This window comes from Polyangium fumosum (assembly GCF_005144585.1).
In the GTDB taxonomy this organism is placed as follows: domain Bacteria; phylum Myxococcota_A; class Polyangia; order Polyangiales; family Polyangiaceae; genus Polyangium; species Polyangium fumosum.
The window spans coordinates 56,588-114,258 of record NZ_SSMQ01000030.1; the positions used below are offsets into that span (position 1 = coordinate 56,588).

The window sequence follows — 57,671 nt, forward strand, 5'->3', positions numbered from 1 at the left end:
ACGCGCGAGAGCGCGAGGTAGTCGAACGTGAAGTCACCCGTGAGCTTCTGGTGCGTCCACACGAGGTAGATGATCGCGGCCAGCATCAGCACCGAGCCGGCCATCGTGTAGAGGAAGAACTTGATCGCCGCCTTCACGCGATCCGCGCCGCCCCAGATGCCGATCATGAGGAACATCGGCACGAGCATCAGCTCCCAGAACACGTAGAACAGGAAGAGATCGAGCGCGAGGAACGCGCCGATCATCCCGCCCTGCAGGAGCAGGAGAGCGAAGCAGAACTCCTTGATGCGCGTCTTGATCGAGCCGAACGACGCGTACGCCGCGATCGGCGTGACGAACGTCGTGAGGAGCACGAGCCACAGGCTGATGCCGTCGATCGCGACGTGGTAGCGGATGCCAAGCGTGGGCATCCAGTCCTTGATGTACTGGAAGTGCCAGCCCGCGGTCATCGGGACGGTGAGCAGCCAGAGCGACGCGACGAACCCGATGCCGAGCACCACGTACGTGAAGCCGCGGAGCAACGAGAGCATCTGCCGCGGGATGAACAACACCGCCGCCGCGCCCACGAGGGGCAGCGCGATGAGCAGGTTGAGCAGGTGGGGCCACTCGCCCGGGACCTTCGCCGCCTGCGCCGCGCCTTCGGTCGGCCAGAGCCAGATCACGAAGAGCGTGGTGAGGGCCGTGATGAAGCCCAGGCCGGCGCGTTGCTTCGTCGACGCGTCGCCCCGCGGGACGAGTGCGCCGAGGATGCCCGCGCCGATCGCAGGCCAGTACTGAAACACGAAATCGAGCGGGCTCATTGTGCGCCTCGCGGGTTGATGAGCCCGGGGATGTCCTTCGCAGGAATGCTACCGCCGCCCGCCGGCACCACCGTCCCAGGCACGAGCGGGACAGGCGCCGCAGAGGACGGGAAGCCGCGGCCAGGCCGCGTGACCGCGAACGACTGGGTCGCCTCCTGCGCGAACGCGTTGCGCACGTGCAGCTTGACGTCCTTCGTCTCCCCGGGATTGACGTTGATGCGGACCTCGCGGACCACGCCGAAGTCCTTCTGCTCCGTCCCCGTCCCCTCCCAGCGGTAGGTGTAGCCGGGGCCGGGCGCCGCCGAGATGACCACCTCGCCGGCCGAGCGGAGCTTCGAATCGTCGACCGTCGCTTCCGCGTGCGGCCGGACCAGGAAGAAGCCCACGCCCGCGAGGCCGAGGGCCATCGCAGCGCCGTAGACCTGCACGCGGCCGGTCTGGAACGTGCGGAGGACCGTCCCGAAGAACGCGACGATCGCCGCCGTGAGCTTCGCGAGGACGCCGTCGATGAGCCACTTGTCCGCGGCCGTGAAGATGTCCGCGAGCGCGTCCACCATCCCGACGACCACCGCGTCGTAGAGCTCGTCGATCCGCCACTTGTCGTAGATGAGCCTGTAGAGGCCCGGCGCCGCCTTCTTGAACGACTCCTCCGGCGCGCCGCCCTTGTTCAGGTACACGACCATCGCCGCGCCCGTGCCGCCGAGGAACGCCGCCACGCCGGGGCCCATCATCGGCCACATGAGCTTCTCGACGCCCTCGGCGCGCAGCACGACGGCGTCGTGCGCCCGCGTGAAGACCGGCGAGAGCATGTGCCCGAGCGGCTCGATGTGGATCGGCTCGGCCATCAGGAAGCCCGCGAAGACCGCGAAGACCGCGAGCACCATGAGCGGGAGCGTCATCGCGAGCGGCGACTCGTGGGGCTTCGGCCCCTCGAGCGGCGCGCCGTCGTCGTGGTGATCGTGGTGATCGTCGTGGCCATGATCGTCATGACCGTGGCCGTGCTTCGGCTCCTTCCAGCCCGCGACGATCTTCCACCCGCGGAACTCACCGTGGAACGTGAGGAAGTAGGCGCGGAACATGTAGAACGCCGTCATCGTCGCGGCGACCACGCCGACCCAGTAGATCCCCTGGCCAAGCCACGAGGGCCACGTCCAGAGCGGCTCCAAACGGCCGACCTCCGGCGCGACGATCTTCGTCGAGAACGCGCGCCACAGGATCTCGTCCTTCGACCAGAAGCCGGCGAGCGGAGGCGCGCCGGCGATCGCGAAGCACGAGAGCAGGAACGTCCACCGCGTGATGGGCATGAACTTCTTCAGGCCGCCCATGTTGCGGATGTCCTGCGACTTGTCCGTGTCGTGGATCCGCGCGTGCATCGCGTGGATCACCGAGCCTGCGCCGAGGAAGAGGCAGGCCTTGAAGAACGCGTGCGTGAAGACGTGGAAGAAGCCCGCGGCGAACGCGCCCACGCCGACGCCGATGAACATGAACCCGAGCTGGCTCACCGTGGAGTAGGCGAGCACCTTCTTCAGGTCGTGCTGGAACAGGCCGATCGACGCGGCGAAGATCGCCGTGGCGCACCCGAGCACCGCCACCGTCGCCATCGCGGCCGGCGACATCAGGAACACCGCCGACGTGCGCGCGACGAGGTAGACGCCCGCCGTGACCATGGTGGCCGCGTGGATGAGCGCGGAGACCGGCGTGGGACCCGCCATCGCGTCCGGCAGCCAGACGTAGAGCGGGATCTGCGCGCTCTTGCCGGCGGCGCCGAGGAACATCGCCAGGCCCACGAGCGTCGAGGCGTAGACCTGCACGCCCTTCTCGGGCAGGAACAGGTGCACGATCGCCTTGTACGCCGCGTTCGCGCCGGGGTTCGCCGCGTCCCACTGCGACTCGATCGGGAGGTTGCCGAAGGGCCAGATCGTGACCGGATCGAGCAGGTTCCGCGCGTTCGCGTTGATCTCCGCGAAGCGCAGCGATCCCGTGTAGTAGAGCAGGATCGCCATCGCCACGAGCAGACCGAAGTCGCCGATGCGGTTGACGATGAACGCCTTCTTGCCCGCGGTCGCGTTCTTCTCGTCGCCGAACCAGAAGCCGATGAGGAGGTAGCTACAGAGACCGACGCCCTCCCAGCCGACGAAGAGCACGGCCATGTTGTCCGCCATGACGAGCGTCAACATGGCGAAACAGAAGAGGTTCAAGTACGCGAAGAACCGGTGGTAGCCCGGGTCCTTCACCATGTACTCGCTCGAGTACAGGTGGATCAGGAACCCGACGCCGGTGACCACCAGCATCATCGTCGCGCTCATCGCGTCGACGCTGAAGGCGACGTCGATGGGAACCGTTTGTCCCATCCGCCCGTTCAACGAGAACCAGCGCCAAGCGGTCCACGCGAGCGTGCCGCCGCCCTCCCCCTTCGGCAGGAGGAGGAAGGTGGCGAGCGCCGCGATGAACGAACCGCCGAGGGCCGAGAGGGCCATCAGGCGGACGCCAGCCTTGCCGAGCCGCTTGCCAAAGACGCCGTTCACGAAGGCGCCGAGGAGCGGCAAGGCGAGGACGACCGCGAGGAGCGTGAAGTTCGTTGCGGGAAACTGAGCTTTGAGGGCTTCCACGCTAGTTCCTCAGGAGATCGGCGTCGTCCGAGCGCACCGTGCTGCGGAGCCGGAAGAACGCGAGGACGATGGCCAAGCCGACCGCGGCCTCCGCCGCGGCGATGGCGATGATGAAGAAGGTGAAGATCTGCCCGGTGTGGCCCCCCACGTGCTGGCGGTTGAAGGCGACCAGCGTGAGGTTCACGGCGTTCAACATCAGCTCGATGCTCATCAAGAGCACGAGCAGGTTGCGTCGGATCAAGAAGCCCACCGCGCCCGTCATGAAGAGCGCGGCGCCCACGATCACGAAGTACTCGAGCGGGACGGTCACGACCTCGCCTCCTTGGTCTGGGCTGCGTTGGGTGCGGGCGCCTGGCTCGGCTTCGCGTCCGCCGCGGGCAGCAGCGTGGGATCCACCTGCTTGCCGCGCGCGACCGCGACCGCGCCGATGACGGCCACGAGGAGCAGCGCGCCCGAGAGCTCGAACGGCACGAGCGCCGTCGAGAAGAGCTCGTGCCCGATCGACTCGATCGTGCCGAACTGCGGCGGCACGGCCGGGAGCGCCGTCGGCGTGCCCGACTGCGTGCGCATCACGAGCACCATCGCGCCGAGCCCGCTCACGAGCAGCGCGGCCGCGCCCACGTAACGCGCCACCGCGCCCCGGGCGTCGCGCTTCGACTGCGCCGACGGGCCGAGGAGCATGATCACGAACAGGAAGAGGATCACGACCGCGCCGGCGTACACGAGGAGCTGGATCGCCGCGAGAAACTCGGCGGCCAGCATCAGGTAGAGACCCGCGATCCCGATGATCGTCGAGAGGAGGCCCATCGCCCCGCGGATCGGGTTCTTCGCGCCCACGGTCACGACCGCGCCGAGCAGCGCGATGACCGAGCAGAGGCCGAAGAACGCGAGTTCGAGTTTGTTCACAGCGCGAGCCTCCCCGTCCCGGATTTGCCCTTCGTGCGCACGTGCTCCTCGAACTCCTTGCGGTACTTGCGCAAGAAGCCGAGCGCGGGCATCGCCGTGCCCTCGCCGAACGCGCAGATCGTGTTGCCCATGATGTTGTCCGCGATCTCGTGGAGCCGATCGAGCTCCTCCATCGTGGCCTCGCCGTGCACCATCCGATCGAGGATGCGGAAGAGCCACGCGCTGCCCTCGCGGCACGGCGTGCACTGGCCGCAGGACTCGTGGCGGTAGAACCGCATCAGGTTGTGCATCGCGAGCACGATGTCCGTGTTCTTGTTCAGCACGATCGCGCAGCACGTGCCGAGCATCGTCCCGAGCGCGCGGTACGTCTCCACGCCCATCGGCACGTCGAGCACGTTCTTGCCGTGCCAGCGGTGCAGCGGCGACTTCGCGTCCGGCGCATTCACCACCTCGTCGGGCCGCAGGATCGGGCACGACGAACCGCCGGGGATCACGCCGAGCAGCTCGCCGCCCTTCACGCCGCCGCCGAGGTCGTAGATGAGCTCGCGCAGCGTGAGCCCCACGCACGCCTCGAAGACGCCGGGCGTGTTCACGTGGCCCGAGACGCCGTAGAGCCGGCAGCCGCCGTCCTTCTGATCGTGCAGATCCGAGAGCTTGGAGAAGGCGTCGCCGCCCATCGCCAGCGCCACCGGCACCGCCGCGATCGTCTCGAGGTTGTTCACCGTCGTCGGCATGCCGAACGCGCCGGACTGGGCCGGGAACGGCGGCTTGAGCCGCGGCTCGCCGCGCTTGCCTTCGAGCGAGTTGAGGAGGCTCGTCTCCTCGCCGCAGATGTACGCGCCGGCGCCCGTGTGCACGTAGACCTCGACGGGGTAGTCGATCCCGAAGGGCTTCGCGCCGAGGTAGCCCTTGGCGCGCGCCTCCTTGATCGCGCCCCAGAGGCGCGCCTTCGACAGGTGCAGCTCGTCGCGGACGTAGATGTACGCCGCGTGCGCGCCGATGCCGAAGCAGCCGATGATGCAGCCCTCCACCACCGCGTGGGGATCGAGCTCCATGATCGTCCGGTCCTTGAACGTCCCGGGCTCGCCCTCGTCGGCGTTGATGACGAGGTAGTGCGGCTTCTCCGGCTTCGGAGGCCACGGCATGAAGCTCCACTTCACGCCCATCGGGAAGCCGGCGCCGCCGCGGCCGCGGATGTTCGCGGCCTTCATCTCCTCGACGAGGGCCTCCCGCGGCATCGAGAGCGCGCGCTTGGCCTGCTCATAGCCCCCGTCACGCTCGTACACGGGGAGCGTCCACCCCTCGGGGACGCCATACCGCTTCGTCAGATACGTCGTTTGTCGCAGCATGGGTCACTTGATGAGGCGATCGAGGATCCGATCGACCTCGGCCGTGGTGAGGTTCTCGTAGTAGTCCTTGTCGACCTGGATCATCGGCGCAGTGCCACACGAGGCGAGGCACTCCGCCGTCCGCAAGGTCACCTTCCCGTCCTTCGTCGTCTGCCCGACGTGGATACCGAGGCGCTTCTCGCAGTGGTGGAGGATCTCGTCCGCCCCGCGGAGCGCGCAGCTCAAGGTCTGGCAGACCCAGACCTGGTGCTTGCCCACGGGCTCCTTGTTGAAGAGCGTGTAGAACGTCACCACGCCCTTCACGTGCGCGGCCGACAGGTCGAGCCGAGCCGCCACCCACTCGACGACGTCGTCGGAGATCCATCCATTCTGCTCTTGGCAGAGATGGAGGACGGGGATGCAGGCCGCCTGGCGGTTCGGGTAACGCGAGAGGATTTCTTCGACGTGCTTCTCGCGGTCGGGAGACAATGCGAACTTCGTCATGTTCGTTCGCCAGCAGGGCTAGGGGTGGATCGAGGCGGCGGCAAGCGAGCACGTATCATCGTGCTCGACTTCGAGCCCCTCCGTCGGGCCACGAGCCAGACAGGAAGGAGAGCGAGCCGCCCGAAGGGTTTTGCCCGCGTTTCGCTCGGGCCCCTTCTGCAGGCGCGCGCACGCTAGTGAGCGACCCCCGGTTGTGTCAAGGCGCGCCGTTCGCCATGCCGAATCTTTCTGCTTTTCCCACGCGCATCGGCGCGCCCGAGCACACCCGAGCGGGGCTTCCGTTTCATGCGAGCGACGCGCCTCTCCCTCACCACGTGTGTGCGTTTGCTCGCTCGCAACCACGCGCGTCACACGATCGATCTCTGACGATCCCTTGCGTTGTGCTTGAGAAGTGGAGCGGACCTCCACTAGGCTGCCGGCCGCCGCGCGCCCTTCGCATTGGATCGAATGACGCACGGCGCCTCGGGAGGTGGTTCGTGTTCTGTCCGAATTGTGGGACACAAAACTCGGAGACGGCGACGACGTGCACGAAGTGCGGCTTTAACCTGAAAGGAGCCGCCGCGCCGAAGTTCAAGGGGACGATGCTGATGAGCCAGCAGCCCCCGACGCCGCCCGCGGGGGCCATGCCGGCGCCGCCGCCGATGGCGCCGCTGCCGGCCGCCGCGCCGCCGCCCCCGCCGGGACTGCCGCCCGGCGGCCCGACGCTGGGCGATCAGGGCCTCGCAGGCACGGTGATCGGTGTGCCGCCCGCGGGCCTCGGCCCGACGGCAGCCCCGCCGCTGGCCGCGCCCCCGCCTCCGCCGGGATATCCCGCGGCCGGCGGATTCGAGCCGCAGGGCGGACTCGGGAGCACGATCGCGATCGATCAGATCCCGAACTTCTCGCCTCCCTCGCCGAACCCGCCCGGCGTGCCGCCGGGGCCGCCCTCGCCCGGCGCGTTCCCGCCCCCGGCAGGCCCGCCCCCCGGCGGTGGCTTCGGCGCGCCTCCGCCCGGCGGACCCATGGGCGGCTTGCCTCCGGGCGGCTACGGCGCTCCTCCGCCCCCTGCAGGCGGCTACGGCGCTCCTCCGCCCCCCGCAGGCGGTTACGGTGCTCCCCCGCCCCCCGCGGGCGGGTACGGCGCTCCTCCGCCCCCCGCGGGCGCCGGGTACAGCGCGCCTCCGCCCCCCGCGGGCGGGTACGGCGCTCCTCCGCCCGGCGGCGCCTACGGCCCGCCGCCCGGGGATCCGAGCGCGATGGGCGCTCCCGGCGGCTACGGCGCGCCTCCCGGCGGCGCGTACGGCGCGCCTCCCGCGGGCGCGATGGTAGCTCCTGGCCAGTACCCCGGCGGCGCGATGGGCGCCCCGATGGGCATGGGCGGCGGCCCCATGATGGGCGCGCCGGGCGGCGGCATGGGCGGCATGCGCGGGACGACGCGCAACCCGACGACCGCGCTCCTCGGCACGCTCTTCTGCTGCGGCATGTACCACCTCTTCGGCGGCTACGGCATGCTGAACGAGCTCAAGGCCTACACGAAGGACGAGTCGCTTCAGACGTGGCACCTCTTCGTCCCGATCCTGAACCTGCTCATGATCCTGAAGCTGCCGGAGCTCGTGGCGCGGGCGAAGCAGCAGGCCGGCTCGCGCAACCCGCAGTCGGAGAGCCTCGTGATGTACATCCTGCTCTTCCCCTACGCGCTGGCGAAGGACCTGAACCAGGTCTGGGATCCGAACGCGGGTTGATCGTGCAGGACGAACCGGGGCGACGCGCGGACGAACCCCTCGCCGCCCCGGTCCCTCTTCACGCCCCCTACCCCTCCCCCGTCCCCCGACCCTCCCCACCACGACCCCAAGGATCCGCGCTCGGCCGCGCTACGCGCCTCGCCGCCGTCGGCGCCGTGTTTGCCGTCGCGGTCGCCGTGCGCTTCCCGCTCTGCCCGTTCGCGCTGATCACGCGCCATCCTTGCCCCGGCTGCGGCCTCACGCGCGCGGCCCTCGCCCTCGCCACGGGAGACCTCCACGAGGCGGTCCACTTCCACCCGCTCGTGATCCCCACGGTCCCCGTGGTCGCGCTCGTCCTCCTGCAAGGAAGCTACAACTACGTGCGCCACGGCCGCTGGTACACGTTCGCGTTCCAGCAGACGCGCTTTGTCACCCTCGGATCGATCGTCCTCGCCGTCGCCATGATCGCCGTCTGGCTCGCGCGCTTCTTCGGCGCCTTCGGCGGCCCGGTCGCCGTGTAGCCGGGCTGCGTTCGTTGGTCCCCCAAGGAACTCCGCGTCTCAGATCGCCCCGCGCGGCGCCGGCCTGCGCACGCCTCGACGCATGTGCGGCTCCGCCCTGGACGCGTCCTCCGACGGACGCGTCTTCGACGTGCGTGTCTCGTCCGCGCCTGCGAGCAGCCGGTTGTACGAGCGCTCGATCTCCTCGCCGAGCACGTCGAGCTCCTCGTCCGTGAGGCTGCGCTTGAGCTTCGGAAACACCACGTCCTCCTCGACGTCCGCGTGCTTCTCGAAGCGCTCGCGCAGCGCCGCGATCACCGCGGCGAACTGCGGCGCCGTGCGTGACATCGCGAGCGCGACACGCGCGGCGTCGAGGATCCGTGTGTGCTCTTCGCGCGCCTCGCGCACGCTCGCGTCGTCGCCGAGCCTGCTCGCGCACGCGATGTAGACGTACGCCTCCTCGACGCGGACGTGCGCCTCGACCGCGCGGAGCGCGGCGTAAAACGCCTCGTCGCTCCCCGCGCCCACCGGCGACGCCTCCACGAGCCGCGACAGAAGCGCACAGACGTCGCGGTGCTGTTGCTCCAACAGATCGAGTGCATCCATGAGCCCTCTCCTCCAAGCCTGTCGCTACGGCGGCGCTCTCCGCCAATGCGCCCCGCGGGCGGAACCGTGAGCGAATGCCGCGCAGCGCGGGCGTCCATGGCAAGGAGCGGGCCCACGGCGGGCGCGCACGGCGTGCTCGATGCGCCGTCCGCTGCCGCGTGGCGGGGGATCTCCTACCCTGCGAGCGCCGCGGCCGCCCCGGCGGCCTTCGCGCGCGGGCGCCTCAATCCGGAGAGCGCGCGCCGCATCTCCGCTGCGCCCGAGAACCGCGCGTCCGGGTGCTTCGCCAGCGCGCGCGACAGGAGCATGTCGAGCGCGCGCGGCACGTTTCGAAGCTCCGCGCGCAGCGGCACCGGCGCCTTGCGCACCGTCGCCACCGCCACGTCGAGGTCCCCTTCCCCCCGGAAAGGCAGCTTCCCCGACACCGCGTAGTAGAGCAGCAGCGCCGTCGCGAACAGATCACTCTGCGCCGTGATCGCGCGGCCTCGTGTCACTTGCTCCGGCGACATGAACCGGATCGTCCCCACGAGCGCGCCGCGGCTGTCCGCCGTCACCCCGTCCCCCGTGTCCACGCCCGGCTCGTGGGCGAACCCGAAGTCGAGCAGGAGCACCCGCGTCTCGCCGCTGGGCTCCTCGGTGAGCAGGACGTTCTCCGGCGTGAGATCCCGGTGCACGATCCCCGCCGCGTGCACGGCTTCGAGCCCGGCCAGGATCCGGTCCGTGATCTCGAGCGCGCGCCCGATCGACAGCGGCCCGTCTTCACGCACGACGGCCCCGAGCGTCCGGCCCCGGTAAAGCTCCATCAGGTAGTACGGCCGCCCGTCGCTCATGCGCCCGTGACCGAGCACCGGCGCCACGTTCGGGTGAACGACCCGACGCGTGAAAGAGATCTCCCGCTCGAACCGGGCGTGCGCCCCCTCGTCGTGGGCGAAGCAGGCCCGCAGCGTCTTCAGCGCCACGCGCCGGCCCGTCGAGATCTCGCGGGCCGCGTACACGAGCCCCATCCCGCCTTCGGCCACGACGCCCTCGAGCACCAGGCCCGGCACGTACGGAACGCCCTGATCCCCCTTAGGGCCGGGGAACGGGGCGTCGTTCGTCGGGAAGGGCTCCCGGGACAATCCTTGGGTGGAGTTCGGAGACGTCATGATCGGGGCAGCAGGTCATTTCTGCACGCTCCCCGTCAGGAATCACCCGAAAAGTGCATCCGCACCTTGCCCGGCTCGGATCAGGACCGTCCTCAACGTTCCCCGACGCAAGATGGACGGTAAGCGCACGTCCCAGCTACAGGTGCGGGAGGCCCGTGCGCCCGCAGAGCCGGATCGCTTGCTTTTTTCCGCGGCCGTTTTTGGGGTGTTCAGGAGGGCAGGAGCGACTTCAGACGCGCGACGAACGTGAGCGCGTCGAGCGGCGTCAACCGCTCGACCTCCACGGCGCGCAGCGTTTCGAGGACAGGCGCCGCCGCATCCGTGTCGGGTTTCGCCTTCGCGAACAGGTCGAGCTGCACCGAGCCCTGGCGGGTGCGTCCTCGCATCGTCGCGTGTTTGCCCGAGGGCAGCGGCGCGCCGGCTTCGAGCGTCGCGAGGATCGCCTTGGCCCGCGCGAGCACCGGCTCGGGCACCCCCGCGAGTCGGGCGACCGCGACGCCGTAGCTGCGGCTCGCCGGCCCTCGCACGAGCTTGTGCAGGAAGACCACGTCGCCGCCGTGCTCGCGCGCCGAGACCGACCAGTTCGCCACGCCGGGCCCGTGCTGCGCGAGCTCCGTCAGCTCGTGGTAGTGCGTGGCGAACATCGCGCGGCAGCCGACCGCGTCGTAGAGGTGCTCGGCCACGGCCCACGCGATCGCGAGCCCGTCGTACGTGCTCGTGCCGCGCCCGATCTCGTCGAGGATCACCAGCGATCGCCGCGACGCATCACGCAGGATCGTCGCCGTCTCGCGCATCTCGACCATGAACGTGCTCTCGCCGCGCGCCACGTTGTCGCTCGCGCCGACGCGCGAGAGCACGCGATCCACGACGCCGACCCGCGCCGCCTGCGCAGGGACGAAACTCCCGGCCTGCGCGAGGATCGTGATCAGCGCGACCTGGCGCATCAGCGTCGACTTGCCCGCCATGTTCGGGCCCGTGAGCAACCAGAGCCTATCGCCGCCGAGATCGAGCGTCGTGTCGTTCGGCACGAAGCGACCCGCCGCGGCGAGGCGCTCCACGACCGGATGCCGCCCGCCCTCGATCACGAGCGCATCCCCCATGTCCACCGCGGGCCGCACGTAGTCCTGCCGATGCGCCACGTCCGCGAGCGCCGCCGCCACGTCCCACGACGCGAGCGTCCGCGCGAGCTTGCGGATCCGCTCCGCGTTCTCCGCCACGACCCGCACGAGCCCTTCAAAAATGTCGGTCTCCCGCGCGAGCGCGCGTGACTCGGCGTTCTCCAGTCCATCCGCCAGCTCGTCGAGACGATCACTCGTGAACCGCTCGCCGCCGGCCACCGTCTGCTTGCGCCGGAAGTCCGGCGGCACCTTGCCGAGGTGTGTCTTCGTCACCTCGATGTACCAGCCGAACACCCGCGTGAAGCGGATGCGCAAGGACCCCGCGCCCGTCTTCTCCCGCAGCTCCGCTTCGAGCTTCGTCATCTCCTCCGCGCCGCCGCGCGCGAGCCTGCGTTGCGTGCCGAGCTCCGCGTCGTACTCCTCCCGGACGAACCCGCCCTCCCGCGCGAGCGCAGGCGGCCTGTCGACGAGCGCCGCCGCGAGCTTCGCCGCGATCTCCGGCAGCGTGTCCACCTCCGCGCCGAAAAGCTCTCGTGCTTCGCCCGTCGAACGTTGGGGGCTCCGCCCGGACAAGCCGAGCTCTGCCCCCAAACCCCCGGCCGCATCCACGATCACCCGCGTCGCCGCCACCGCAGCCGGCGCCGCGAGGAGCCCGTCCCGGAGCGCGCCGAGATCCTTTGGCGTCGCCTCGCGCAGCACCGTACGCACGCTGAGCCGCTCCAGATCACCCACCCTCGCGAGCGCCTCCCGCAGATCCCCCCGCGCCCGCGGGTTCTCCACGAACGCCTGCACCTCGTCGAGCCGCCGCCGGATCGACGCCACGTCGATCAGCGGCGAGAGCAGCCTCCGCCGCAGGAGCCGCGCCCCCGCCGGCGTCACCGTCGCGTCCACCGTCTCGAGCAACGTCCCCTTCCGCGACCCGTCCGCCCCTCGCACGAGCTCGAGGTGCACCTGCGCCGTCTCGTCGATCCGCATCGTCGCTGTCGGGTCGTACGGCGCGATCCTCCGCACGGGCAGCGGGCTGCCCGGCGTGCACTTGTGCGCGAACCGCAGCGCCCGCGCCGCCGCCCGCCGCGCCGAGAGCGACAACGTCGACGCCGCCTCCGCCGCGATCGGCTCCGCCACCGCTCCGTCGATCGTGGCCGCCACGTCTCCATCGTCGAGCGGCTCGTCGTCCCGCAGCACCGCCCGGGGCGCCGCGAGCTCGGCGCCCTTCTTCACGTCCGGGTCGAGCCCCCCGCCCACGAGCACCTCCCGCGGATCACAACGCGCGAGCTCCGCGAGCAGGGACGCGAGATCGGGAATCATCCCGGCCGACAGCTCCCCGGTCGAAAGATCGAGCAGCGCAATCCCTCGTTCCGCATTGCCGGACTCGTTGTCCACGGCCACGAGGTAGTGGTTTGCCCGCGCGTCGAGCTGCTCCGTGTCCGTCACGAGCCCCGGCGTGATCACCCGCACCACCTGCCGCGGCACGATCCCCTTCACCGTCGAGGGATCGGCCATCTGCTCGCAGATGGCCACCTTGTGCCCGAAGGCGAGCAGGCGGGTGACGTATCCGGCAGCCGCGTGGTGGGGCACACCGGCCATCGGTTCTTCGTCGGGATTCCCTTTGTTCCGGCTCGTGAGGGTGATGTCGAGGAGGCGCGCCGCAATGACGGCGTCCTCCCGGAACATCTCGTAAAAATCCCCCATCCTGAAAAACAGGATTGCATCGGGATGGGCAGCCTTGGCCTCCTCGTACTGCCGCATCACGGGGGTGAGCTTTTTGCCGTTGCTCCGAGCTTGCACGGCCCCCCCTTACCATGATTCGCCCGGCGGGTCCGCTTCGTTTGTCCAGGGCGCCTAGGAAAAACGACGCACCTCGACAGACGTTCAGGGTCCGTGGACGAACCTTGGCTTCAATAATACTGGCGCGTGATGTCGAGGCGGCTGGCCGAGAGGAGGATGAGGCCTTCGAGCGAGCCGTCCGTGATGGCGAGCTCGCCGGTGGAGGGGACGAACGAGATGGCCTGGGGCTGGATCTCGGTCGTGGCCGAGGCGAGGTTCAGAATGAGCGGGCGGAACGAGCCCTGCGTCGCGAACTGGAAGAACGTGTCGCGCGGCGGGGCGTTGATCGCCGCGGCGCGCGCGTCGTCGGCCGTCGTGCTCTTGTCGTCCGGGACCGCGTCGAATTCGTTGTCGGGCGCCGGATCGTTGATGGCCATGCGGAAGAACGGATTGATGAACGCGAGGGGATCCCCGTCCTTCACCACCACGCCGTGGGGCGCGGCGCGCACGCGGCCGTTTTGCCGCGCGAGCGTCGGGTCACACGAATTGCGGCAAGCCCCGAGCGGCGTCGTGCCGGCGCTCTCCGGCGCGGAGATCACGTGGTGCAAGAAGCCCGAGGCGTTGCCCGTCACGGCCCATTGCCCGCCCACGCGGACATTGAACCCGACGAGCGTCGGGAAGCAGCATTCGATGACCTCCGGCGCGGCGCCGCCGCGTGACGCGCCGAGCTCCAGCCGATCCTGATACGCCTCCACGATCGTGATGTCGCGCGCCTGCCGCGGCAGCTCCGCCGGCCCGAACGTCGCTTTGCATTGCTGGAACGTGCAGACCCCTTGTGTCTCCGGGCTCTTCCAGTGAACGTCGTCCTCCGCGGGGATGTTCGACCCGATCTGCACGTAATCGGCGAGGGACTTCGCATTCGCCGCGGCGTTCGCGTCGCCCTCGCTCGCGAGGATCTCCTCCCAGGCGCGCTGCCCGAGCACGCCCGAATCGCAGAAGCGGCTCGCCGCGTCGGAGAGCGACGCCACGGGCCCGCCCGTGAGATCGAGCCGGGCCGCTTTCCCGGCGAACCCCGGCAAAGCCCCCTCGTAGGTGATCGTGAACGTCTGGCTCGTCGACTGGGCGCGCGGATCCTCGAGATTCATCGCGACCGTGTGCTCGAGATCCCCGGCGTTCGTCGTGAGCCCCGTCTTTTGATCGATCACCCGCAGCGTCCCGCCCACGGCGAGCGTGAAATGCACGGCCGGGATCGCCTCGCTCGCGTCCTTGGGCGCGGGCACCGTCGCGCGGAGCAGCGGCGCGTCGAGATCAAACGTCGATTGGAGCGTCCCCTGGTTGTTGTAAAGCAAGGGGAACCCCGAAAGGCCGGGCTGGTTCTGGCCCGTCCGCTCCGACGTCCGCATGTAGTTCGCGCTGCGCGGCGTATGCGGCACGACGACGTTGCACGAGACCTCGCCCGAACTCGCGAGCGCCTCCTCGTCGGCGAGGCCCGCCGGCGCGCCGGGAGGCGGGCAGCCGTAGAGATACGTGTACCGCGTCGGCGCGCGGCAAAACGCGTCGTAATCGTCGATGTCCACGATCGCGATCTGCCCCGTGCCGAGCACCACGTACGCGAACGCCCCGCGCATGCGCGTCGGCCCCGCGCCGGTCTCGTAGGTCCCGCTCGTCCGGTAGAGCGTCTCGGGATCACACGACGTCGCGGTCGACGTGCAGACCGTGAGATCCGGATCCGGATTGCAACGCACGCCCTCCGGCGCCACGCCCGTGCTCGGGATGGGCAGCGGGTTGTCGCGCTCGATGATCACGAGATCCTGCACGGGCACGCCGAACTCCACGCGATCGGGCGCCTGCCCGGGCGTCCACTCGGGGTGCGGCCGCGTGATCGGCCTGCGCGACGTCGCGTCCTCGGCGATGTCGAAGACCATCACGCTGCCGTCGAGATCGTCGACCGCGTAGAGGAACCGATCGAGCGATCCTGCGAGCGTCGGCGACGCCGCGAGCTGGCTCGTCGTCACGACCCGCGAAGGCTCGCGCAGCGACGTCGGCAGAAGCGGATCGCGCTCGATCGGCTCGCACGGCGTCTTCATGTCGAGCACGTGCACGACCGGCGCGTCGATGTCGCCGACGAAGAGCCGCTTCTCCGAGAGCGTGATCCCCGCGGGGCGCGCATCATACGCCTGCGCCGGCGCGGGCGGGGTCACGGGGGGCGCGATGCAAGCGGCGCCCGTCGGCGGGGGCGCGGGCGGGCTCTGCACGGGCAAATCCACCGTGAGCGGCACCCAGCGATCGATGGGGCACGCCTTCCACGAGCCCGGCGCGTGCACGTACGAGAGCTCGCCCGTCGCGGGATCCTTCTTCGGCGTACCGTCGGCCTCGCGCTCCACATCGAAGAGCGTCTGCGCGTCGATCACCGCGAGCGCGCCGTGATCGGGGATCGTCACGACGAGCTTCGGCCGCCCGAGGCCCTCCTGCGTGAGGTCGACGAGGTAACCGCCGGCCCCATCGGGCTCGGGATCCCGCGGCTTCGTGAACGTCGCGTCATCGCAGCGCGCGCGCACCTCGTCCGCGTCGTTCTTCGGATCGTAGACGACGAGCATCTCCCCGGGCGCGCCGGGCAACGCGCAGGCAGGCCAGCTCGACAGCGACTTCGGCGCGCAGGTATCGCAGACGCGGATGTCCTTCGCCGCGAGAGCAAAAATCCCCTCGCGGCCGGGCTCGGCCACGCCGACGAACGCCGCCATGCTGCCGTTCGTGCTCGCGATGTCGACGGGCTGCGCGCCGATCGGCAGGAAGTTCGCGCCCGGCACGCGCGGATTCGAATCGAGCACGGCGTCGACCTTCGTGCTCATGTCGACCACGGCCACCTCGCCGCGCGTCGTCTGCGTCACGAGCGCGTAGAGGTGCGGCTGCGTCGTCACCCCGTTCGCCACGGCGTACGACTCCGGCGTCTCGAACCGCGTGCCGCTGCACCGTTCGAAGGGCAGCGCCGGCGTCGTCCCGACGCCCGGCGCGCCGAGGCAAAGGAACGACACGCGCCCCGAGCGCTCGAGGGCGCGCACCGCCGTCGGCACCGTCTGCGTCTGGCATCCGCCGCTGGAGACGAGCGCCAGGGGCAAGCCGAGCGCGGCGAGCGCAAGGCCGCCGAGGGGGGAATGGGAAAAACGCCGCTTCATTGTGACTCCTTGGGCGGCACCGGTTGGCCGAGCGTCATGTACAAGGCCCCGAACGTGGCTTGGTTCCGCATGTCGAGGTCCACGACGCCGACGTACGAGTCCGTGAACTGGGCGACGTACATCGTCGAGTACCAGATCGGCTTGCCCTCCGCGTCGAGCACCAGGTTCCCCGCCTCGTCCCGCACCCGCTCCGTGTCGAACGCGAGCGCGTGCGGGCCACGGCCCGTCTTGATGACGTTGTCCACACGCCGCGAGGCCGGGTCATACGAGAAGACGATCCCCGAATCGTACGTGACCGCAAAGACACGCCACGCCGGCAAGCCATCCTTGCCGATGATCTGCCCCATCTTCACGCGCGACGCGCCGAACGCGAGCGGCACCGAGTCGTGGAACGTGACCTCCTCGAACGCGCCCGTCACCTCCGGCCCGTTCGGCCCTTCGCGCTCCGTGAACCGCGTCTCGACCTGCCCGATCACGAGCGCCGCCGGAGCGCGGTTCGCCATGTAGATCCCAAGCGGATTGTCCTCGGCGCAAGCCCGCAGGCAGCCGTTTCGCACAGCACCCGTCGGGCACATCTCCTCGCACGCCCGCCGCTTCGACCCATCCACCGCGATGCCACGCGAGTCCGTCGAGCTCGCCGTCGTCCCGATCCGCACCGACGCGTTCCGCGTGACGAACGGCCGCGCCGGGCTCGACCCGCCATCATCGTTGTACCGCAGCACGTCGAACACCGCCGTCGATCGAAAGCTCACCCCAAACGCAGGCGTGTAGTCGACCGTCTCCCGGTTCTCCTCGATGAACCGCGGGATCGGGAAGCTCGCGACGTCCGTCGGCCCCGGCGGCAAGTTCGTGAGGTAGTGCTCGAGCACAGGCTCGCTCTCCCACCGGTTCACGACGAGGCTCGCCGTCTGCTCGGTCTGGTGCACGACCACGATCGACTCGCTGCGATCGTCCACCGCGATCCCAAAAGGCTCGACGGGCAGCGTGAGCCCACGCTGGCTGTCCGAAGGATCCCGGCCGACGAGGAAGTCCCGCGCGCAACGCCCGCCCGCCGTCGTCACGCCGCAATCGAGGCAGATCGTGGCCCCACAAGGCGACGAAGCAGGCAGCGGGGCGCCGTCGCAGTTGATCTCGCGATCGTCGGTGATGTTGAAGTACGTCACGGAGGGATCGCCGCGCACCGGCACGAAGAGGCGCGCCCCGCGGCCGTCCGCGCAAGGGTTCGGCTTGACCGCGATCACCGCATCCGAAGCAAAGGCGCCGATCGTCACGGCCTTGCCGCCCTGCTGGTACGGAGCGAGCGCGACGGGCGCACAAGGCCCCGGGTAGAGCGTGGTGTTGTCGTTCCGCCCAACGCCCAGCGTGCCACAAGCCGCGCGCATCGCCTCGTCGCCCCCGGCAGAGCTCGCAGCCGCGTCAACGATCGCCTGCCGCAACTTGCCCGTGTCAGCCCGAAGCTTGACGAGGTCGAGCGCGAAGACCGTGCCGCCGTTGTATTGCAGGTCGACATCGGAGTTCGCCACGTAGAGCGCCGTCCCCCCCGGCGAAACCACGAGGCCCGTCGGGTAGTAGAACGCATCGAGAGGCGGCGGCAGGCCATCCGCGAGCGCGAAGCAGCCAGAGGCGCCGACGAGGCCCGAGGCAACGAGGACCAGCGCAGCAGAGGCGAAGCGCACCCGGCGTGGCAAGGAGCCCGCAGCGTTCGGACGACGAAAGACAGGTTCGGGCGACATGGCGCGGCGCAGCCTAGTTTGCCGGTCCCTGCAGAGCAAGGCGCCGGGCCTCTGCCTCGCACGTATCCCGCCCCGGACAGGACAGGGCACCCGCACCCCCACCCCGGGGTTTCACCCCGGACCCCGACCAGGGGCTGTCCGCCCCTGGACCCGGACCAGCCAGGGGCTGGACCCAAGCTCGATGAACTGCGCGATGCGCAGTTCATCGAACAGGCCCGGGTCAAGACCCGCAACGGCGTCGCCGAGCAAGACAGCCGCGCTGTGGGTTCGGCTGGCGACCAGGGTGCTTCGTCGGCCTGTTTGAAAAACTGCGCATCGCGCAGTTTTTCAATCCTGGGTCCAGCGCCTCGCTGGTCCGGGGTCGAGGGGGCGGACAGCCCCCCGCGGGGACCGGGGCGGAGCCCCGGGGGGGGGCGGCGGCGTGGGCGCTTCGCTTGGTGTCAGGCGTTTGAGCCTGGTCGTTGGCGTTCGCCTTTGCGTGTGCCGTTTTGTGCGTAGTGTTCGAGCAGCGAGTTCACCTCGGAGCCGAGCAGGATCACGATGCCCACGACGTAGAGCCACAAGAGGAGCACGATCACCGCGCCGAGGCTCCCGTACGTCGCCTCGTATTTCCCGAAGTTCGCCACATAAAAGCGAAACCCGAGGGCAGCCAGGATGACCACCCCGACCCCGAACACGGCGCCCGGCGAGATGAACCGGAACCGCTGCTCCACGTTCGGCCCGAAGGAATACACGACCGCGAACGCCGTCAGCAAAAAGCCCAGGATCACCATCCAACGAAACGCAGAGAAGAGCCTCAAGAGCGCGCCGCTCCAGCCAATGATCTCCGCCACCTCGCGCTGCAAGATCCCGCCAAACACGATCAGCCCGAACGCCGTCACGACAAGCGCCCCAAAGAGCAGGACGAGCAACAAAGACATCCCCCGCGTCTTCCAGAAAGGCCGCGTCTCACGCACGTCGTACGTCACGTTGAGCTGCTGAATCACCGCATTGAGCCCGTTCGACGCAGCCCACAACGTACCGAGCAGGCCCACCGAGAGCAGCCCGCCCCGCCGCTCCGAAAGCACCCGATCAATCGTGGTCGTGAAGAGCTCCGCCGCCTGCGTCGGCATCAGCTCCCCCAAAAGGTCCATGATCGCCGGCTCCAGGTCCGGAATCGGCAAGTACGGCAGCAAGCTCAGGAGGAAAATGGCGGCGGGGAAGATCGATAGCATCAGAAAATACGCGAGCGCCGCCGCGCCCGTCGAGATCTGGTCCTCGCGAAACTCCCTATAAAGGTCCTTGACGAAGCGCCGAACCCCGACGCCCGGCCGGATCAGCCGGCCGAAGGGCACGAGCGTCCGGCGCGCGTCTCCACGGTCGGCCCGGGAGAGCCTGCGCCAGCGCGCATGCGCGCGCCGCGACCGGCTTTGCACACCGAGCGGGAGATGGCTCCGCATGACCCCTCCCCGGGGCAAGCCGGATGCCGGACGGTTCCCAGCCCGACGGGCCTCCTGTACCCTCCTGCCGTGCGCGCTCGATTCTCCCCACGGCTCGCCTGCCCCGCCCTCCTCGCAGCCGCCTGTGCATCCCATCCCCCGGACCCCAGCAGCCGCCCCCCCACGCCCCTCGCCTCCGCCGCGCCCCCCGTGGCCGTCGCAGCCGGCTCCGCAAAACCAGCACCCACACCAGCCCCCGACACGTCGCCGCCCACGGGCACGCTCACCGGCGACGTCGAGGTCCGGCTACACATCCCTGCATGGGATGCCTTGATCGCCAGGGACACCACGATCGTCATCGAGCCCGATTTCGTCACGCTCGCCGGGTACGACACAAAAACCGGGGCGCTCCGCTTTCGCAAAAAACTCCTGCCCGAAGCCGCGCGCGGCCGGCACACGCTCGGCCTGCGGGGCGACAAGGTCGTCTACTGGGCCGCCGATCAGCTCGTCACGCTCGATCCGACGACCGGCGCCCACGACGCGCCCGCGCGCGTCCCGCCGAACGGCACCTGCACGCTCGTCACGCGCGGCGCCGCGTGCGCGTTCGCCTGCGAATGCACGCTCCAGATCGTCGACTGCAAGACCCTCGCGCCCCTCGAAAAAGCCTCGTTCGAAAAGACCCACATCGAGGAGTGGGACCCCGACGGCACGCCGAGCTCCGGTTGTTATGGCCGAGGCACCACGCTCGTCGGAGGCCATGGCCAAACGACCGTGGTCCTCGTCGAGGACAAAACCAAGCCCATCGTCGGCCGCCTCTCGCACCCGCTCGTCTTGCTCGGGCTCGACGCGAAGACAGGCGCCGTCCGTTATCGCACGCCAAACCCGCCCGGCGAGCCCCCCCGCGACGACCCGACCTTTTCCCCGGACGGCAAGCTCTTCTGGCTCGTCAGCTCGGCCGAAGAAGTCACGGTCTTCGACACAGAGACCGGCGCCCGGCGCTGGGCCTCGCCGCCCGAGGCAAACATCGATCGTGTCCAGAAGAGCTTCCTCGCCTGGAGCAACAACCCGCCCGGGCTCTTCCGGTTCGCAGAGGACGCGGCGTTCCTCCACGACATCCGGACCGGAAAACCCGTTTGGCGCGCCAAGGTCCCCGCGGGAGCGTTCGCCGTCCCGCGCGGCACCCACCTCCCCTTTTATGCGGTCGAGACGAACGGCGATCCGCCGCTCGACCTCCTCCTCCTCGACCCCGCGAACGGCGCCGTCACCACGACCGTCCACATCCCCGCGGGCACGACGGTCCACGACGACCCGAGCGGCGGCTTTTACCTCGAAAACAAAGACCTCGTGGCCTACGACGTCGCCGGCAAGGAGCGGGCGCGCGCCGTCGCTCCCCTGCCGAACCTGCACGCGTTCTCCGATTTCGTGACGGTCAGCGGCGGCGACCAATTCGCCGTGCTCGATCGCGACAAGCTCGCGCCCGTCCTCACGGCCACCGGAAGCCTCGCCGCGATGCCCGGCAGCACGCTCGCGGGCGGCGTGCTCCTCTACCGCTGGGTCAAGAAAGGCGCCGAGGTCGGCGAGGTGATGCTCGTGGCGCGGAGAGCCGCGGCGCCCTGAGAGCGCGCGCTCGTCAACCCGCCAGGACACGCGCCGCGCTCCCCGCGTGTCCTGGCTCCCTCACCAGGCGCCGATCCCGGCTCCCCCCGCGCCCTTGTCCGTCCCCAAGGACGCGATCCGCGCTCCTGATGTGTGTTGGCATCCTCTCCAGGACACAAACCGGGCTCCCTGCGCGGGCTTGTGAGCTGACAAGGACGGGATCGGACCCCCCTCCGCGTGCTCGTCAGTGGACCAGCGCAGGATTCCGACGCCCCTCGCGCCCTTGTCGACCCATAAGGACACGATCGACGCTCGGTTCGTGTCCTCGTCGACGCGCAACCCCGCAGGTCGGTCAGGTCTTCGCGGTCGCGTCTGGCTCCGCCGCCCCCGCCGGCTCCTCCGCGGCATCATTGTCGCGGCCCTTCCTGAAATCGAAATAGATGAACCGAGCAAGACCACGCCCGCCGCGCCCGAGCGCATTCTCGACGGTCTTTCGCTCCTCCCACAACGTATCAATGACGAGCTTGCGCGCGCCGAGCTCCGTCTGGAAAAGCGCATTCACGTGCTTGTCCCCCTCCCGCACCGCCGACGCGACCGGACCGACGATCGGCAGGACCTTGTCGAGCAACACGAGCACGTCCGCCTTCACCGAAAGCGTGGAGTCGTGGACCACTTTGCGGAGATCGGCCCCGAGATCCTCGTCTTCCTTCACCGTCGGCGAGGTGTATTCCTCCGTGCCGTGCGGGAAGATGGCGCGGTATTCGGGATTGGAGGTGCTCCGATCCGGGAGCGAGGTGCGAATCGTCTCCGACGAAACCGCGATGACCGCGTCGAAGCCACGGTCGACCCCACGTCCCCTGCCGAGCTCCACGCGCTGGTCGACATATTCGAACACGACCCGCGCGACGTAGGCCCCCACGAGCTGCTTGACCGCCGCCACGACCTTGTTCCCCGATTCCTCGAGCGCCGCGCGACGCTTCGCATCCGGAACGAGGGTTTCCATCGCCGCCACGCCGAGCGTCCGTCCCCCGACCTCCGCCGCGTACCAGGCCGTCTTCAGCGTGTCAGATCCTACCGTCGGTAACATTCTCTCGTCCCTCCAGATGATAGAAGCGTGTCGGGGGACACCCTACAGAGGCCACTTGTAACCTGTCAAGGCATCCCTCCGGCCCAAGGGCGGCACCTTGACGCCGCGCGCCCCCCTCGATATTCGTTGCACCCCGAACGAGGAGCACGCGATGGGCCGTTACATCAGCGGAACGGATGGCTTTTCCTACAAGTACGCCACGGGCGAGCAGGACAACAACCTGACGAATCTCGCGGCGGCCGCGGGGGTCGGCAGCTCCTACGTAAAGCCCGAGTTCTGGGCGTGGATGCCCGAGACCGAGGAGAACCGCGTCTTCGACTGCATCGCGCTCGCCAAGGCCGTCGTCGCGGAGACCGGGGCGGCGGGCGAAATCACGGCCGTCTCGCGGTATCCGGACGCGGGCATCTTCCTCGACGAGGGCTACGGCGGCTACGTGCTCGAGTTCGTGCAGTACGCGATGGCCGAGCAGATCCTCGAAGTCGCGCGCCGCGTGGATCGGGCCCTGCCGCACCCGGCGCGCCTGATGCCGCTCGTCGGCGTCGCGCGTTTCGTCATGAGCCGCGAGGACGCTCCGCGCATGCTCGCGTACGTGAACGAATTCTTGCCGGAGAACCTCTGCGTCTCGGAGGTATCGATCCTCGCGGGCCGCAAAAAGGGACTCGACGCCGCATTCGGAAAGCAGCTCCACGCGCTCCGCGGCAAGGACGATTTTCTCCCTTTCATGGGCTTCCAGATCCTTTGCCATGCGATCTGGAAGGACCTGCCGCGCGTCGAGGTCTGGGAGAGGGACCCCGCGATCACGGCCGCGGGTTTCTGGGAGAACGCGCCCGAGTGGGGACCTTCGTGGCTCCTGGGCAGCGGCAAGAAGACCGCCGAGCAGCGCTGGGTATCGGGGATGGTGCGCCTGTTCCAGGGCGACGCGACCGGCGCGCGGACGGAATTCGTGGCGGCGCGGGAGCACGGCGAGACGCGCGCGACGCGCTGGGTCGAAATGGTCGACCGCCCGCTTTGAGGATCCTTGCGAAAAACCTCTTGTGGGCGGGGCGCGTGAGGTGTAGCGAACGAGGTGGGGCATTCGTTCGCCCTGAGGGGTCACGCATGAAGATTCGTACCAAGATCCTGTGGTTCGTCGGGGCGCTCCTGCTTGCCGGGGCTCCGGCGTGTGACGAGGGGCCGAAGGGGCCGGCCCAGGAGCACCTGAAGAAGGGGGACGAGCTGCTCGCCGCCAGCGATTTCACGAAGGCGGCCGAGGAGTACGGCAAGTCGCTCGCGGCCGATCCCAAGCAGGAGAAGGTTTGGGAGAAAAAGGCCTTCAGCCACAAGGAAGCCGGCGACATGGCCGCGGCCGAGGAGGCGATCCTGAAGACGCTCGACTTCAAGCCCGACGCGGCGAAGAAGGCCGAGGTCTACGCGAACCTCGCCGGCATCTACATGTCCAAGAACGAGACGGACAAGGCAGAGAAGAACTTCGTCGAGGCCATCAAGCTGAACCCGAACGACCTCGGGTCCCTCAAGTGGATGGGCGAGCTCGCCGCGCGCAAGGGCGGCGCCCGCGACATGAAGGCCCCGCCCGTCGAGGAGCACCTGAAGAAGGCGGCGGAGTGGTACGACAAGGCGATCGCGGTCGACCCCGCCGACTCCGGCACGTACGTGAACAAACGGATCGTGATCGGCAAGCTGATGGAGCACGAGCGGCTGCAAAAAGAGGCCGCGACGAAGGAAGGCGAGGAGGCGGTCGCGGCCAAGGACAAGGCCAAGGAAGACGCCGCCAAGGCAAGCGCCGACAAGCACCAGGCGCAGATGGACGAGTACAAGAAGCAACTCGACGAGCTCGGCAAGAAGATCGGCGAGGTGATGAAAGCCGCGAAGAAATGAGCCCCGCCCCATGAACCCCCGCGCCATCCTCCCCCTCGCCACCCTCGCGTGGCTGCTCGCCTGCACGCCCGCCGCAGATACCGAAGACCCCACGGCGAGCCACGCCGCATCGAGCGGAAGCGGAAGCGGTAGCGGAAGCGGAAGCGGAAGCGGAAGCGGAAGCGGAAACGGCAGCGGAAGCGGAAGCGGCGGCGGAGGCGGGGGCGGCAGCGGCAGCGGCAGCGGCAGTGGCGGCGGGGGTCCGATCGTCCCGCTGCCGACGACCCCCTTCACGCTCGGCGGACAGAATGGCTGGGAGCACGACGAGGCCCAGCCTTCGGGCTATTTTCACACCTACGACGCGCTCACGCTCGGCCCCGCGGGGTTTGCCCCGCGCAAGGTGCACGTCTACCTGCCCCGCGCGTACGCCGAGACCGACGCACGGTATCCCGTCGTGTACATGAACGACGGACACACGACGTTCTGGCCCGGCGGGCCCGGGAACATCACCTGGGACGTCGATCAGCGCCTCTCCGAGCTCTACGCCGAAAAGGCGATCCCCCCGGTGATCGTCGTCGCCCTCCACCCGATCGAGCGGGAGCGCGAGTACAGCCACGTCGACATGGGCGACGGCAAGCCCTGCTGCGATCTGCCCAAATACACGGCGTATGTCGCGGACGACGTGAAGAGCTTCATCGACACGTATTACCGCACGAAACCCGAGCCGGCGAACACGGCCATCCTCGGCTCCTCGCGGGGCGGGCTCGCGTCGTTTTATATGGCGAACCGTCGCCCGGATCGGTTCGGCAAGGCCGGCTGCCTCTCGCCCTCGTTCTGGGCGGGGCTCGACCCGGTCTTCGGCGGAAACTTCCCGGGCGGCCCGCTCGAAAGCTCGGTGCTCGTGACGACCCTCGCGAACACGCTCGGCGCCCCGGCGATCCGGCCGCGGCTCTGGATCGACTGGGGCCTCCTCCGCACGGGCGGCTTCCACAACGAGGCGATCGAGGCGGCAGCCACCAAGCGCGGGGTCGAAATGGTGGCGCTCCTGAAACAGTCGTATGGGTACGTCGAGGGCAAGGAGCTCTTCTGGTACGAGGACCCGATCGGCGCCCACGACGAGATCTCCTGGAACCGCCGTTTCCCCGACGTCATGAAGGCGCTCTTCGGCGCGCCCTGACGGTCGCCCCGCGCCTGCCGCGCGCATCCCCCGCCAAACGAGCCCTCGCTCTCGGGATCAACCGAAGAACACGCGGACGAGCAGGACGGAACCGTACGCACGTCCTCAGCGCTCCTGCGTGTTACGCCCTGGGGCGTGGCGATTGCTCTGACATTCTGCGTTGATGGTTTGTAAATTAGGCTTTATGTCATCCGAGCTCGACCGAGCTCCTCCTGTGGACCCGCGTGGTCCTCCGGAGGCCACGTTGGATTGTGCTTCGATATCTCGTTCGGCCGCTCGCCTCGCCGTGGTTCTCAGCGTCGCGGTCGTGATCGTGTCCATCGGCGCGCTCGCCGGCTGGGCGCTCGACGACCCCAGGCTCCGCACCTGGCTGCCCCGTCATCAACCCATGATGCCCGTCACCGCCGTGGCGCTCATCCTCCAGGCGCTCGCCGTGCTCTCCGTGAGCGCGGCCCGGCAAAGGAAAAACGCTTCCAGCTCCTTGCCGGCCAGCGCGCTCGCGGCCGCCTCTTTTTTCATCACGCTCTCGACGCTCGTCGAATATGCGACCGGCAAGGTCCTCTTCGACCGCCTCCTCTTCGAAGGCGCAGCGCACGCCATGCCCGCCCCCTTCCCCGGCCGGATGTCGCTGTACACGGCCGTCGTCGCGAGCTTCACGGCGCTCGCGTGCCTCTCGGTGTCCAGGGGCTCGCGGCGCGCGCGGGCCTTCACGACCCCGTGCGCGGCGATCGGCGGATTGCTCGCGCTCCTTTCACTCGTGGGGCAGGTGCACGGCGCCCGGGTCCTCCTCGGCGTCACCCGCATGATCGGCATGGCCGTTCCCAGCGCCATCGCGACGCTGCTCATCGGCCTCTCGTGCTTCGCGCTCACGCCCGAGCGGGGCATTCTGGCCGCCCTCTTGCGCGGCGGATCGAGCGGCGTCCTGCTCCGCAGGCTCCTCCTCGTGGCCACGGTCCTGCCGCTCGGGCTGGCCGTCCTCCTGCGCCTCGGCAATTACGCGGAGCTCTACAGCCTCACGTTTTCCTTTTCCGTCTTCGTGCTCCTCACGCTCGTCGCCTTCCACGTCCTCGCCTACCTCGCGGCCGGGGTCGTGGCGCGTATCGAGGAAGATCGCGTGGAGCGCGCCGTGCTCGTGGCGGCGCGGGCGCAGGTGACCGCCGAGCGCGACCGGGCCCGGGCCTTCGCCGAGGCCCTCCGGCAGCACCAGGCGCAGCTCCAGGCCATCGCGGATCATGCGCCCGCTGCCATCTACATCAAGGACGCGGAGGGCCGATTGGTCCTCGTCAATCGAACCGTCGAGCTCGCCTATGGAAAACCCCGGGAGGAGCTGCTCGGCGCCTTCGAGCGCGACGTGCTCCCGCGAGAGACGGCCGCCGTCTTCCACGCCCACGACGCGATCGTGCGCGAGCACGGGCTGCCCGTGGAGGTCGAGGAGAGCCTGGTCCTGCCCGACGGCCTCCACACGTACCTCTCCATCAAATTCCCTCTCCCGAGCCCCGATGGCGCGCCCTCCTTCGTGGCGGGCATCTCCACGGACATCACCGAAAAGAAGCGATTCGAGGAGCGCCGGGAGTTTTTGCTCGCGCTTCAATCCGAGCTTTTGCATCACGAGGATCCGGCGGGGCTCGCGGGGCTCGCGGTGACGCGCCTCGGCGAGCGGCTCGGCGCGCGCGGCGCGGGCCTCGTGCTGGTGGATCTCGCGGCACGGGAGGCCGTACACGTCCGCGAATACGAGTATGGGAGAAGGCCCCATGACGCGGAGCGGTTCCCCCTCGACGTATGGGGCGGGACCCTCGTCGAGATGCGCGAGGGGCAGGTCATCGTCGTCCACGACACGCGCACCGATCCGCGGATGAGCGCCGATCACGAGCGTATTCATAGCAAGTACGGCGTCGCGTCCCTCCTCATGGCGCCGCTCTTCCGGAATGGAGAGTGGGTCGCGTACCTCTCCGCCTATACGTCGATGCCACGTCGATGGACGGACGACGAGGTCAAGCTCTTCCGAGAGGTCGCGGGCATCACCTGGCCGCTCTACGAGAATACGCGCCTCGTCGCCCTTTTGCGGGACGCGGTGCACGCCCGCGACGATTTCCTCTCGATCGCCTCCCACGAGCTCAAGACGCCCCTCACCCCGCTGCTCCTGCGGCTCGAATCCCTCGAGCGCGCGACCGCGGCGCAGCCCGACACGCCCTACGTGCGCACGGTCAAGAGCGTGCTCGACGTGGCCAAGCGGCAAATGAGGCGCCTCACGGATCTGACGACGGACCTGCTCGACGCGACGCGCATCCAGGCGGGCAAGCTCTCCGTGGAGCGGGAGGAGGTGGATCTCGTCGAGGTCGTACGCGACGTGTGCCAGCGCTTCGCGCCCGACGCCGCGCGGGTGCACGCGCCGCTCCTCGTCGACGCCGCGGCCCCGGTGGTCGGCCTCTGGGACAGGCTCCGCATCGAGCAGGTCGTGGACAACCTCCTCTCGAATGCGCTGAAATACGGTCCGGGAAAGCCGATTCGTATGGAGGTCTGCGTCGCCGCCGAATCCGCCGTCTTCACGGTGCGGGACCAGGGCATCGGCATCCGCGCCGAGGATCACGAGCGTATCTTCGGGCGCTTCGAGCGGGCCGTCTCGGAGCGCAGTTATGGCGGCCTCGGGCTCGGGCTCCACATCGTCCGCGCGATCGTGCAGGCGTTTGGTGGGACGATCTGCGTCCACAGCGCGCCGGGGGAGGGCGCCGCGTTTACGGTGACGTTACCCCTCGGCCGCTAGGCGGTTCGAGCAGCCGGCGGGAGATCACGCGCCCTTTTGCCGAAGAAATGCGGTGATCTCGGACGTCACGAACGCGGGGCGCTCGTGGTGAATCCAGTGGGTCGCGCCGGGAAAATGCACGATACGCACGTCCGGCGCGAGATCGGCCCCCGGATCGGCGAGCTCGCGGCCGAGGTGGCGGTCCTCGTCGCCCCAGAGCACGAGCACCGGCGCGTCGACACGGCGCGCGGGGACCTGGCTCTTCCGTCGAAGGGCGGCGCGATAATAGTTGATCATGGCCGTGAGCGCGCCGGGCGCGGCGAACGCCTCGCGATAGAGCTCGAGCTCCGCGGCGTCGAGCGCGTTCGGCCCGCGCACCTCCTCGCGGAGCGCCTTCATCAGCGGGGCGTGGTTGTCCCGGCTCATGACGTACTCGGGGACATCGGGGAGCTGGAACAGGAACATGTACCAGCTCCGCGCGAGCTGCCGCGGCGAGCGCCACCCGTCGCGCAGCATCCGCACGGGGTGCGGGCCATTGATCACGACGAGCCGCTCCAGAAGCTCCGGATGGGCCATGGCGAAACACCACGCGACGGCGGCGCCCCAATCGTGCCCCACGACCGAGGCCCGCGGCGCGCCGAGCGCCCGCACGAGCCCCGCGATATCGGCGGCGAGGTGCTGGGTGCCGTACGGCTCGATCCCCTCCGGCTTGTCCGACGATCCATACCCGCGCATGTCCGGGACGACCACGTGAAACCCCTCGCGCGCGAGCGCCGGGAGGATACGCCGCCACGCGTACCAGAACTCGGGAAACCCATGCAGGAGGACGACGAGCGGGCCGCTGCCGGCCTCGGCGATGTGCAGGCGTACTTCGCCGACGTCGACGGTGCGGTGGCGGATCTCGAGATCTTCGTCAGGGCGCTGGGAGGTGTTCATGCGCGAAGTATACGCGAGACGCTCCCGGGCGCCCTCGCTGTTGACCTCCGCGCGTAGAATGTGTTGGATGGCGGCGAGGGGATACGTGCCCACCGATTCGATCATCGCCGGTCTGCCCGATGGAACAGAGCTCGTCGCCGTGCGCGAGCTCGACGCGGACGGGCCCTTGGGGTATTCGCTGCGCCTCGGCGAAAAACCCCTCCTCACCGTGGACGGGCGAAACGGCGAGCCTCGCGAGCCCTTCGTCGGGGCGTTCCTCGACCGCCCGCCCGTCGCGGCGACGGCCGCGCCGTTTGGCAATGCATGGGTGCGCGTCGGCGACGACGCGTCCGAGATCACGTGGCTCGTCCAGCCGCGCCTCGGGATCGTCGTGCAATGGACGACGGTCGACAGAGACGAGGAGGGCTTCATCGACTGCCCGGGTGTCGCGCCCTGGCTCCCGCGGGCATTTCCACTCGGACGGCCGCCCGCCTTTGTCATGGTCCAGGGAGGCCCCCGGGACGGGTTCATCGTGCCCATCCTCGGACGTACGGTTCTCCGCGGCGACGACGTCTCTTCGACCGAACCCTTCGAGCTCGTGATCGAGCCCGACGCGGACGGTTTTTTCGTCGAGGTCTCCGATGCCCGCGGCGCCCGCGCGGGCCACGTCCCCCACGGCGCCGCCCTGCACGCCGGCGAATTCGTCCTGCGGGTCGCCTACCACCTCGACGATCGTGCGGTTTGGCAAGGCGCATTCACCCCCGTGCCGCCCGCGGAGCTCCTCGACGACCCCGACTTCAAGAGCCGCCTCGGGGCCTACGCGGGGAGCGAGCTCCTCGTCTGCATCCATGGCGAGAACGCCCGCTTCACGACGGGGCCGCGCGGATATGCCGTCGAAGCGCTCGACGAGCCGAGTGCCGTCGCGTCATGCGGTCGGCGCCTCGTCCGCGGGGCCGCGCCGGCGCTGCTCCAGCACGGGGATCCCATCGAATTCGCCGGAAGCGTCCGTCGTGTCTTTCGGTACAGCCCGCACCCGGCCGTCGAGGCGCCCGTCTCGCTGGAGATCCTCACACCGCAGACCACGCGCGAACGCGTGGCGCGCCCGTTTCGCCCGCCCGAGCCTTCCTTGGCGGATGTCGTGGCGAACCTCCTTTGCCCGCCGCGCCCCCGCCTCCACGAAGTCCTCCGCGCCATGCGACGATGGCGAATCGACGTCCTCGCAGAGAACGCCGAACAAACCCTCTGGCGGAATTTGACGACGCGTGATCTGCGCTGTCGATTCCCGCTCTTCAACATGGCTCGTGCGCAGCCCCGGAGGTTCGCCCGCCGCGCCGCGATGGACGTGGGGATCGCGCCGGGCGCTGGAATCGAGGAGGCGGAGGGGCCCGACCTTGCGCTCACGCTCGCATTGACCAGCGATCCCTCGGGTGCGGAGACCGCCGAGGCGCTCGCCGTCCGCGCCGCCGAGCTCGCGTCGGGTGGGCCGGGCGTCGTCCAGGCAATTCGATGGTCCGTGATCCCGTGGCGTATCCCACGCGGGAGAAGGATCCCGCATCTCGAATCGATCCCGGACGCCGTCCAGCTCCTCGCAACGGACGCCGCGTTGCCGGCCGGTGTTCGTTCGCTCGTCGCCTGGCAGCTCCTCCAGTACGACGTGTGGAGCCAAACGACGCCACGGGGCGAGGCCGATCCCAGCGATCCCCACCTCCTGCTCCTGCGCATTCTATCGCTCGGGTATCTCGTCGACGAGCTGCGCGACGGCGTGCTCGATCTGCTCGCTCCCCTGCCCGACCTCGCGGCCGAGGACGACCTCCCCTCGAATCCCGCGGGGCCCTACACGCTCGCCCAGTTCACGAGCGACGTCGATGGGCGCATGAAGGAGCCGCTCTCCCTCGTGGTCCTCTCGCCGGGCCCATTCATGGGCCGCAGATACTTGCTCCCCGAAGGCAGCCACGTCCTCGGCTCCGGGGCCGGCGCCGGCATCTTCCTCGACGACCGGCACCGCAGCGTGGAGGATGCGCACGCGCGTATCGACGTGAACGGCCTCGGCATCCACATCACGCCCCTCGCGACGCACGAGATGACCTTCGTCAATGAGCACGCCGAGGCGCATCGCTGCCAGCTCTGGCCGGCCGACCGGATTCGGCTCGGCGCCGAGGTGGTGCTCGAGCTCGTCGAGTGAATCAGCCGGTCCCATCGCCTCCCCTCGACGTGTCGAGGAGGTCGCTCGCTGCCGCAGCTACGGCTTCTGCGTCACCGCCTGGAGCGCTTGCAGCGACGAGAGCAGCGGCTCCGACGCCGGAGCCTCCCATTTCGTGTCCAGGATCCCGTAGGTCTCCTCCGCGCCGAAGACCCGGCCGGTCCCGCGCGCCTGCGTCCCGTTCACCGACCAATACGCCCAGTCGATGTCCGCCTCACTCAAATACGTTCGGAGCGCCGAGAACCAGAACCCTTGCCCCGTCGCGTCGCTCACGCACGTGGCCGCGTTGTGGCAGGTGCCGAACTCGCCGACGAGCACGGGCGCGGTGAAGGGCTGCCCCTGCGTGAGGATATAACCCCACTTGTTGCCGAGCTCCGTCTTGAGCTCTTGATAATCGCTGAGCCCCGTGTGAAACCAGGCATAGTCGTGCGCCGAGTAGACGACCCGACCCGGGACGTCGAGCGTGACGGGCAACGTATACGGCCCCCCGAGGTCGGACGCATAGTTGAGCCCCTCCACGACGATGAGCAGGTTCGGGTTCTCCTTCAGCACGGCGTTTCCCCCGCGGGTGGCCGCCCCGTGCCAGTCGGTGGCGGGATCGCCCCCGCCCCACACGGGCGTCACGCATCCGCAGCTCCCGCAGGGGCACTGCGTGCAGGCCTGGCAGCCGGCTTCGAGCACCGGCCGCGGCTCATTCCGAAGATCCGCCGCGACGACCGCCGGCTGCGTCGCGTAGCGCTTCGCGAGGGCCTCCCAGTGCTTCAGCCACGTGGCCTCCGGGTATTTCGATGTGTACCAGAGGCCATTTTGATCGGTATCGCTGCAGCACCAGTCGGCCTCGCTCACGTGGTTGTCGAGGAGGACGACGAGCCCTTCGTACGCGAGCGCGTCGATCACGGCGTCGAACACCTCGAGCGCGGTCTTGCCCTTGAGCTTCGGGTTGGCGCTGACGACCGCGTCGCCGACGACCGGGTTCAGATCGACCATTTCGTTCGACCACGGGAGCCGGACGGCGTTGAAGCCGAGCGCGCGAATGCGCGCGGCGATGGCGCCGATCTCCGCGATCTCGAGGCCGGCGGGCACGTAGTCCATCTCCTCGGCGCCGTACCAGTTCACCGCGGCGAACTTGAATCGCTCCCCGGAGGCGTCGAGGATCCAGCGCCCCTCGGTGTGAAGCGGCAGCGGCGGCAGCGCATGGCCCGGAGATCCGCCGCCGCCGCCGCTGCCGCCGCCCCCTTGACCGCCGCCGCCGGCCCCGCCGGCCCCGCCAGCGCTATCCGAGCCACCACCCGACGGATCTTGGCCCGCATGGCCCGCCGCGCACCCGGCGGCGGTGGCGAGCAGGAGACCTCCGAGAACAGCACACAACCCTTCGAATGACATTCGATGCTCCTTGAAAGATGCGGCTCCGCGCATTCCCAGCCTGCTCGGTCGCGGCCGCGTCGACCCTTTCGGACGACACGGCCGCCCTCCTCGCTACCCGCCTTCTGTGAGCGTCGCGCCCTTCCGGGCCGCGGCCGCCTCACTTGGCCGCAAGGGTCTCGCAGGGCTTGAGGTTCTTCTCCGCGACCTCGACCGAAGGAACCCCGTCCAAGCCGGTCGTCTTGCAGACGTACTTCTTGCCGCCGATCTCCTTCAGCACGAAGCCGATGTACCCCGTCTTGCCCGCGTTCTCGAACTGGACGATGGCCATGTTCGGGCCCTCCTTCGCCCACTTCTTGAAGGGAAAAAGCGCGGTGTCGCCCTCGAAGCCCTTCTTCAGGGCCGCGAAGTCTTCCTTGGCCTCGCTGACGTTGAGCGAGGCCCCGTCGCCGATGTCCACGGTGGCGCTCTTGTGCTGCTCGTCGAGGCTCATGTCCATGGCGCCCATGCCGCCCGGCCGAACCTTGATCTTGAGGGGCATCGAGGCGAGCTCCACGTCCGCGAGCTCGCCCTTGGCCTCGCCCCCCTTCGGCGCCTCGGCCGCGCCCTTCGCCGCCGCGCCCGAGCCGGCCGGCTTGCCGGCAGCATCCTCGCCCTTGTTCGAATTGCAGCCGGCCACCGCCAGCAGCGCCATGACAACCACGAGCTTGCGCATCCCTGTTCTCCTCCACGGTGTCGCCGGGACCGTCGGGCCGCCGGCGCTCGCCCTAGAGACGGAGAGGGAGGGGCGCTTTTGCGTTTTTTGTTCGGTGCGACGAACGACACGCGCGGGCGCCCCAGCAGCCCGTGGCATCACCGTCGCGAGCGCACCGAAGCTGGCAGGCTGTGGACGAGAACACCTCCGGACCGACGCGGACCGCCCTGCCGCGCGCCGTGCCGCCGCTTCACGAAGGGTTTGTCCGTCCAAACGGACACGTGCAAGGAGAGTCCCCCCTCATTGCCACGCCCAGCGTATAACGCATCGGTGGGCTTGCAGCAAGACCCAGGTCGTACCGTAGAGTCGCAGACCGAGGCCAGACCTCTGGCCGAGGCCAGAACCTTCAGGAATGGGAGGAGCGACATGCAGGTGTTGTCGTCGACCTATCGGTCACGCGGGGACGTCGAGCAGTGGGATGCGCCGGTCGCGACCGGCGCCCTGTCGATTGGAGGGTGGCAATGACGGAGCATGCGGTGGTGATCGCCGGAGGAGGTCCGACAGGGCTGATGTTGGCGGGCGAGCTTTCGTTGGCGGGCGTCGACGTTGCCATTGTCGAGCGGCGCGCGAGCCAGGACCTCGTCGGCTCGCGCGCGGGTGGTCTGCACGCACGCACGATCGAGATCCTCGATCAGCGCGGCATCGCCGACCGGTTCCTCTCGCAGGGACAGGTGCATCCGGTCGTGCACTTCCACGTTCCTCTGGACATCAGCGACGTTCCCTCCCGACACAACTACGTGCTCGGGCTGTGGCAGAACCACATCGAGCGCATCCTGGCCGGCTGGGTCGACGAGCTTTCCGTGCCGATCCATCGCGGCCGTGAAGTGACGGGGTTCGCGCAGGACGACACCGGCGTCGACGTCGAGCTGTCCGACGGCACCTCGCTGCGAGGAGAATATCTCGTCGGGTGCGACGGAGGACGCAGTCTGATCCGCAAAGCAGCCGGCATCACGTTCCCCGGCTGGGATCCGACGACGAGCTGGTTGATTGCCGAGGTCGAGGTGTCCGAGGAGCCGGCATGGGGCTTCCGCCACGACGCCCTTGGTACCCATGGGCTCGGCAAGCTGGAGGATGGGCGGCGGATGCGGGCCGTGCTGACCGAAGCGCAGGTAGGACCCGCCAGCGAACCGACCCTGCGTGATGTCCGTGAAGCGCTGATCGCCGTCTACGGGACCGACTATGGGATCCACAGTCCCACCTGGATCTCGCGGTTCACCGATATGACGCGTCAGGCGGCCGCATACCGCGACAAACGCGTCCTGCTGGCCGGCGACGCCGCGCACGTGCATCCCCCGGTGGGCGGACAGGGCCTCAACATCGGCGTGCAGGACGCGGTGAACCTGGGATGGAAGCTCGCCCAGGTGGTCAAGCGGACCTCCCCAGAAAGCCTGCTCGATACCTATCACGCCGAGCGCCACCCGGTCGCTGCCCGCGCATTACGCGCCACCATGGCGCAGGTCGCGCTTCGTCGAACGGACGACCGCACGAAGGCCTTGGGCGACTACGTGTCCACGCTCCTCAGCATGGCCGAGCCTCGCAGACGACTCGCCGCGGAGATGTCTGGCCTGGACGTTCATTACGACCTCGGCGAGGGGCACCCGCTGCTCGGACGCCGCATGCCCGATCTCGACCTGGTCACCGCCGACGGCCCGCGGCGGGTCTTCACCCTGCTGCACGAGGCCCGGCCGGTGCTCCTCAACCTCGGGGAGCCCGGCGGCTTCGAGCTCCCTCCATGGGCGGAACGCGTTCAGGTCTTCGACGCCCAATACGCGGGCACGTGGGAGCTTCCGGCCATCGGGGCGGTCCCGGCTCCCACCTCCGTTTTGATTCGGCCCGACGGATATGTGGCCTGGGTGGGAGACCAAACCCAGGTGGGGCTCGCGGACGCGCTCACCACCTGGTTCGGACCGCCTCCTGCGGGATAACACAGTCCCAGACAAACCGGCGCAAGCGCGGCCCGTGCATCGTCCGTCCGTTCCAGGACGTTATGGAGCCTCGACCAGCTCCCGGAGCTGACCGATCTCCTGATCCACCCATCCGATCTGCTCGTGGAAGGCCGCGTCGGAGCACCCGGCCGGCTGCTGGATGGTGAACAAAAGTAGACTCCCGGGGCCGTGCGGCAACACGCGCATGGGCATACGCAGCTCTCCGCCGCCTGCGTCTATGCAATGCCAGATCACGCGCGCGGCGGCGTCTGCCTCGTAGCGGAGCCGCACGTCTCCCTGCGGAGAGCGCACGACAAACGTCTCTCCCTCCTCGCGGAGCTCCTGACAGAAACGCGTGGCCCAGCGAGGCAGGAGGCGAAGGTCCGCGGCCAGACGGAACGCCTTCTCCCACGGCGCGCGCGTCAAGGAAAGCGCGGTGTACTGCGCATCGCCCGGCGCATGGCCCGGGAAATAACTGACGTCGATCCGCTCGAGCATCGCCCGCATCCGAGGAAACCAGATCGCTCCGTGAGGAGAGACGTTGTGGGCGGCCAGGGCCTCGCCGTCTCGATAACAATCGAGGACCACGTAACGCCCCGGGGCGCCATCCCTGAACAGCTCGTAGCTGAGCGTGCCCGGCTCATGGGCTTTCACCTGCGCCGCCAAGGCTCGGTGTGCCGCCTCGAAATCGGCCTCCGAACCCGCCCTCACCTGCACACGCTTGATGCCACCAATCATGGATCCTCCTCTCGACACCGAGGACTCTAGATCCCCGGCGGCATCGTGCAACTCCACCCCCTCACGCGTCAGCTCCTCCGAAAGGCGAAAGGGCAAGCGCCGGGGAAGCGATGCCCTCTTGCACGGGGTTTGCCGCGGTCCTACCTCGCGCTCGTGGCCGTCGCCCCCCAATCGAGCCGCAATCGGCCGTCCCTGTACACCCGATTCGCCGCTTCGAGCCCCGTCGACCCGTTCGTGATGGTGGCATGCACGTTCACGGCGGGCGTGGGCAGCGCATCTCGGCCGAGATCGAAGCGCTGCCCGCGCACCAGCACGCGATACGCCTTGTCGAGGGCGAGCGCCCGCGCGCGGGACGGGAAGAGGAGGAACGCGAGATCCCGATCGCCGCCGGGCGCCGCGCGCCGCACCTCGGCCTCGGCGAGCGCGCCGCCCGCGAAAAATCGCGCCGTCATTTCATCGTTTGCCCGGAGTTCGTCGCCGCCGCCGACGCGCCGGAGGTACACGAGCACCTCGGGCTCCGTGTGGCCAAGCTGCGGGACGTCGGGCATGTCTCGAATGTCTTGCATGCGCCACCCCGCTTCACCGGGCACCTTGCGGGCGAACGAGAACGTTTGATCGACCGTCACGCCCAGGCTCGAATGGCAGCCCATGCAAAAGCGATGCTCCTCGTCCGTCGAGAGCCGCAGCCGCCCGGCTTCGTCCTCGATGAACCCCTGGAGCTGCCAGCCAAAGGCATTCCGCAGCCCGCTCATCGCCGATCCCGTGTACACCGGCAGGAGCCCCTCGTCCTTTTCGTCCAGCTCTTTCTCCTGCGCCCGCAGGAGCGCCCATCGATCGAGGGAGAGCACCTTCCGCGCATATCGTAGCTCCTTCATCCGCCGCGCGGCGAACCCGGGCACGTCGGGATCCAGGTAACGGACCGAATGCAGAAACTCGACGCCGCGTGGGTAAAGCCCACGCTCGAGGGGGACGCTCGACGCGCCCCCGGCGTAGGTCTTCGGCAAACGCCGCACGCGCGTGACGCCCGGCGCGAAGGTCCCGTCGCCGTCGAGATCGAACCCGAGCAGGCGCTCGTCGACGGGCTCGATCCTGCGATCGATCCGATCCGGCGGGGCATCGGGATCGGACGTGATCGCGGCTTCGAGTAGCGACAGGTTGAGCGTGTAGATCGCGCGGGACGCGGCGCCCTGCGTGTCCTTGCGGAAGGCCTCGGGCAAGCGGAGGAAGACGTCGTCGGAGCTCCCATTCGTCGGCCAGAATGCGCCGGGAAAAGGCTTGTACCGCACAGCGCGATACCCGCTCCCGTCCTTCGCGAATCCCTGTTCGTCGAAGCCACGTTCGAGGTCGAGATCCGGCACGTACCCCTCGAACCCTGGCGCCCCGGCGAGCGCGCGCCGGAGCGGGCCATAGTTGTCCTCACGGACGTACCGGAGGATCTCCTCGTCCGAGAGGGCCGCCATGTCGGCCCTTCGGTCGACGAACAGATTCTCGTAATGGTTCTTCAGGGCGGTCTCGGAGAACGAATACTCCACCTGGAGATCCCAATCCGATCGCGTGTTCGGGCCGTGGGCGCTCGTATGGCAGACCCAGCATGGATTCGAGGAGCCGTTCGTCTTGGTATAACAAAGCGGCGGCACCGAGGCCTCGGGGTTGTTCACGCGCCCCGCGGCTTCGCGGGCGCGCGCGAGCGGGTCGTATCCGGCCTCGGCGCCGCGCTCCTCGCGGCGGCCGCACGAAGCCGCCACGAGGGAAAACGCAAGCGCTGCGGCGAGCCACGATCCCGGGCGAACTTCGTGCGTCCTCTTCATGGGCTCAACCTCCGTTCGGCCAGACGCTCCACACGCTCTCGCCGGGATGTTGCACGCTCACGAAGAGCGTACGCATGTCCGGCCCGAGCGCCGGGCCGGTGGCCTCCGCGTCACTCGGCACGGCGAGGACGCGGAACGCCTTGCCGAACGTCGCCGAGACGATCCCGGGTTGCCCCGCCGCGTGCGCCGGATCGAGGTCGAGGAAATAAACGGCGTCGGACGTCTTGTTCGTGCCGAAGTTCCCATCCGTGCCGAACCAGACGCCGCCGTCCCGATCGATGACGAGGTTGTCGGGGTTGGCCGCGTCGTACGGCCCCGCGGCCTTCGTCCCTGCCCATGTACGGAAAAACGTGAAGGACATCGACGCGCCCGGATCGGCCGCATTGGCTTCCTGGAACGCGAAGATGTTTCCGACCGCGTCGGGGCGCTTCGGCGACGTCACGTCGTGCTCGGCGGGAGCAATGAGCTTGCCTTGCTGATCGAGCTGCGTCTTGCGGCCGTGGTTCGTGAACGCCACGTAAAGCCGGGGCGTGCCGCTCGGATCTCTCGGGTTGTACTCGACGTCCTCGGGGCGGTTCAGCTCCATGATGCCGACCTTCGCGCAGGCCGTGAAGAGCGCGCGGCGCACGTCGTCGTCGCTCAGGAAGCCGCCGAGGCCATTGAAGTCCATATCCATCAGCGCGGCGCCCACCGTCTTGCCGGGCTCGCCGAGCGCGGCCGCGTTCGGCGCGACCATCGTGCTCGTGGTGCTGAGGTGAATCCATTGCCCCGTCCCCGGCTGCGCCTCCGTCGGCGCCTGCCCCGTGGCGAGCATCGTCACGCCGGTCGTGTTGTCGAGGCCCGCGAAATGCGCGACGTAAAGCGACCCCTCGTCGAGCAGCGCGCGCGCGTCCGCCTTCGTCATCCCGGCCGCGAACGGGTTCTTCGAGACCCACTTGAAAATGCGGCCGCTCCGCCGATCATCCCCGGCGTAAACGACGATGCGCTGGTTCGGCGCGAGCTTCCACTGCGCGTCGACCGCGAACGTCGCGTTCTCCCATCGAGCCCGGCCCATCGCGCCGATCTTCTTGTGCCCCACGCCTTTCGTGGTCTTCCCCTCGTATTCGCCTTCCGGCTGCCCCGGATCGATCTCCACGAGGTACCCATACAGATCCCGCGCGTGGTGCGTCAGCGGATCCGGGGACAGTCCATATTCGCTCGTCGGGCTCACCTTCGTGTCGAACGTGATCGGCCCGCCGGGATCGGCGCCGGCCCCGAGGACGAGCTTCTGCTCGCTGGTCCAGAAGGACTCGAGGTCGCCGTAATAATCCTGGACGTTCTCCTCCGCCGTGATCACCGTGCCCCAGGGCGTTTGTCCTCCGGAGCAATCCCCCATGATGCCGCTGACGACGCCGGGCGGCAATGCATTGCCCTGATCGTCGTGATCCTCCGCCGCCGTCTTGATGCCCGTGAGGTGCAGGAGCGTGCGGCTCGTCGAATCGTACCGCACGGCCTTCGCCCCGCGATCGACCTCCCATTCGCCGGACGCCGGATCCTGCACCACGTGGAACCACGAACCGCCGTTTTGCCGCTTCGACTCCTGCACGTAGGTCGCGCGGCTCGCCTCCGACCATTCGTTCGAGGTGACGTCGTTCACGAGCACATCCATCGATCGGAGGTACGTCGCGAGCGTGAGGTGTTGCCCCACCGGCGCCGTCGTCGCCGTCGGGGCGTTGTTCGAGATGTATTCGTGGTTGACCCACATCCAGCCGGAGGCCCCGCTGCCGTTCCATTGCGGCGCCGCGCCGGCGACGTCGCTCCAGCCGTCCCCGAAGAACGCGACGTAATCATTGTTCGCGCCAAACCGCGGCGCCGCGTGGATCTGATCGAACGTGAGCGGATCGAGCCAGGCCACGACCACGTTCCCCGAGAGGCCCGCGATCGCGCGCACGCTGTCGGTCGCCACATTGGCCAGCGGGAACTGCACGCCGGGCGGCAACGCGCCCTTCGCGACCTGATCCACGCGCGTCCGCACGTACGCTCCGAGATCCGCCGCGCCCGTCCCGAGATCATCCAGGAACGAGAGCGCGATCATTCCCGAGAGCGGCCGCGAAGGATCGGGCCACTTGATGCCCGCCTCCCCGGAAGGCCCTTGGGACCCTGGCTCTCCGGGCGCGCCGGGCTCTCCTTGCGGCCCTTGCGACCCCGGCTCCCCGGGCGCGCCGGGCTCTCCTTGCGGCCCTTGCGACCCCGGCTCCCCTTGCGGCCCTTGCGTCCCGTCCTGCCCGTCGACGCCGTCTCGACCCTCCGCGCCGTTCTTCCCGTCGCTCCCACAAGCCCCGAGCGCTGCGGCGAGCAGCGCACCGGCGCTCGCGAGCGTGAGGAGATGACGCGGCCCGGCTCCAGCGATCTTTCGTTTCATTCGCAGCACCTCGCTTGGTTCGTCCCGCTCGGAACGAGCGCGCGCGAGGGTGACGTGTCTCCGTTTCGGCGTGACGTGGAGCCTGTCACGATTGCGTGACGCATACGCGCGTTTCAGGTTGCCGACGGTCTCGTTACGATTGTGTGACACGCGAGGTTCATTACGGTTGTTGGTGAACGGGCGCCGAGAAAAACACGCGCCACGGAATCGTCCTTGCTTCGTCAGGGGAAGGAGCGGATCATGTGAGCCGTGTCTGCTGCCCCGCCCCTGCCCCATCACGACGGCGATTCGAGCCTAGGCAAGTACAGGTTCATCGCGAGCCTCGGTCACGGCGGAATGGCGGACGTGTACCTCGCGGTCGTCCCCGGCCCGGCCGGATTCAACAAGCTGCAGGTCGTGAAGCGGCTCCGGCGCGATTACGTCGAGGATCCCGATCACGTCGAGATGTTCCTCGACGAGGCCCGCCTCGCGGCGCGGCTGAGCCACCCGAACGTCGTCCAGACGTACGAGGTGAGCGAGTCCGACGGGGAATACTTCATGGCCATGGAGTACCTCGAAGGCCAGCCGTTCAACCGCATCATCAGCCGCGCGAAAAAAGACCCGCCGCCGCCCGGGCTTTTGTTCCGTATCGTGGCGGACGCGCTCGCAGGGCTGCATTACGCGCACGAGCTCACCGACTACGACGGCACGCCCCTCCACATCGTCCATCGCGACGCGAGCCCGCACAACGTCCTCGTGACGTACGACGGGCACACGAAGATCCTCGACTTCGGCATTGCGAAATCCGACGTGCGCTCGGGGGAGACACGCACCGGCATCGTCAAGGGCAAAGTCGCCTACATGGCGCCCGAGCAGGCGCGTTGCAAGCCGCTCGATCGGCGCGCCGACATCTTCGTGCTCGGCATCGTTCTTTGGGAAATCGCCGCGGGCCGCAAGCTCTGGGACAAGGCCTCGGACATCGAGGTGCTCCACAGGCTCGCGACGGGAGAGTACCCCCGCGTGCTCGACGTGAATCCAAACGCGCCCGAGGAGATCGATCGGATCTGCGCCAAAGCGATGGCCCGGGATCCGGCCGAGCGGTACGCCACGGCGGCCGAGATGCGCGCGGACATCCTCGCGTATCTGGAGCAGGCTCGGCTCCGCGCGTCGAGCGAGGACGTGGGCCGCTACGTGACGACCGCGTTCGGGGACAAACGGGCCGACATCCGCAAGGTGATCGACCAGCAGATCAGCAAGCTGAAGGCGCAACAATCGGGGGAGCGGCTGGCGATCCCGGACGTCGCGGGCCCGCCCGACGCGGCGCCCGATTCGCTGAGCATCCCGAACCTCGGAGGCTCCGGGCGCCACAGCTTGAACGGCTCGGGCTCGAATCCGAAGAGCCTGACGGGATCGAACGCGCACATCCCAGGCACGAACAGCATGCCCCCCGGGGCCCTGCCATCGCAGGGGCACGAAGCGACGATGCAGGTCGCAGCGGCCCCGGCGTCGAACCGAGGGAGCATGATCCTTGGCGCCGCGATCGTCCTCGCCGCGGCGATGGGCGCCTTCGTCTACCTGAAATCGGGGACGCCCGGCCCGAATGCCGCGCCGTCGTCGGCCGAGGCCACGCAAACAGAATCGGCCCCGCGGCCGGCCCCGTCGGCCGCGCCTGTCGCAACGGCTGCCGCCTCCCCGACGAACACGCCCGAGGGGACGGCGATGGTGGAGATCAAAGTGCGCGCCATCCCGGCGCAAGCGGAGCTCTTTCTCGACGGCGCGCACCTGCCGACGAACCCCTTCACCGGCAAATTCCCCGCGGATGGAGCCAGCCACCGTGTCCACGCGGAGGCGCGGGATCATCGATCGGCCGCGCAGATCGTCACCTTCGACAAGGACGCGAAGCTCGAGCTCGTGCTGGAGCCGAAGAGCGACGCGGCGCAAGCAAGCCATACGACGGCGAGCGACGATCCGCCCGAAGAACCGGCGGCGACCCCCACCCCGCCGCCGTCGCCCGCCCCCGCCGCGACGAGCACCCGCGCCAAGCGGAAGCTCGGCGATGGGGATCCGTTCAATGCGGCCGCGCCGACGGCCACGACGACGGGGAAAAAGCGCTCGCTCGGCGACGGCCAGAATCCCTGGTGACCGCGCCGAGCGCGGGCGTTCACGGCGCTTCGCAATACCCGTAGCTGCAGGCGGGCGCGCTCGAAGGGCACTCCGAGGACTGCGTGCAGGCCTGGCAGGTCGTCTTCCCGTTGACGATCTGCTCGAAGAAACAATCGCAGCGTGAGTCGGTCGTGTACGTCTTCAGCGGGCCCATCTCCGTGGAGCGGTCGACGCGCATCGCGCATTTGGGGACGAGGTGCTTCTTCGTGATCGCCTCGACGAGCGCGTTCGAGAGCTTGGGCGCGGCGAAGCGGGTCACGAGCGCGCCCGCCTGCTCCGTCGGGATGCCCGCGCTGACGCGGGTGTAGAAATGGAGAGGCCCCCAGATCGGGTAATGGCCGTCGCGCACGTTCCGCTTGTCGAAGAGGAAGGGCGTGGAGTCGGGGTAATACCCGCAGCTCTGCCCGAACGCCTTGAACGCGAGGACCCGAAGATCGGCGCGGGCGTCGTCCGCGACGTCCGTCGAGAGGATGCCGATCGCCTGCTCGGCGAGGGACGCGTCGAGCAGGATCTTCAGCCCATCGCGGACGGCGCTCGATCCGCCGCGATCCTTGCCCCACCATTTGTCGGCGGGCACGTTGATCGCGCGCGCGATCATTTGCTGCGTGCCGGAGCTCGCATTGCGCACGAAGAAATAGGTGGGGTCCGTCCACGGCGCGGCGGCGCCCATGTGGCCGCCCGTGCCGAAGATCATGTACGCCGCCTCGGCGCTGATGACTTTTTGCGTCGAGAGCGCCGGAACCACGAACGTCATCGGCTGGATCGGGCCCTGATAATCGGCGATCTGCACGCCGGACGGCGCCATGGCAAAATCGCACGTGCCGGCGTACACGTCGGAGACGCCGACGTCGACGGGATTGCCGGCCGGATCGAGGAAACACTCCTCGGTCGTGCCGTCGGCGTTGTAGAACCGGGCGTAGTTCGCGGGTTTGCCGCCGGCGGCCGGGATGTCCTTGATGAGCCGCGAGGTGGGGTCCTCGGAATAGACGGCCGAGACGCCCGTGCAGGAGCCTTGCGACTGATACACGATGGTGTACGGCGACGCCTCGGCCGCGAGGATCCCCTGGATGACGCCGAGGAAGCCGCTGACCGCGCTCGATCCGGCGACGTAGACGACCTTGGGCCTTTCGACGGAGTCGAAGCAGTTTTTCGTGGGAACGGCGGACGCGCCCTCCGCGAGGAGCGTGACCGCGAGGCCGAGGGCGAGCGCGGCCCCGACAGGACGTTTCGCCTTCGTGCTGGGGAATCGAATCTCGTTCATGACCATGCCTCGGGGAGACTCAAGGAACGGGGGTGGGCTCGACGAGAGGGGGCAACGCGGCGCCATCGCAGAGCCCGAGACGGGCGCAGTTGTCGAAATCGACGCACGTCGCGTCCGTGCATTGGTTGAGGTACTGCTCGTCCTTCGTGGGCTCGCCGGAAAAACACGCCTCCCCGCCGCCCGAGCCGCCCGAGCCGCTGCTCGACCCCGAGCCTCCCTTCGCGACACACACGCCCTGCTGGCACACCGAGCCGTTCCCGAATTTGTTGCAATCCGCGTCCGTGGTGCATTGATCCGTCGCGCCCTCGACGAGGAGGTTGCAGGCGCCCACGAGCCCCGCCATCACGAACCCCACGAGGGCCGCGCGGAGCCATCCAAAAGCGGGAGGGGACCCGCGACGATGCGGCGGGAGGGCCTTGTTCTCTTGCATGTTCGTTCCCGTACGAGCTCAGATCAGAAGGTGCCCTTGATCCAGACGCTGCCCGGGCCGACGCCGGCATGCACGGGGACAAGCGCGGCTTTCGCGGGCCCCTTTGGTCCGGCCGTGAGCGTGAGGATCAACGAAGTCACGCCCGCGACCGCCGTGGCGCCGAGCAAGACATCCGTCGCAATGGCGAGGTTTTTCATGGTGCCGTACGACGCGTCGAGCGTCGCGCGGGTCGCGCCGAATGTATCGAGCTGGCTCCGGTACTCGGAGCTTTTCGCGAGCGCGAGGCCTCCGACGATGCCCGTGCCGACGGCGAGCGCGCCCGTGATGACCCAGGGCACGACCGGCACGTGGCGCCCCGCGCCCTTGTCCTCCCCCGCCGGCCCCGCGCCCGGCCCGTTCGTCCCGTCGCTGGCGGAAGGCGCAGCCGCCGTGCTCCCGGCGCCGACTTCGAGCGCCACATCGACGACATCGGTGCCTGCCACTTCGATCACGCGGGTCACCGGTTCGGCGCCCTGCACACGCGCCGTCACCTTGCGTTTGCCCGCGCCGACGAGGACGGGCGTATCGAGCGGCGTCTTGCCGACGACCACGTCATCCACGAGGATCTCCACGCCGGGCCGGGTCGTCGTGATCTTGAGCGTCGCGACGCGCCCTTCGAGCTTCCGGACGTCGTTCTCGACCTCCGCGCGGCGCTGCGGGTTGATCTCGCCGGCGCCCTCGTCGAGGTATTGCTTGAAGCTGCGGAGCGCGCAGGGATAATCGGGAAGCTGATAACAGATCTGGCCGATGTCGAACAGGAGCTTGTAGCTCGGCGCGAGCTCGTAGGCGCGGCGGATCTCGACGAGCGCCGCCGTGAAATCATTGTCCTCGTAAAGCTCCCGGCCCCTCTGGTAGCGGCGCTGCGCTTCCTGCATCTCCTCCTTGGTGGGCTGCTTCTTCGGGCCGGCGGCGAGCGCGGCCGGGGCCACGAGCGCGAGGCTCAAGGCGCAGGGGATGGCAATGAGAATCGAGGATCGCATCGATCTCCAGAAGCTTCCGGGGTGGTTCGTTCAGGGTAGATGAACGATCGCGGAAACTTCAAGACCGGCCCGACCCGTATCCTTGTCCTCACACGAATGTCACAAAGTCGTTGCACGACCGTTTCATTCGAGGCGCGTCGGGTTTCGTGCCCACGGCAGGCTCCGTACAAAGCCGGCGCGGCTCACGCGGCCCATCGTTGATCGACCCTCGGGGCGACCTCCGCCGGCTCGTCCACGGTCGCCGCGACATCGATCGCCTCGAGCCGCGTCCCCTCCCCGATGCGCATTCGATGGCCCCGCCAATCCACCGTGCGCCGCACGCCCCCGACGACCCACGTAAAGGTCGCCAGCACATCCTTGAAGGGCACGAGGCTCACGCACGGCCACGACATCCGCGCGCCGCGCAGGCGTGACCAGAGCGCCGCATCGAGGGCGATCTTCAGCGCCACGCCGAAGAGCGCGGCCCCTCCGAGCGCGCCGCCGGCCACGAGCGAAAGCAAGAGGAGCAGCGGGACGGGATTGAAGAGCGGCTCGACCAAGTACGAGCCGACGTGCACGCGCCGCCGCATTTGCGTCCAGCGGACATGCCGACTCACGAACCGATCGAGGCGCCAGCGCTCGTTCACGGTCCGCACCGGCTCCGTCGACAAGGCGACGCGAAAGCCGGCCTCCTGAAACGCTTTCCCGAGCAGGTAATCCTCGGCCAGCACGTCCCGCACCGAGGCAAAACCGCCCACCGCGGCGAGATCCCCGCGCCGCAGCAGCATCGATTTCCCGATCACGCACGCGTGCCCCAGGAACACCTTCGCCGCGAGCGTCGAGCGCACGATGAACGAATTGAGGTGCAGGTTCTCCAGCGCAGCCCCGACGGTCCTTTCCCCCGCGCCCACGATGACGCTCGTCACGAGCCCCACGCGTGGATCCGCGAGCTCGGCCGCCATCGCTCCCAGATACCCCGGCCCCACACGCACGTTCGAGTCCGAGATGAGGACATGCTCGTGGCGCGCGCGGGCCGCGAGCGCTTCGAGGATGCTGACCTTGGGGTTCAGGCCCGTCCGGCGCGGGCAATGGACGATCGAGAACGGCGCGCGCGGACAACGCGCCATCACCTCACGCGCCACGACGAGCGCCGGATCGTCCGCGTCTTCCGCGCCGAGGAGGACTTCGTAGGTCGGGTAGTCCTGGGACGCAAAGGAAAGCAGGTTTTCCCGTAACCCATCGTCCACGCCCTTGAGCGGCTTCAGGATCGTGATGGGCGGCGTGGGGCGCTCCTTCGCGGGCGCCCGACGCAGAATGCGCAGCGCGGCCCCTTGCGAGGCCACGGTCATCACGATCGACGAGAGGGCTCCCCCCGCGAGGAGAGCCACCAGCGTGCTCTTCATCGTTTCACCTCGGGAGGCCACGTTATCCGTCGTTCGTCACATTCTGGTGTCTGCTCGTGTGAAGATTGGCGACACCGCTTTCGCGGAGGTTTTTCGCGGCCGTCGCAAGATCGTCAAACTGCCCGTGCATGATGGCGCGCCATGACGCGGATTGCGCAGGTGACGGATCTACATTTGCTGGAAGATCGCCACGACAGCCGCAGCGGAATGGAGCTGTGGAGGCTTCGTTATTTGACGTTCGGTCGATCGCCGTGCGCGCGCCGACGGCGTGAACGCGCGCTCGACGCGCTCGTACGCGCGCGCATGACGGACGCGGATCACGTGATCGTGACGGGCGACCTGACGGAGGACGGCGTGTCCGCGCAGTTCGAGGCCCTCGCGGAGGTGCTCTCCGAGAGCAAACTCTCGCCGGAGCGCGTGACGCTCGTCCCCGGCAATCACGACCTCTACGACGACGGACGGGCCTTCGCGCGTGCCCTCGAAGGCCCCCTCCGCGCTTATGCAAGGACGAGCCGCCCCGGCGCCATGACCGAGCTCCGGGACGTGCTGATCGTCCCCATCTCGACGGCCGTGCCCTTGCCCGTAACCCGATCGAGTGGCCTCATCGAGCAGGGCGCCGTCGAGCGGCTCGGCAGGCTCGCGGAGGATCCTCATTTCGCCTGGAAGGTGGTCCTCTCGGCGCAACATCACCCGCCGGGGAAACACGCGATCGCGGCGTGGCACTGGATCGACGGATTGCAGGCGCCCGAGGCCATGGACGCGCTGCTCGCGCGCTGCGAGCGGCTCCACGTGGCGCACGGGCACGCGCATCGATCGGAGAATCGATCGATCCGAGCAGGCGCCTCGCCGCGCGTGTTTGGCGCCGAAGCCGTCGTGGATGGGGAGACGACGGTGCGCCTCTATCGGGCGACGCACGGGCGGCTCGTGCCCGAGACCGACGTGGCCTTGGCGGCTTGAACCGCCCCTTCACCCCTGCCGGGGCATTTCCAGGACGAACCGCGCTCCCCGCCCCTCCTTCGGCGCGAGAACCACCTTCCCCCCGTGCCGCCGCGCGATCTCTCGCACGATCGAGAGCCCGAGCCCCGCGCCCTGCCCCTGCTTCGCCTTGGCTCCCCGGTAAAACGGCTCGAAGATGTGCGGCGCTTCCTCGGGGCGGATCCCCTCGCCCTCGTCCTCCACCGAAATCCACCACGCCTCCCCCGCCGCCTCGATCCCCACCGTGATCGTCGTTCCGCGCGGCGCGTGCGCCATGGCATTCGAGAGCAAATTGTCGATCGCCTGCCGCGCCGTCTGCGCCTCGAACGCGGCCGGCGCCTCCTCCGGCAGCGAGGTCGCGATCGTCAGCCCCCGCGCCTCCGCCTCCCCTTCACACGCCTCCGCCGCTTCCCGCACCACGGCCGCGAGATCCCCCGCCTTCGCCTCCCACGTCACCTTCCCGAGCGCCGCGAGATCGAGCAGCCGCGCGGCCAGGTTCGACAAGCGCGTCACCTCGCCCCGCGCCCCCGAGAGCGCCTCCCGCAGCTCCTCCACGCTCCGCTCCTTGCGCAAGGCGAGGTCCATCTCCGTGCGCATCAAGCCGAGCGGCGTGCGCAGCTCGTGCGCCGCGTTCGCGATCAGCCGCTCCTGCGCGTCGCGCGCCGCGCGCAGCCGCTCCATCGCCTCCGCCAGCGCGACGCGCAGATCCGCGATCTCGTCGCCCGTCGGATCCGGGGGCAGCCGCCACGCGAGCGCCCCGCCGCGCAGCTCCGGGAGCTGCGCCGTCATGTCGCCGATCCGCCGGCTCATCCGGCCCGCTTGCACCCCCTGCAAGGAAAACAGGAGCGCCGCCGCCACGGCCACGAGCCCCAGCGTCGCTTGCCAGTAGAGCCGCATCGTCGCGTCGATCTCCGCGAGCGAGCTCTCCAGCGTCAGCACGTACGGCTCGCCCCAAGGCGCGCGCACGGCCACCACGAGCGAGCGCATCCATCGCCCGTCGGAGGCCCGATGCGTGAAGAGCCGCGGCCCCTCCACGCCCACGTCCGCAGAAGGCCGCTCGGGGACCCAGCCATGCTCGGGGAAATGCGCGACGAGCTTGCCCGCCGCGTCGTAGAGCCCCGCCGTCGGCACGAACGAGCGCACGTCGTCCGCGAGCGGCGATTTGCCGAGGTGCACGTGCGGCGCGCCCGTCGGACCGTCGAAGAGGCTCACGCTCTCCACCGCCGCCTGCGCGAGCAGCGCCCGATCCAGCGCGCCGAGCAAGCTCCCGCGAAACACCACGCCCGCCACGCCCACCGCGAGCACCAGCGCGAGCGACGGCAGCGCCGCGCCAAACAGGACGAGCCGCGCCCGGACCCTCACGCCTCGCCCCGCGGCGGCTTCGCCACGACCAGCCGATACCCCACGCCCCGCACGGCCTGGATCGTCACCCCCTCGCCGCAGACGCTCCGGAGCTTGCTCCGCAAATAGCCCACGTACACGTCGACCACGTTCGGCGCGCCGTCGAACCCCGTCCCCCACACCGTGCCGAGCAGCTCCGTCCGCGTCAGCGCCTCTCCCACGTGGCCCGCGAGCTCTGCCAGGAGCGCATACTCCCGCGCCGTCAAGCTCTCCTCGGCGCCGTCCCGCCCGATCACCCGGCGCCGCCCGTCCACCGTGATCGGCCCGAGCCGTGTCAGCGCCTCGTGCCCCGCCCCGCGCCGGTGCAGCGCCTCCAGGCGCGCCACGAGCTCCTCGAAGTCGAACGGCTTGACCAGGTAATCGTCCGCGCCGGCTCGCAGGCCCGTCACGCGCTCGCCCACCGTCCCGCGCGCCGTCAGCAAGAGGACCGGCGTCTTCAGCCCGCGCTCCCGCCACCGCCGGAGCAGCGACACGCCGTCCATCCCGGGCAGCGACCAGTCGAGGAGGATGACGTCGTAGACGACCCCGAGGCCCTGCTCGAGCGCCTCCGTGCCGCTCGCCGCGAGGTCCACCTGATGGCCCTCCTCGCGGAGGCCACGTTCGAGCAGGCGGGCCATCTTGGCCTCGTCCTCCACCACGAAGAGCTTCACGCCGCCATCGTAGCGCCGGACGAGCCCTCCGGCCGGGAAGGAGCCGCCGCCGGCGTGCCCCGGCGGCCTCGGCCGATCCAGCCGTACAAGCTCGGCACGATCAGCAAGGTGAGCAGCGTCGAGGTCACGAGCCCGCCCACGACCACGGTCGCGAGCGGCCGCTGCACCTCGGATCCGGCGCCCCGCGCGAGCATCATCGGCACGAACCCGAGCGCCGCCACGAGCGCCGTCATCAGCACCGGCCGCGCCCGCGCGCGCGCCGCGTTCTCGGCCGCCGCCGCGGGATCCTGCCCCGCGGCCTCGTTCGCGAGCACGCGCGAGAGGAGCACCACGCCGTTCAGCACGGCCACGCCCGAGAGCGCGATGAACCCCACGGCCGCCGAGATCGACACCGGCATGCCGCGGATCGTGAGCGCCACCATCCCGCCCACGCACGCGAACGGCACGTTCGTGAAGATCACGAGCATCGGCTTCACTTTCCGAAACGCGGCGTAGAGCGCCGCGAGGATGAGCGCCACCGCGGCCGGCACCACGACGAGCAGCCGCCGCGAGGCCTCCTGGAACGTCTCGTATTGCCCGCCCCAGACGAGCCTGTAGCCGCGCGGCGCCGTGACGGCCTTGTCCACACGCGCGCGCGCCCGCGCCACGAGATCCCCGAGATCCGCGCCGCGCACGTTGAAGCCCACCACGATACGCCGCTCGCCATCCTTGCGGCTCACGAGGCCCGGCGTCGGCAGCGCCTCGACCTTCGCCACGCGCGCGAGCGGCACGAGCCCGCCCGACGCCGTGGGCAAGCTCAGGTTCGGCAGATCAAACGCGCCCGCGACGCCCCCGATCCGCAAGACCACCGGGATCCGGAGCGGCCCGTCGTACGTCGCGCCGACCTCGATGCCGCTGCGCACGGCCTGCACCACGTCGAGCACGTCGCCGACGCCGAGGCCCACGAGCGACGCTTCGAGCGCCTTCGGCTCGACTTCGAGGAGCGACACGTCCGGCGGCGCCAGCACCTTCACGTCCGCCGCGCCCTTCTCGGCCGCGATCTCGGCCGCGATCTTCTCCGCGAGCTCTCGCAACACCCCGAGATCCGCGCCGTAGATGCTCACGGCCACGTCCGTCACCGCCCCGCCGAGCAGCTCGTTGAACCGCATCTGGATCGGCTGCGTGAACGAGGGATCCGCGCCCGGCGAGCCTGCGTCCACCACGCGCCGGATCTCCTCGATGAGCGCCTCGCGATCGAGCCCCGGCCGCCACTTGTCCCGCGGCGCGAGCGTGAGGAACACGTCGGCTTGTTCGAGGCCCATGATGTCCGTCGCGACCGCGGGGCTGCCCACGCGCGAGACGACCTGCACCACCTCGGGCACCCTCCGCGCCGCGGCCTCGAGCTTCCCCGCCTCGACGACCGCCGTCTCCAGGCTGATGTCGGGGGCGCGCGTCGTCTGCACCACGAGGTCCCCCTCGTCGAGCTGCGGCGCGAGCTCGCTGCCCGCGCGCGCGTAGAGCACGACGCCGGCCGCGAAGAGCACGAGCGCGCTCGCGGCCACGAGGACGGGCCTTTTGACCACGAAGGAAAGCGTGGGCCCGTAGATCCGATCGACCCACCGCACGAGCCACGGATCCCGCGCCGGCACGTCCTTCTGCCGGAGCACGAGGCTCATCGCGGCGGGCACGTACGTGAGCGACAGGACGAGCGACGTGAAGAGCGCGAACACCACGGTGAGCGCCATCGGCCGGAACATCTTGCCGTCCACGCCCGTCATCGTGAGCACCGGCAGGTACACGATCAGGATGATCAGCACCGAGAAGAACACCGGGCTCGCGACCTCGGCGCTGACGCGGCTCACCCACGACGTGCGTTCCGGCCCTCCGGCCGGCGCGTTCCCCTTCTGCGACGCGTGGAAGACGTGCTCGACCATCACGACCGCGCCGTCCACGACGAGGCCAAAATCGATGGCGCCGAGGCTCATCAGGTTGCCCGGGATCCCGAGCGCCACCATGCCGGAGAGCGCCCCCAGCATCGAGAGCGGGATCGCCGAGGCCACGAGCAGCCCCGCGCGCAGGCTCCCGAGCATCGCGAAGAGCACCACGCCGACGAGCAGGCCACCTTCGAGCAGGCTCTTGCCCACCGTGCGCAGCGTGCTGCCGACGAGGTGGCTCCGGTCGTACACGAGCCGGATCGAGACGTCCTCGGGGAGCGCCGCGCGCACGGCGGGCATCTGCGCGTGGAGCCTGTCCATCACGTCGAGCGCGTTGTCGCCCCGGAGCATCTGCACCATCACGTAGACGACCTCCCCGCGGCCGTCGGCCGTCGCCGCGCCGATACGCGGCAGCCCCCCCACGTGGAGCTCCGCCACATCGGAGACACGCACCACGCGCCCTTCCTGATCGAGCGGCGACACGATCGCGTGCCCGAGTTCGGAAGGATCCTTCGGCCGCGCGACGGCGCGCAGGAGCGCCTGTCCACGGCCGAGCGGCAAGCTCGCCCCGGGCGCGCTGCCGGTCGATCGTTCGAGCGCCTCGCGCAGCGCCCCGAGCGTCATGTGCCGCTGCGCGAGCCGCGCCGGATCGGCCACGACCTCGATCGTGCGTCGCTCGCCGCCCCAGGGGTTCACCTCCACCACGCCCGGCACCGCGCGGAGCAGCGGCGCCACGCGCGTCGACGAGAGCTCGTAAAGCTCCGCGAGCGAGCGCGACGGCGAGCTCAACGTGAAGTGGAAGATCTCGCCGAGCCCGCCCGTCACGGGCCCGAGCTCGGGCGCGCTCACGCCGGGCGGCAGCGCGCCCGCGAGCGCGCCGATGCGCTCCGAGACCATCTGCCGCGCGCGCCACGGATCCACGCCGTCGTCGAAGACGATCGTCACCGACGAGATCCCGTACCGCGACAAGCTGCGGTGCTCTTCGAGGCCCGAAAGCCCGCCGAGCGCGAGCTCGATCGGCCGCGTCACCTGCCGCTCGACCTCCTCGGGCGTGAGGCCGGGCGCGCTCGTCAGCACGAGGACCTGGTTGTTCGTGATGTCCGGCAGCGCGTCGAGCTCGAGCCGCCGCCCGAGAAAAGCCCCCACGACGGCGAGGACGAGCGTCACCGCCACGACGAGGCCCCGATGCCGGATCGAGAGCTTGACCAGCGCGGGGATCAATCGACGTCTCCGCCGGGCGTGGGCAGCGCGCGCGACGCGTCCGCGGCCACCTCGTCCCCGGGGCGCAGATCCCCCTCGACGAGCGCATCCGCCCCGGAGCTCGACAACACCTTCACCGGCAGCGGCGCGCCCGTCTTTCGGGAGAGCACCACAGCCACGCCGTCCTTCAACGTCACGGCCGCCGCGGGGATCGCCACCGCCATGCCGCCCGGATCGGGCGAGACGCGCACCTTCCCCAGCGTTCCATGCGGCAACGAGATCCTCTCCGCGGGCTTGAACCACGCGGCCACCGTCCCGTCCCGCCCGCTCGTGCTCGGCGCTTCGCTCAGAAGCGTGAGCGCCGTGGATGGCCCGAGTGGCCCCACGAAGACGAAACGCGCGCCCGGCGGCGGCCGCTGCGCGAACCGCGCCTCGACCCGCGCCGCGCCCCCGCCCTCGATCCGCGCGATCGGCGCGCCCGTGGGCTCGCGCGACGCGCCGATCGCCGCGTCGAGCTCGGTCACCACGCCCGCGACCGGGCTCTTCAACGTCACCAAGCCGCCCGAGCGCACGAGCGCGGCCACATCCTTCGGCCCGAGCCCCGCGATCTTCAACGTCGCGAGCGCCATCTGCTGCGCCGCCGACGCGTCCGCGAGCGTGCCCTCGACCTCGGCGATGTCCACGAGCTTCGCGAGCCCGTCCTTCCGGAGCGCTTCGAGTTGCGCCTTGCGCTTGCCGTGCGCCCCGATCCGCGTGCCCGCCGCCGCGAACGCGCCCGCCGCGCGCGCGACCTCCGGCATCACCACGTCCGCGATCGGCGCGCCCTCGTCCACGCGCTCGCCGTGCTCCACGTGCACCTTCGTGATCCGCGCCGCGAACGGCGGCACCACCGCGCCCTTCGCCCCCGCAGGCGGCACGAGCTCGGCCGGCGCTTCGAGCAGCGAGAGCCCGCCCGGCGCGCGCGCCGCGACCCACGGCGTCTCCGCGCTCTTCGGGCCCACGCCCATCTCCGCAGCCGGCTCGGGCGCCGCCTCGGGGCCCGCGCACGCGGTGACGAAAAGCGCCGCCACGATCCCCCCGATCCCTCGCGCCTTCATCGCGCCTTCTCCTGCTTCTTCCCGTCATCCATCGCCGAGAGCCAGAGCCAGAGTTTTACGCGCGCCCACGCGTTCGCGGCCCGCGCGCGCTCCAGCCGTGCCTGCGCGGCCGCGACGTTCCTGCGCGCGGTGAGGACCTCCAGCATCGTCCCCTCGCCCGCCTCGAAGAGCCGCACCCGCGCCGCGAGCCCCTCCGTGAGCGCCGGCAAGATCGCGCCCGCGAGCGTGTCCACGATGTCCTGCGTGTGCTCGACCTCGTGGATCCCCATCGCCACATCGGCCGACGCGTTCGCCGCCTCGCGCTTCGTCTCGCCTTCGAGCTGCGCCGCACGCGCGGCCATCCCGCTGCGCTCGCGCTCCCCACGATCAAAGACCGGGAGCGTGAGCCCGACGGCGCCGTACCCCACGAACCCGCCAGGCGAATCCCGCTGCACGTACAAGCCGACCGAGAGCGACGTCCCGCGCGCAGCCCGCTCCTCGGCCTCGCGCGCGTGCTCCACCCGCGCCGCGATCGCCTTCTGCTGCACCGCCGGCAACGTCGCCGCGCGCTTCTGCGCGTCGCGCAGGCCCGCGCCCGAGGGGAGCACGGGCGCCGGCAGATCCCCGTGCGCGCCGAGCGGATCCACGCCCGCGGCGATCACGCGCGCGAGCCCGAGCCCACGTTCGAACACCTCGCCCTCGGCCCCGATCACCCCGAGCCGGGCCTCCGCGTGGTAGGCGCGCGCGTCGGCCGCGTCCGCCTTCGTCGCCGCCGACGCTTGCGCCGCCTTCTCCACGAGCCGCGCGAACTCCCCAGCGAGCGCCGCTTCCCGCATGGCCACGTCGAGCACACGCTCCGCGGCCCAGAGGTCGATCCACGCCCGCGCCGCATCGAGCCTTTGCGTCAACACGAGCGCGCGCGCGCCGGCCGAGAGCTCCTCCTCCTCGACCCGCGCCGCAGCCTTGCGGGCCGAAGACAGCCCCGCAAGGTTCCACGATTGCGTCACGCTCGCCTGGATCTCGACGCCCTGGTTTGGCGTGGGGAGCACGCGGAACCCCGGCTGCACGTAGATCTGCGGGTTCTCCGTCATCCCCGAGATCCGGGCGCCAAGCGCATGTTTCGTGGCCACAGCGCGCTCCGCGCCGCGTACGTCCGGCGTCGCGACGGACAGGCCAATGGCCTCATCGAACGAGAGGGTTTTCGGGGGCGCCGTGGCCGCGAGCGCGACGTTCGCAGCAAGCGGGAGCGCGAGCCAGAAGCTCATGCGCGGACCCTAGCGCCGCGACGCAGGAGAGATCCTGAGGGGATCGTGAGAGAATTCTCAGAAAGCTGGCTGGCAGGCGGTCGCGCCGGGGCGCTGCCCCGGACCCCGCGGGGGCTGTCCGCCCAAAGGCCCGGACCAGGCACGGCCTGGACCGAGGGGGAAGAACTGCGCGGTGCGCAGTTCTTCCCACGGGCCGGTGGCAAGACCGTGGAGGGGGGTTTCAAGCTGGCGCAAGTGCGAGCTCCGCGCCTTTCAAGGCTTGATGGCAACGCGCGGATGGGATGAGGCCGTGTCTCCAAGCTTCGAGGCCGAGCAAAAAGGCGACGGGGACGTGTGTGCGAGAGATGGGGGCACGGTCGGAAGCAACGACGTCGAGTCTCCGGAGACACGACGTCGTGCCTTGGAGGGACGAGGACGTGTCTCGGGAGAGCGCGGTCGAGTCTCCGGAGACACGACGTCGTGCCTTGGAGGGACGAGGACGTGTCTCCGGAGATACGAGCTCGTGCCTCGGAGGAACGATGGCGAAGGAAGGCGCGGCGTGCTCGTGGCGTCGAGACACGGGCACGCCGCGGGAGACGACGGGCTCGTCGCCGAAGACCTACGGCCCCATCGCGGGGTGAAACGAAGGCCTACCGTTTGAGACGTGAGGCCACCACGTCACGACACGACGTCATGCGACGGGGCGCTGCCCCGCTGAGCTTTCCGCGCTGCGGTCTTTGGTCGGCAGGCTCGTCGCCGGTCCTACCCCTGGCTGTTCGATGAACTGCGCATCGCGCAGTTCATCGAGCTTGGGTCCAGCCCCTGGCTGGTCCGGGTCCCGGGGCGGACAGCCCCGGGTGGGGCCTGGGGCAAAGCCCCAGCGCGGCGCCTCACTTCGGGGCGAGCTTTGCCATGAAGGACGCCGCAAGCCCAGACAGGAGACATGGCGCCACGCCGCCGCCGAAGACCCCGGAGCCTGCGAGGTACAGGCCGGTCACGGGTGTGCGCGTGCGGAATCCTTTCGGTCCCCATTGCGAGAGTGTCATTGCGGGGCCGAAGGGGGCGCCGGCGGCTGCGCGTGTTCGGTCTGCTGCGGTGAGCGGCGTGCCGTAGGCTTGCACGACCACGTCGCCCACGAGCCCGGGGTACCGCGCGTCGAGCTCTTTCAGCATCCAGGCTGCGATCTCGTCGCGATAGGCTGCGTAGGCGGGCCCTCGCTCCGCCTCGGGGAGCGATTGCCATTTGCGGAAGCGCGCGTGCGGCACGTAGGTGAGTACGACCAAGGACGAGCTGCCCTCCGGTGCGAGGGTGCCGCTTGGATCTTTGATCGAGGTCGGCGAGAGGAACAGCATCGGCCGCGGCGGCAGTTTTCCTGTGAATCGCGCGGAGAAACCTTCCTCGACGTCGTAGGACGGATACAGCCACACGTTTTGCGCGCCGAGCCCGTATGTCCGCAGGTCCCGGCGCAGGCCGAGCCATATCTGGAAGGTCGCCATGGAGGGCTCGATCACGGCGGCTTTGCGCCGGAGTGAGGTCGGCAGGTCCGAAGCGGACACGAGCCGGCCCAGGGTGAGCGCGGGGTCCACGGCGGAGACGACGATGTCGGCCTCGATCCTCTCGCCTCCCGCGAGCACGACGCCGGTCACGCGGCCGCGCTCGGTCTCGATGCGCTCGACGAGGGCGCGCGTGCGGAAGTGCGCGCCTTTGGCTTCGGCGGCGCGCACGAGCGCGTCGCGCAGGCCCCCGCCGCCGCCGCGCGGGAAGAACGCGCCGTCGCTGAAATGGGCCATGTAGAGCAGCGCGGCGAGGCCGACCACGCGCGAGGGTGGCAGGGCCCACGCGCCGGATTGGCCGGCGAGCACGGCGCGTAGGCGCTCGTCGGAGGTGCTTTGCTCGATGAGCTCGCGCAGGGGCCGCTGGCTCCATTGCAGGAGGGCTGGCACGCCCGTGAGCGCCACGAGATCCGTAAGGACGGGCCGGCCGAGGATGCCCCGGGCGAGCGCGTCGTGCATCCGCGCGGCTCCGTCGAGCAAACCGAAGAAATGGCGGAGACCCTTCGATTCCTCCGGGAAGAGGACACCGAGGCGCTCGCGGTAGGCGGCGAGCGGCCGGCACACCTGGACATCGAGATCGGGAAATCGGTAAAGGTCGAATCCGTCGGGATCGAGCTCGTGGAAGAGCTCGCTTGCATCGACGCCGAGGGATTGCAAGAGCTCGTGCACGAGCTGGCCTGGGCGGCAGGCGCCGACGTAGTGCAGACCCTGGTCGAAGACGAATCCGTCCTTCGAAAAGGGCGCGAGGTAGCCGCCGATCTCGGCGTCTGCGTCGAGGGCGAGCACGTCAAACCCGTCCTTGGCGAGGAAGGCGGCGGAGGCGAGGCCGCCCGTACCGGTTCCGATCACGAGGGCGCGACGCGTCGAGGCCATGATGCTGCACGGAAGGGTACACCCGGCCGCCCGTCGAGGCGAGGAAAACGAATCACGCGCACGTGTCGCGGCCACGAACTTGCCGTGGAGTCCCGGTATGGCGACGTACTCCGCTCGCGCGCAGAGCTTCCATCCGCGCGCGAGGCTGCTTGACAGGAAATCGCGCGGAGGCCTAACATCCGGGATTTGAGGGGATTCGGGGGATTCGGGGGATTTCGGGGGGCCGGGGGAGACCAGGGGAGATGGTGGACGAGCAACGAGACGAAGTCGCGGCGGCCGAACCTCAAAAAGACGCACCGAAGCAGGATACGTACCGGCTCCTCTTCGAGCTGGCGGCTGACCTCCTGGGCATTGCCACGATGGAGGGCTATTTCGTCGAGCTCTCTCCCTCGTGGGAGGGCCGCCTCGGCTACACGCGTGAAGAGCTCCGCGCGCAGCCCTTCCTCTCGTTCGTGCACCCGGACGACCAAGCGCCGACGATAGGCGAGGTGAGCCGGATGGCCCAGGGGGAGGTCGTCCTGACCTTCAAGAATCGATATCGATGCAAGGACGGCGCGTACCGGTGGATCGAGTGGACGAGCGTGCCGAAGGACGGGCTCATTTATTTCGTGGCGCGGGACATCACCACGCAGCAGCAGATCGAGGAGGAGCTGCGCGCGTCGCGGCGCGAGGTCGAGGAGCGATATCG

41 protein-coding genes (2 of these 41 running past the window's edge) are annotated in these 57,671 nt (G+C 69.5%); 12 read left to right on the top strand and 29 right to left on the bottom strand.

Annotated elements, in window-relative coordinates; translation table 11 throughout:
- The 6 genes in view from E8A74_RS26500 to nuoE are tightly spaced (at most 3 nt apart) and all read right to left on the bottom strand, a layout consistent with a single transcriptional unit that may run on beyond the window.
- Positions 1-800, bottom strand: partial view of a complex I subunit 4 family protein gene (locus E8A74_RS26500; RefSeq protein ID WP_136931867.1) — the 5' end (the start) only. 1,063 nt of this gene lie to the left of the window's left edge; the window shows 800 of its 1,863 coding nt (coding positions 1-800); its start codon is at positions 798-800; its stop codon lies off the left edge, out of view.
- Entirely contained in the window at positions 797-3,409 is a 2,613-nt protein-coding gene (nuoL, locus tag E8A74_RS26505; RefSeq protein ID WP_136931868.1) for an NADH-quinone oxidoreductase subunit L, read from the bottom strand. The genes E8A74_RS26500 and nuoL overlap by 4 nt, the downstream gene beginning before the upstream one ends.
- 1 nt (position 3,410) lies before the next feature.
- Positions 3,411-3,719: an NADH-quinone oxidoreductase subunit NuoK gene (nuoK, locus tag E8A74_RS26510; RefSeq protein WP_136931869.1), complete on the bottom strand. Its 309-nt coding sequence runs from the start codon at positions 3,717-3,719 to the stop codon at positions 3,411-3,413.
- Positions 3,716-4,315 carry an NADH-quinone oxidoreductase subunit J family protein gene (locus E8A74_RS26515; RefSeq protein WP_232379752.1) on the bottom strand — a complete coding sequence of 200 codons (600 nt, stop codon included), beginning with the start codon at positions 4,313-4,315 and terminating at the stop codon, positions 3,716-3,718. Before E8A74_RS26515 ends, nuoK begins: the two co-directional genes overlap by 4 nt.
- Positions 4,312-5,664 carry an NADH-quinone oxidoreductase subunit NuoF gene (gene nuoF, locus E8A74_RS26520; protein ID WP_136931870.1) on the bottom strand — a complete coding sequence of 451 codons (1,353 nt, stop codon included), beginning with the start codon at positions 5,662-5,664 and terminating at the stop codon, positions 4,312-4,314. Before nuoF ends, E8A74_RS26515 begins: the two co-directional genes overlap by 4 nt.
- A gap of 3 nt (positions 5,665-5,667) precedes the next feature.
- Positions 5,668-6,147 (bottom strand): NADH-quinone oxidoreductase subunit NuoE, encoded by a 480-nt coding sequence (nuoE, locus tag E8A74_RS26525; protein ID WP_136931871.1) that lies wholly within the window; start codon positions 6,145-6,147, stop codon positions 5,668-5,670.
- A gap of 476 nt (positions 6,148-6,623) precedes the next feature.
- On the opposite strand from nuoE, the gene E8A74_RS55615 reads away from it, so the two are divergent.
- Together E8A74_RS55615 and E8A74_RS26535 are read left to right on the top strand one after the other, a co-directional pair.
- Positions 6,624-7,868: a zinc ribbon domain-containing protein gene (locus tag E8A74_RS55615; protein ID WP_170229383.1), complete on the top strand. Its 1,245-nt coding sequence runs from the start codon at positions 6,624-6,626 to the stop codon at positions 7,866-7,868.
- Positions 7,869-8,023: 155 nt separating this feature from the next.
- Positions 8,024-8,368, top strand: a complete 345-nt coding sequence (locus tag E8A74_RS26535) for a DUF2752 domain-containing protein (RefSeq protein WP_232379753.1) — start codon at positions 8,024-8,026, stop codon at positions 8,366-8,368.
- Between the two features lie 39 nt (positions 8,369-8,407).
- Here E8A74_RS26535 and E8A74_RS26540 read toward each other — a convergent pair whose 3' ends face one another.
- The 6 genes from E8A74_RS26540 to E8A74_RS26565 form a co-directional block, all read right to left on the bottom strand.
- Complete coding sequence (locus tag E8A74_RS26540; protein ID WP_136931873.1) at positions 8,408-8,953, bottom strand: hemerythrin domain-containing protein; 546 nt, start codon at positions 8,951-8,953, stop codon at positions 8,408-8,410.
- A gap of 173 nt (positions 8,954-9,126) precedes the next feature.
- Positions 9,127-10,098 (bottom strand): serine/threonine-protein kinase, encoded by a 972-nt coding sequence (locus E8A74_RS26545; RefSeq protein WP_136931874.1) that lies wholly within the window; start codon positions 10,096-10,098, stop codon positions 9,127-9,129.
- A gap of 209 nt (positions 10,099-10,307) precedes the next feature.
- Positions 10,308-13,004 (bottom strand): DNA mismatch repair protein MutS, encoded by a 2,697-nt coding sequence (gene mutS, locus E8A74_RS26550; protein WP_232379754.1) that lies wholly within the window; start codon positions 13,002-13,004, stop codon positions 10,308-10,310.
- Positions 13,005-13,114: 110 nt separating this feature from the next.
- On the bottom strand, positions 13,115-16,156 hold the full coding sequence (locus E8A74_RS26555; protein ID WP_136931875.1) for a hypothetical protein: 3,042 nt from the start codon (positions 16,154-16,156) through the stop codon (positions 13,115-13,117).
- Positions 16,153-17,889 carry a hypothetical protein gene (locus E8A74_RS26560; RefSeq protein WP_136931876.1) on the bottom strand — a complete coding sequence of 579 codons (1,737 nt, stop codon included), beginning with the start codon at positions 17,887-17,889 and terminating at the stop codon, positions 16,153-16,155. The genes E8A74_RS26555 and E8A74_RS26560 overlap by 4 nt, the downstream gene beginning before the upstream one ends.
- A gap of 440 nt (positions 17,890-18,329) precedes the next feature.
- Positions 18,330-19,328: a YihY/virulence factor BrkB family protein gene (locus E8A74_RS26565; RefSeq protein WP_170229384.1), complete on the bottom strand. Its 999-nt coding sequence runs from the start codon at positions 19,326-19,328 to the stop codon at positions 18,330-18,332.
- Between the two features lie 309 nt (positions 19,329-19,637).
- Between E8A74_RS26565 and E8A74_RS26570 the strand changes: the two genes are divergently transcribed.
- Positions 19,638-20,924 (top strand): PQQ-binding-like beta-propeller repeat protein, encoded by a 1,287-nt coding sequence (locus tag E8A74_RS26570; RefSeq protein WP_170229385.1) that lies wholly within the window; start codon positions 19,638-19,640, stop codon positions 20,922-20,924.
- A 331-nt stretch (positions 20,925-21,255) separates the two neighbouring features.
- Here E8A74_RS26570 and E8A74_RS26575 read toward each other — a convergent pair whose 3' ends face one another.
- Entirely contained in the window at positions 21,256-21,990 is a 735-nt protein-coding gene (locus E8A74_RS26575; RefSeq protein WP_136931879.1) for a hypothetical protein, read from the bottom strand.
- 151 nt (positions 21,991-22,141) lie between these two features.
- Here E8A74_RS26575 and E8A74_RS26580 point away from each other — a divergent pair, with 151 nt between their 5' ends.
- From E8A74_RS26580 to E8A74_RS26595, 4 genes are all read left to right on the top strand, one after another.
- Positions 22,142-23,002, top strand: a complete 861-nt coding sequence (locus E8A74_RS26580) for a hypothetical protein (protein ID WP_136931880.1) — start codon at positions 22,142-22,144, stop codon at positions 23,000-23,002.
- Positions 23,003-23,088: 86 nt separating this feature from the next.
- A complete protein-coding gene (locus E8A74_RS26585) occupies positions 23,089-23,865 on the top strand; it encodes a tetratricopeptide repeat protein (RefSeq protein ID WP_136931881.1) in 777 nt (258 codons plus the stop codon).
- Positions 23,866-23,875: 10 nt separating this feature from the next.
- On the top strand, positions 23,876-25,021 hold the full coding sequence (locus E8A74_RS26590; RefSeq protein ID WP_211365453.1) for an alpha/beta hydrolase: 1,146 nt from the start codon (positions 23,876-23,878) through the stop codon (positions 25,019-25,021).
- A 286-nt stretch (positions 25,022-25,307) separates the two neighbouring features.
- Positions 25,308-27,782 (top strand): PAS domain-containing sensor histidine kinase, encoded by a 2,475-nt coding sequence (locus tag E8A74_RS26595; protein WP_136931882.1) that lies wholly within the window; start codon positions 25,308-25,310, stop codon positions 27,780-27,782.
- A 24-nt stretch (positions 27,783-27,806) separates the two neighbouring features.
- Here E8A74_RS26595 and E8A74_RS26600 read toward each other — a convergent pair whose 3' ends face one another.
- Positions 27,807-28,697 carry an alpha/beta fold hydrolase gene (locus tag E8A74_RS26600; RefSeq protein ID WP_136931883.1) on the bottom strand — a complete coding sequence of 297 codons (891 nt, stop codon included), beginning with the start codon at positions 28,695-28,697 and terminating at the stop codon, positions 27,807-27,809.
- Positions 28,698-28,764: 67 nt separating this feature from the next.
- Between E8A74_RS26600 and E8A74_RS26605 the strand changes: the two genes are divergently transcribed.
- A complete protein-coding gene (locus E8A74_RS26605) occupies positions 28,765-30,858 on the top strand; it encodes an FHA domain-containing protein (protein WP_136931884.1) in 2,094 nt (697 codons plus the stop codon).
- 57 nt (positions 30,859-30,915) lie between these two features.
- Here E8A74_RS26605 and E8A74_RS26610 read toward each other — a convergent pair whose 3' ends face one another.
- Together E8A74_RS26610 and E8A74_RS26615 are read right to left on the bottom strand one after the other, a co-directional pair.
- Positions 30,916-32,259: a glycoside hydrolase family 5 protein gene (locus tag E8A74_RS26610; protein WP_170229386.1), complete on the bottom strand. Its 1,344-nt coding sequence runs from the start codon at positions 32,257-32,259 to the stop codon at positions 30,916-30,918.
- 139 nt (positions 32,260-32,398) lie between these two features.
- Positions 32,399-32,953, bottom strand: a complete 555-nt coding sequence (locus E8A74_RS26615; RefSeq protein ID WP_136931885.1) for a hypothetical protein — start codon at positions 32,951-32,953, stop codon at positions 32,399-32,401.
- A gap of 500 nt (positions 32,954-33,453) precedes the next feature.
- On the opposite strand from E8A74_RS26615, the gene E8A74_RS26620 reads away from it, so the two are divergent.
- Positions 33,454-34,917 (top strand): FAD-dependent monooxygenase, encoded by a 1,464-nt coding sequence (locus E8A74_RS26620; protein ID WP_136931886.1) that lies wholly within the window; start codon positions 33,454-33,456, stop codon positions 34,915-34,917.
- Between the two features lie 60 nt (positions 34,918-34,977).
- Here E8A74_RS26620 and E8A74_RS26625 read toward each other — a convergent pair whose 3' ends face one another.
- The 3 genes from E8A74_RS26625 to E8A74_RS26635 form a co-directional block, all read right to left on the bottom strand.
- Positions 34,978-35,655, bottom strand: a complete 678-nt coding sequence (locus E8A74_RS26625) for a putative quinol monooxygenase (RefSeq protein ID WP_136931887.1) — start codon at positions 35,653-35,655, stop codon at positions 34,978-34,980.
- 140 nt (positions 35,656-35,795) lie between these two features.
- Positions 35,796-37,463: a hypothetical protein gene (locus E8A74_RS26630; RefSeq protein WP_136931888.1), complete on the bottom strand. Its 1,668-nt coding sequence runs from the start codon at positions 37,461-37,463 to the stop codon at positions 35,796-35,798.
- Positions 37,464-37,467: 4 nt separating this feature from the next.
- Positions 37,468-39,864 carry an alkaline phosphatase PhoX gene (locus E8A74_RS26635; RefSeq protein WP_211365454.1) on the bottom strand — a complete coding sequence of 799 codons (2,397 nt, stop codon included), beginning with the start codon at positions 39,862-39,864 and terminating at the stop codon, positions 37,468-37,470.
- 249 nt (positions 39,865-40,113) lie between these two features.
- Here E8A74_RS26635 and E8A74_RS26640 point away from each other — a divergent pair, with 249 nt between their 5' ends.
- On the top strand, positions 40,114-41,985 hold the full coding sequence (locus E8A74_RS26640; RefSeq protein WP_136931890.1) for a serine/threonine protein kinase: 1,872 nt from the start codon (positions 40,114-40,116) through the stop codon (positions 41,983-41,985).
- Between the two features lie 19 nt (positions 41,986-42,004).
- Here E8A74_RS26640 and E8A74_RS26645 read toward each other — a convergent pair whose 3' ends face one another.
- The 4 genes from E8A74_RS26645 to E8A74_RS26660 all read right to left on the bottom strand — a co-directional run bounded on the left by E8A74_RS26645 (position 42,005) and on the right by E8A74_RS26660 (position 46,098).
- Entirely contained in the window at positions 42,005-43,267 is a 1,263-nt protein-coding gene (locus tag E8A74_RS26645) for a type 2 periplasmic-binding domain-containing protein (RefSeq protein WP_136931891.1), read from the bottom strand.
- 19 nt (positions 43,268-43,286) lie between these two features.
- A complete protein-coding gene (locus E8A74_RS26650) occupies positions 43,287-43,697 on the bottom strand; it encodes a hypothetical protein (RefSeq protein ID WP_136931892.1) in 411 nt (136 codons plus the stop codon).
- Between the two features lie 23 nt (positions 43,698-43,720).
- On the bottom strand, positions 43,721-44,716 hold the full coding sequence (locus tag E8A74_RS26655) for a PEGA domain-containing protein (protein ID WP_136931893.1): 996 nt from the start codon (positions 44,714-44,716) through the stop codon (positions 43,721-43,723).
- A gap of 182 nt (positions 44,717-44,898) precedes the next feature.
- Entirely contained in the window at positions 44,899-46,098 is a 1,200-nt protein-coding gene (locus E8A74_RS26660) for a ceramide glucosyltransferase (protein WP_136931894.1), read from the bottom strand.
- Positions 46,099-46,239: 141 nt separating this feature from the next.
- Between E8A74_RS26660 and E8A74_RS26665 the strand changes: the two genes are divergently transcribed.
- Positions 46,240-47,055, top strand: a complete 816-nt coding sequence (locus tag E8A74_RS26665) for a metallophosphoesterase family protein (protein WP_136931895.1) — start codon at positions 46,240-46,242, stop codon at positions 47,053-47,055.
- 9 nt (positions 47,056-47,064) lie between these two features.
- Here the strand turns inward: E8A74_RS26665 and E8A74_RS26670 are convergent, their stop codons facing one another.
- The 6 genes from E8A74_RS26670 to E8A74_RS26695 form a co-directional block, all read right to left on the bottom strand.
- Positions 47,065-48,435 carry a sensor histidine kinase gene (locus E8A74_RS26670; RefSeq protein WP_136931896.1) on the bottom strand — a complete coding sequence of 457 codons (1,371 nt, stop codon included), beginning with the start codon at positions 48,433-48,435 and terminating at the stop codon, positions 47,065-47,067.
- A complete protein-coding gene (locus E8A74_RS26675; protein ID WP_136931897.1) occupies positions 48,432-49,124 on the bottom strand; it encodes a response regulator transcription factor in 693 nt (230 codons plus the stop codon). Before E8A74_RS26675 ends, E8A74_RS26670 begins: the two co-directional genes overlap by 4 nt.
- Positions 49,121-52,258 (bottom strand): efflux RND transporter permease subunit, encoded by a 3,138-nt coding sequence (locus E8A74_RS26680; protein ID WP_136931898.1) that lies wholly within the window; start codon positions 52,256-52,258, stop codon positions 49,121-49,123. Before E8A74_RS26680 ends, E8A74_RS26675 begins: the two co-directional genes overlap by 4 nt.
- Positions 52,255-53,334: an efflux RND transporter periplasmic adaptor subunit gene (locus E8A74_RS26685; RefSeq protein WP_136931899.1), complete on the bottom strand. Its 1,080-nt coding sequence runs from the start codon at positions 53,332-53,334 to the stop codon at positions 52,255-52,257. Before E8A74_RS26685 ends, E8A74_RS26680 begins: the two co-directional genes overlap by 4 nt.
- Positions 53,331-54,578, bottom strand: a complete 1,248-nt coding sequence (locus E8A74_RS26690) for a TolC family protein (RefSeq protein ID WP_136931900.1) — start codon at positions 54,576-54,578, stop codon at positions 53,331-53,333. Before E8A74_RS26690 ends, E8A74_RS26685 begins: the two co-directional genes overlap by 4 nt.
- A gap of 869 nt (positions 54,579-55,447) precedes the next feature.
- Positions 55,448-56,983: a phytoene desaturase family protein gene (locus tag E8A74_RS26695; protein WP_136931901.1), complete on the bottom strand. Its 1,536-nt coding sequence runs from the start codon at positions 56,981-56,983 to the stop codon at positions 55,448-55,450.
- A gap of 242 nt (positions 56,984-57,225) precedes the next feature.
- Here E8A74_RS26695 and E8A74_RS26700 point away from each other — a divergent pair, with 242 nt between their 5' ends.
- On the top strand, positions 57,226-57,671 hold the 5' portion of the coding sequence (locus E8A74_RS26700; RefSeq protein WP_136931902.1) for a PAS domain S-box protein. Its footprint extends 445 nt past the window's final position; only the first 446 of its 891 coding nucleotides appear in the window; the start codon lies at positions 57,226-57,228; its stop codon lies off the right edge, out of view.

Bases quoted from the DNA above. Each gene is read 5' to 3' on its own strand.
- nuoF (WP_136931870.1), bottom strand. From the start codon at position 5,664: ATGCTGCGACAAACGACGTATCTGACGAAGCGGTATGGCGTCCCCGAG.
- E8A74_RS26660 (WP_136931894.1), bottom strand. From the start codon at position 46,098: ATGAAGAGCACGCTGGTGGCTCTCCTCGCGGGGGGAGCCCTCTCGTCG.
- E8A74_RS26625 (WP_136931887.1), bottom strand. From the start codon at position 35,655: ATGATTGGTGGCATCAAGCGTGTGCAGGTGAGGGCGGGTTCGGAGGCC.
- E8A74_RS26555 (WP_136931875.1), bottom strand. From the start codon at position 16,156: ATGAAGCGGCGTTTTTCCCATTCCCCCCTCGGCGGCCTTGCGCTCGCC.
- E8A74_RS26610 (WP_170229386.1), bottom strand. From the start codon at position 32,259: ATGTCATTCGAAGGGTTGTGTGCTGTTCTCGGAGGTCTCCTGCTCGCC.
- E8A74_RS26655 (WP_136931893.1), bottom strand. From the start codon at position 44,716: ATGCGATCCTCGATTCTCATTGCCATCCCCTGCGCCTTGAGCCTCGCG.
- E8A74_RS26665 (WP_136931895.1), top strand. From the start codon at position 46,240: ATGACGCGGATTGCGCAGGTGACGGATCTACATTTGCTGGAAGATCGC.
- E8A74_RS26685 (WP_136931899.1), bottom strand. From the start codon at position 53,334: ATGAAGGCGCGAGGGATCGGGGGGATCGTGGCGGCGCTTTTCGTCACC.
- E8A74_RS26545 (WP_136931874.1), bottom strand. From the start codon at position 10,098: ATGACGTCTCCGAACTCCACCCAAGGATTGTCCCGGGAGCCCTTCCCG.
- E8A74_RS26630 (WP_136931888.1), bottom strand. From the start codon at position 37,463: ATGAAGAGGACGCACGAAGTTCGCCCGGGATCGTGGCTCGCCGCAGCG.
- E8A74_RS26635 (WP_211365454.1), bottom strand. From the start codon at position 39,864: ATGAAACGAAAGATCGCTGGAGCCGGGCCGCGTCATCTCCTCACGCTC.
- E8A74_RS26695 (WP_136931901.1), bottom strand. From the start codon at position 56,983: ATGGCCTCGACGCGTCGCGCCCTCGTGATCGGAACCGGTACGGGCGGC.
- E8A74_RS26560 (WP_136931876.1), bottom strand. From the start codon at position 17,889: ATGTCGCCCGAACCTGTCTTTCGTCGTCCGAACGCTGCGGGCTCCTTG.
- E8A74_RS26690 (WP_136931900.1), bottom strand. From the start codon at position 54,578: ATGAGCTTCTGGCTCGCGCTCCCGCTTGCTGCGAACGTCGCGCTCGCG.
- nuoE (WP_136931871.1), bottom strand. From the start codon at position 6,147: ATGACGAAGTTCGCATTGTCTCCCGACCGCGAGAAGCACGTCGAAGAA.
- E8A74_RS26615 (WP_136931885.1), bottom strand. From the start codon at position 32,953: ATGCGCAAGCTCGTGGTTGTCATGGCGCTGCTGGCGGTGGCCGGCTGC.
- E8A74_RS26600 (WP_136931883.1), bottom strand. From the start codon at position 28,697: ATGAACACCTCCCAGCGCCCTGACGAAGATCTCGAGATCCGCCACCGC.
- E8A74_RS26585 (WP_136931881.1), top strand. From the start codon at position 23,089: ATGAAGATTCGTACCAAGATCCTGTGGTTCGTCGGGGCGCTCCTGCTT.
- E8A74_RS26590 (WP_211365453.1), top strand. From the start codon at position 23,876: ATGAACCCCCGCGCCATCCTCCCCCTCGCCACCCTCGCGTGGCTGCTC.
- E8A74_RS26645 (WP_136931891.1), bottom strand. From the start codon at position 43,267: ATGAACGAGATTCGATTCCCCAGCACGAAGGCGAAACGTCCTGTCGGG.
- E8A74_RS26575 (WP_136931879.1), bottom strand. From the start codon at position 21,990: ATGTTACCGACGGTAGGATCTGACACGCTGAAGACGGCCTGGTACGCG.
- E8A74_RS26580 (WP_136931880.1), top strand. From the start codon at position 22,142: ATGGGCCGTTACATCAGCGGAACGGATGGCTTTTCCTACAAGTACGCC.
- E8A74_RS26650 (WP_136931892.1), bottom strand. From the start codon at position 43,697: ATGCAAGAGAACAAGGCCCTCCCGCCGCATCGTCGCGGGTCCCCTCCC.
- E8A74_RS26540 (WP_136931873.1), bottom strand. From the start codon at position 8,953: ATGGATGCACTCGATCTGTTGGAGCAACAGCACCGCGACGTCTGTGCG.
- E8A74_RS26620 (WP_136931886.1), top strand. From the start codon at position 33,454: ATGACGGAGCATGCGGTGGTGATCGCCGGAGGAGGTCCGACAGGGCTG.
- E8A74_RS26565 (WP_170229384.1), bottom strand. From the start codon at position 19,328: ATGCGGAGCCATCTCCCGCTCGGTGTGCAAAGCCGGTCGCGGCGCGCG.
- E8A74_RS26605 (WP_136931884.1), top strand. From the start codon at position 28,765: ATGGCGGCGAGGGGATACGTGCCCACCGATTCGATCATCGCCGGTCTG.